The 57,111-nt window shown below is 54.0% G+C and carries 56 protein-coding genes and 1 tRNA gene (2 of these 57 running past the window's edge); 28 read left to right on the top strand and 29 right to left on the bottom strand.

Annotated elements, in window-relative coordinates; genetic code table 11:
• From MIB40_RS01955 to MIB40_RS01940, 4 genes are all read right to left on the bottom strand, one after another.
• A protein-coding gene (locus MIB40_RS01955) for a heme-binding beta-barrel domain-containing protein (protein WP_249690139.1) crosses the window boundary here: on the bottom strand, nucleotides 1–249 show its 5' end (the start). 306 nt of this gene lie to the left of the window's left edge; the window shows 249 of its 555 coding nt (coding positions 1–249); its start codon is at nucleotides 247–249; its stop codon lies off the left edge, out of view.
• On the bottom strand, nucleotides 246–1,271 hold the full coding sequence (locus MIB40_RS01950; RefSeq protein WP_249690137.1) for a sensor domain-containing diguanylate cyclase: 1,026 nt from the start codon (nucleotides 1,269–1,271) through the stop codon (nucleotides 246–248). Before MIB40_RS01950 ends, MIB40_RS01955 begins: the two co-directional genes overlap by 4 nt.
• Before the next feature lie 37 nt (nucleotides 1,272–1,308).
• On the bottom strand, nucleotides 1,309–1,695 hold the full coding sequence (locus MIB40_RS01945; RefSeq protein WP_249690136.1) for a Rap1a/Tai family immunity protein: 387 nt from the start codon (nucleotides 1,693–1,695) through the stop codon (nucleotides 1,309–1,311).
• Nucleotides 1,696–1,789: 94 nt separating this feature from the next.
• On the bottom strand, nucleotides 1,790–2,545 hold the full coding sequence (locus tag MIB40_RS01940; RefSeq protein ID WP_249690134.1) for a substrate-binding periplasmic protein: 756 nt from the start codon (nucleotides 2,543–2,545) through the stop codon (nucleotides 1,790–1,792).
• A gap of 135 nt (nucleotides 2,546–2,680) precedes the next feature.
• On the opposite strand from MIB40_RS01940, the gene MIB40_RS01935 reads away from it, so the two are divergent.
• The gene (locus MIB40_RS01935) at nucleotides 2,681–3,826 is read left to right on the top strand and encodes a MalY/PatB family protein (RefSeq protein ID WP_249690132.1); all 1,146 of its coding nucleotides are present in this window, start codon (nucleotides 2,681–2,683) and stop codon (nucleotides 3,824–3,826) included.
• Here MIB40_RS01935 and MIB40_RS01930 read toward each other — a convergent pair.
• Nucleotides 3,823–4,590 (bottom strand): SDR family NAD(P)-dependent oxidoreductase, encoded by a 768-nt coding sequence (locus MIB40_RS01930; RefSeq protein WP_249690129.1) that lies wholly within the window; start codon nucleotides 4,588–4,590, stop codon nucleotides 3,823–3,825. The genes MIB40_RS01935 and MIB40_RS01930 overlap by 4 nt on opposite strands.
• Nucleotides 4,591–4,939: 349 nt before the next feature.
• Here MIB40_RS01930 and MIB40_RS01925 point away from each other — a divergent pair, with 349 nt between their 5' ends.
• Nucleotides 4,940–6,388 (top strand): OmpA family protein, encoded by a 1,449-nt coding sequence (locus MIB40_RS01925; RefSeq protein WP_249690127.1) that lies wholly within the window; start codon nucleotides 4,940–4,942, stop codon nucleotides 6,386–6,388.
• 109 nt (nucleotides 6,389–6,497) lie between these two features.
• Here MIB40_RS01925 and MIB40_RS01920 read toward each other — a convergent pair whose 3' ends face one another.
• Nucleotides 6,498–6,758 (bottom strand): hypothetical protein, encoded by a 261-nt coding sequence (locus tag MIB40_RS01920; RefSeq protein WP_249690125.1) that lies wholly within the window; start codon nucleotides 6,756–6,758, stop codon nucleotides 6,498–6,500.
• A 58-nt stretch (nucleotides 6,759–6,816) separates the two neighbouring features.
• A complete protein-coding gene (locus MIB40_RS01915) occupies nucleotides 6,817–8,499 on the bottom strand; it encodes an adenylate/guanylate cyclase domain-containing protein (RefSeq protein WP_249690123.1) in 1,683 nt (560 codons plus the stop codon).
• A gap of 112 nt (nucleotides 8,500–8,611) precedes the next feature.
• On the opposite strand from MIB40_RS01915, the gene MIB40_RS01910 reads away from it, so the two are divergent.
• Nucleotides 8,612–8,962, top strand: a complete 351-nt coding sequence (locus tag MIB40_RS01910; protein WP_249690122.1) for a hypothetical protein — start codon at nucleotides 8,612–8,614, stop codon at nucleotides 8,960–8,962.
• Between the two features lie 81 nt (nucleotides 8,963–9,043).
• Nucleotides 9,044–9,128 (top strand) — tRNA-Leu (locus MIB40_RS01905).
• 97 nt (nucleotides 9,129–9,225) lie between these two features.
• Here MIB40_RS01905 and MIB40_RS01900 read toward each other — a convergent pair.
• From MIB40_RS01900 to MIB40_RS01885, 4 genes are all read right to left on the bottom strand, one after another.
• Nucleotides 9,226–9,969, bottom strand: a complete 744-nt coding sequence (locus MIB40_RS01900) for a flagellar brake protein (RefSeq protein WP_249690120.1) — start codon at nucleotides 9,967–9,969, stop codon at nucleotides 9,226–9,228.
• 115 nt (nucleotides 9,970–10,084) lie between these two features.
• Complete coding sequence (gene cysQ / locus MIB40_RS01895) at nucleotides 10,085–10,894, bottom strand: 3'(2'),5'-bisphosphate nucleotidase CysQ (RefSeq protein WP_249690118.1); 810 nt, start codon at nucleotides 10,892–10,894, stop codon at nucleotides 10,085–10,087.
• 48 nt (nucleotides 10,895–10,942) lie between these two features.
• A complete protein-coding gene (gene nudE, locus MIB40_RS01890; protein WP_249690196.1) occupies nucleotides 10,943–11,494 on the bottom strand; it encodes an ADP compounds hydrolase NudE in 552 nt (183 codons plus the stop codon).
• Nucleotides 11,495–11,617: 123 nt separating this feature from the next.
• A complete protein-coding gene (locus tag MIB40_RS01885; protein ID WP_249690116.1) occupies nucleotides 11,618–12,832 on the bottom strand; it encodes a cation:proton antiporter in 1,215 nt (404 codons plus the stop codon).
• A 232-nt stretch (nucleotides 12,833–13,064) separates the two neighbouring features.
• Between MIB40_RS01885 and yrfG the strand changes: the two genes are divergently transcribed.
• A complete protein-coding gene (gene yrfG, locus MIB40_RS01880; RefSeq protein WP_249690114.1) occupies nucleotides 13,065–13,721 on the top strand; it encodes a GMP/IMP nucleotidase in 657 nt (218 codons plus the stop codon).
• 9 nt (nucleotides 13,722–13,730) lie between these two features.
• Nucleotides 13,731–14,129, top strand: a complete 399-nt coding sequence (locus MIB40_RS01875; protein WP_249690112.1) for an RNA-binding S4 domain-containing protein — start codon at nucleotides 13,731–13,733, stop codon at nucleotides 14,127–14,129.
• A 44-nt stretch (nucleotides 14,130–14,173) separates the two neighbouring features.
• Here the strand turns inward: MIB40_RS01875 and MIB40_RS01870 are convergent, their stop codons facing one another.
• Both MIB40_RS01870 and MIB40_RS01865 read right to left on the bottom strand, forming a co-directional pair.
• A complete protein-coding gene (locus MIB40_RS01870) occupies nucleotides 14,174–17,224 on the bottom strand; it encodes an efflux RND transporter permease subunit (RefSeq protein WP_249690110.1) in 3,051 nt (1,016 codons plus the stop codon).
• A 15-nt stretch (nucleotides 17,225–17,239) separates the two neighbouring features.
• Complete coding sequence (locus tag MIB40_RS01865; protein WP_249690194.1) at nucleotides 17,240–18,238, bottom strand: efflux RND transporter periplasmic adaptor subunit; 999 nt, start codon at nucleotides 18,236–18,238, stop codon at nucleotides 17,240–17,242.
• 242 nt (nucleotides 18,239–18,480) lie between these two features.
• Between MIB40_RS01865 and hslO the strand changes: the two genes are divergently transcribed.
• The 6 genes from hslO to MIB40_RS01835 all read left to right on the top strand — a co-directional run bounded on the left by hslO (nucleotide 18,481) and on the right by MIB40_RS01835 (nucleotide 26,263).
• Nucleotides 18,481–19,359, top strand: coding sequence for an Hsp33 family molecular chaperone HslO (gene hslO / locus MIB40_RS01860; protein WP_249690108.1), 879 nt, complete (start codon nucleotides 18,481–18,483; stop codon nucleotides 19,357–19,359).
• A 215-nt stretch (nucleotides 19,360–19,574) separates the two neighbouring features.
• Complete coding sequence (locus MIB40_RS01855) at nucleotides 19,575–21,128, top strand: phosphoenolpyruvate carboxykinase (protein WP_249690107.1); 1,554 nt, start codon at nucleotides 19,575–19,577, stop codon at nucleotides 21,126–21,128.
• A gap of 82 nt (nucleotides 21,129–21,210) precedes the next feature.
• Nucleotides 21,211–23,535 (top strand): Tex family protein, encoded by a 2,325-nt coding sequence (locus tag MIB40_RS01850; protein ID WP_249690105.1) that lies wholly within the window; start codon nucleotides 21,211–21,213, stop codon nucleotides 23,533–23,535.
• Between the two features lie 65 nt (nucleotides 23,536–23,600).
• A complete protein-coding gene (locus MIB40_RS01845) occupies nucleotides 23,601–24,038 on the top strand; it encodes a PaaI family thioesterase (protein ID WP_249690103.1) in 438 nt (145 codons plus the stop codon).
• A gap of 53 nt (nucleotides 24,039–24,091) precedes the next feature.
• A complete protein-coding gene (gshA, locus tag MIB40_RS01840; protein ID WP_249690101.1) occupies nucleotides 24,092–25,663 on the top strand; it encodes a glutamate--cysteine ligase in 1,572 nt (523 codons plus the stop codon).
• A 12-nt stretch (nucleotides 25,664–25,675) separates the two neighbouring features.
• Nucleotides 25,676–26,263, top strand: a complete 588-nt coding sequence (locus tag MIB40_RS01835; protein WP_249690099.1) for an acyl carrier protein phosphodiesterase — start codon at nucleotides 25,676–25,678, stop codon at nucleotides 26,261–26,263.
• A 4-nt stretch (nucleotides 26,264–26,267) separates the two neighbouring features.
• Here MIB40_RS01835 and MIB40_RS01830 read toward each other — a convergent pair whose 3' ends face one another.
• On the bottom strand, nucleotides 26,268–26,675 hold the full coding sequence (locus tag MIB40_RS01830) for a flagellar basal body-associated FliL family protein (RefSeq protein ID WP_249690097.1): 408 nt from the start codon (nucleotides 26,673–26,675) through the stop codon (nucleotides 26,268–26,270).
• Nucleotides 26,676–26,849: 174 nt separating this feature from the next.
• Between MIB40_RS01830 and MIB40_RS01825 the strand changes: the two genes are divergently transcribed.
• The 3 genes from MIB40_RS01825 (at nucleotide 26,850) to MIB40_RS01815 (ending at nucleotide 29,073) form a co-directional block, all read left to right on the top strand.
• Nucleotides 26,850–27,362, top strand: coding sequence for a disulfide bond formation protein B (locus MIB40_RS01825; protein WP_249690095.1), 513 nt, complete (start codon nucleotides 26,850–26,852; stop codon nucleotides 27,360–27,362).
• A 147-nt stretch (nucleotides 27,363–27,509) separates the two neighbouring features.
• Nucleotides 27,510–27,995 carry a sigma D regulator gene (gene rsd / locus MIB40_RS01820; protein ID WP_249690093.1) on the top strand — a complete coding sequence of 162 codons (486 nt, stop codon included), beginning with the start codon at nucleotides 27,510–27,512 and terminating at the stop codon, nucleotides 27,993–27,995.
• Nucleotides 27,996–28,059: 64 nt separating this feature from the next.
• Complete coding sequence (locus MIB40_RS01815; protein WP_249690091.1) at nucleotides 28,060–29,073, top strand: WD40 repeat domain-containing protein; 1,014 nt, start codon at nucleotides 28,060–28,062, stop codon at nucleotides 29,071–29,073.
• Between the two features lie 120 nt (nucleotides 29,074–29,193).
• Here MIB40_RS01815 and MIB40_RS01810 read toward each other — a convergent pair whose 3' ends face one another.
• A complete protein-coding gene (locus tag MIB40_RS01810) occupies nucleotides 29,194–29,880 on the bottom strand; it encodes an FKBP-type peptidyl-prolyl cis-trans isomerase (protein WP_249690089.1) in 687 nt (228 codons plus the stop codon).
• Nucleotides 29,881–30,070: 190 nt separating this feature from the next.
• Between MIB40_RS01810 and MIB40_RS01805 the strand changes: the two genes are divergently transcribed.
• From MIB40_RS01805 to MIB40_RS01795, 3 genes are all read left to right on the top strand, one after another.
• A complete protein-coding gene (locus MIB40_RS01805; RefSeq protein ID WP_249690088.1) occupies nucleotides 30,071–30,769 on the top strand; it encodes a nucleotide-binding protein in 699 nt (232 codons plus the stop codon).
• A gap of 125 nt (nucleotides 30,770–30,894) precedes the next feature.
• Nucleotides 30,895–31,656, top strand: a complete 762-nt coding sequence (locus MIB40_RS01800; protein ID WP_249690086.1) for a hypothetical protein — start codon at nucleotides 30,895–30,897, stop codon at nucleotides 31,654–31,656.
• A 76-nt stretch (nucleotides 31,657–31,732) separates the two neighbouring features.
• Nucleotides 31,733–33,646, top strand: a complete 1,914-nt coding sequence (locus MIB40_RS01795) for an ATP-binding cassette domain-containing protein (RefSeq protein ID WP_249690084.1) — start codon at nucleotides 31,733–31,735, stop codon at nucleotides 33,644–33,646.
• Here MIB40_RS01795 and MIB40_RS01790 read toward each other — a convergent pair.
• Nucleotides 33,636–34,217: a TetR/AcrR family transcriptional regulator gene (locus MIB40_RS01790; protein WP_249690082.1), complete on the bottom strand. Its 582-nt coding sequence runs from the start codon at nucleotides 34,215–34,217 to the stop codon at nucleotides 33,636–33,638. The genes MIB40_RS01795 and MIB40_RS01790 overlap by 11 nt on opposite strands.
• 143 nt (nucleotides 34,218–34,360) lie before the next feature.
• Here MIB40_RS01790 and MIB40_RS01785 point away from each other — a divergent pair, with 143 nt between their 5' ends.
• Nucleotides 34,361–34,999 (top strand): peroxiredoxin-like family protein, encoded by a 639-nt coding sequence (locus MIB40_RS01785; RefSeq protein WP_249690080.1) that lies wholly within the window; start codon nucleotides 34,361–34,363, stop codon nucleotides 34,997–34,999.
• Between the two features lie 9 nt (nucleotides 35,000–35,008).
• On the opposite strand, the gene MIB40_RS19705 is transcribed toward MIB40_RS01785, so the two are convergent.
• On the bottom strand, nucleotides 35,009–35,956 hold the full coding sequence (locus MIB40_RS19705) for a response regulator transcription factor (protein WP_249690078.1): 948 nt from the start codon (nucleotides 35,954–35,956) through the stop codon (nucleotides 35,009–35,011).
• An 85-nt stretch (nucleotides 35,957–36,041) separates the two neighbouring features.
• On the opposite strand from MIB40_RS19705, the gene MIB40_RS01775 reads away from it, so the two are divergent.
• Both MIB40_RS01775 and MIB40_RS01770 read left to right on the top strand, forming a co-directional pair.
• On the top strand, nucleotides 36,042–37,649 hold the full coding sequence (locus MIB40_RS01775) for an FAD-binding dehydrogenase (RefSeq protein ID WP_249690076.1): 1,608 nt from the start codon (nucleotides 36,042–36,044) through the stop codon (nucleotides 37,647–37,649).
• A gap of 25 nt (nucleotides 37,650–37,674) precedes the next feature.
• Entirely contained in the window at nucleotides 37,675–39,408 is a 1,734-nt protein-coding gene (locus MIB40_RS01770) for a thiamine pyrophosphate-binding protein (protein ID WP_249690074.1), read from the top strand.
• 43 nt (nucleotides 39,409–39,451) lie between these two features.
• Here MIB40_RS01770 and MIB40_RS01765 read toward each other — a convergent pair whose 3' ends face one another.
• Entirely contained in the window at nucleotides 39,452–40,843 is a 1,392-nt protein-coding gene (locus MIB40_RS01765; protein ID WP_249690072.1) for a phospholipase effector Tle1 domain-containing protein, read from the bottom strand.
• A gap of 204 nt (nucleotides 40,844–41,047) precedes the next feature.
• Nucleotides 41,048–41,917, bottom strand: coding sequence for a fructosamine kinase family protein (locus MIB40_RS01760; protein ID WP_249690070.1), 870 nt, complete (start codon nucleotides 41,915–41,917; stop codon nucleotides 41,048–41,050).
• A gap of 166 nt (nucleotides 41,918–42,083) precedes the next feature.
• Between MIB40_RS01760 and MIB40_RS01755 the strand changes: the two genes are divergently transcribed.
• Nucleotides 42,084–43,013 carry a radical SAM protein gene (locus tag MIB40_RS01755; RefSeq protein WP_249690068.1) on the top strand — a complete coding sequence of 310 codons (930 nt, stop codon included), beginning with the start codon at nucleotides 42,084–42,086 and terminating at the stop codon, nucleotides 43,011–43,013.
• A gap of 141 nt (nucleotides 43,014–43,154) precedes the next feature.
• Here the strand turns inward: MIB40_RS01755 and MIB40_RS01750 are convergent, their stop codons facing one another.
• From MIB40_RS01750 to MIB40_RS01740, 3 genes are all read right to left on the bottom strand, one after another.
• The gene (locus MIB40_RS01750; RefSeq protein WP_249690066.1) at nucleotides 43,155–43,751 is read right to left on the bottom strand and encodes a DVUA0089 family protein; all 597 of its coding nucleotides are present in this window, start codon (nucleotides 43,749–43,751) and stop codon (nucleotides 43,155–43,157) included.
• A gap of 207 nt (nucleotides 43,752–43,958) precedes the next feature.
• Nucleotides 43,959–45,152, bottom strand: coding sequence for a chromate efflux transporter (chrA, locus tag MIB40_RS01745; RefSeq protein WP_249690064.1), 1,194 nt, complete (start codon nucleotides 45,150–45,152; stop codon nucleotides 43,959–43,961).
• Nucleotides 45,153–45,351: 199 nt separating this feature from the next.
• On the bottom strand, nucleotides 45,352–46,509 hold the full coding sequence (locus tag MIB40_RS01740; RefSeq protein ID WP_249690062.1) for an aromatic ring-hydroxylating oxygenase subunit alpha: 1,158 nt from the start codon (nucleotides 46,507–46,509) through the stop codon (nucleotides 45,352–45,354).
• 136 nt (nucleotides 46,510–46,645) lie between these two features.
• On the opposite strand from MIB40_RS01740, the gene MIB40_RS01735 reads away from it, so the two are divergent.
• Genes MIB40_RS01735 through MIB40_RS01720 form a run of 4 tightly spaced genes read left to right on the top strand, consistent with a single transcriptional unit; the run spans nucleotide 46,646 to nucleotide 48,922 of the window.
• Nucleotides 46,646–47,230, top strand: a complete 585-nt coding sequence (locus MIB40_RS01735) for a TetR/AcrR family transcriptional regulator (protein ID WP_249690060.1) — start codon at nucleotides 46,646–46,648, stop codon at nucleotides 47,228–47,230.
• 19 nt (nucleotides 47,231–47,249) lie between these two features.
• Entirely contained in the window at nucleotides 47,250–47,426 is a 177-nt protein-coding gene (locus MIB40_RS01730) for a hypothetical protein (RefSeq protein WP_249690058.1), read from the top strand.
• 4 nt (nucleotides 47,427–47,430) lie between these two features.
• Entirely contained in the window at nucleotides 47,431–48,045 is a 615-nt protein-coding gene (locus tag MIB40_RS01725; RefSeq protein WP_249690057.1) for a hypothetical protein, read from the top strand.
• A gap of 13 nt (nucleotides 48,046–48,058) precedes the next feature.
• A complete protein-coding gene (locus tag MIB40_RS01720) occupies nucleotides 48,059–48,922 on the top strand; it encodes a sterol desaturase family protein (RefSeq protein ID WP_249690054.1) in 864 nt (287 codons plus the stop codon).
• A 93-nt stretch (nucleotides 48,923–49,015) separates the two neighbouring features.
• On the opposite strand, the gene MIB40_RS01715 is transcribed toward MIB40_RS01720, so the two are convergent.
• On the bottom strand, nucleotides 49,016–49,417 hold the full coding sequence (locus MIB40_RS01715; RefSeq protein WP_249690052.1) for an MAPEG family protein: 402 nt from the start codon (nucleotides 49,415–49,417) through the stop codon (nucleotides 49,016–49,018).
• Between the two features lie 94 nt (nucleotides 49,418–49,511).
• Here MIB40_RS01715 and MIB40_RS01710 point away from each other — a divergent pair, with 94 nt between their 5' ends.
• Entirely contained in the window at nucleotides 49,512–50,087 is a 576-nt protein-coding gene (locus tag MIB40_RS01710) for a TetR/AcrR family transcriptional regulator (protein ID WP_249690050.1), read from the top strand.
• A gap of 49 nt (nucleotides 50,088–50,136) precedes the next feature.
• On the opposite strand, the gene MIB40_RS01705 is transcribed toward MIB40_RS01710, so the two are convergent.
• The 4 genes from MIB40_RS01705 to MIB40_RS01690 all read right to left on the bottom strand — a co-directional run bounded on the left by MIB40_RS01705 (nucleotide 50,137) and on the right by MIB40_RS01690 (nucleotide 54,080).
• Entirely contained in the window at nucleotides 50,137–51,963 is a 1,827-nt protein-coding gene (locus MIB40_RS01705; protein ID WP_249690048.1) for an SLC13 family permease, read from the bottom strand.
• A gap of 109 nt (nucleotides 51,964–52,072) precedes the next feature.
• A complete protein-coding gene (locus MIB40_RS01700) occupies nucleotides 52,073–52,540 on the bottom strand; it encodes a thioesterase family protein (RefSeq protein ID WP_249690046.1) in 468 nt (155 codons plus the stop codon).
• Between the two features lie 28 nt (nucleotides 52,541–52,568).
• Nucleotides 52,569–53,222, bottom strand: a complete 654-nt coding sequence (elbB, locus tag MIB40_RS01695) for an isoprenoid biosynthesis glyoxalase ElbB (RefSeq protein WP_249690044.1) — start codon at nucleotides 53,220–53,222, stop codon at nucleotides 52,569–52,571.
• A gap of 21 nt (nucleotides 53,223–53,243) precedes the next feature.
• On the bottom strand, nucleotides 53,244–54,080 hold the full coding sequence (locus MIB40_RS01690) for a dienelactone hydrolase family protein (protein ID WP_249690042.1): 837 nt from the start codon (nucleotides 54,078–54,080) through the stop codon (nucleotides 53,244–53,246).
• A gap of 167 nt (nucleotides 54,081–54,247) precedes the next feature.
• Here MIB40_RS01690 and MIB40_RS01685 point away from each other — a divergent pair, with 167 nt between their 5' ends.
• Nucleotides 54,248–55,516 carry a sterol desaturase family protein gene (locus MIB40_RS01685; protein ID WP_249690040.1) on the top strand — a complete coding sequence of 423 codons (1,269 nt, stop codon included), beginning with the start codon at nucleotides 54,248–54,250 and terminating at the stop codon, nucleotides 55,514–55,516.
• Between the two features lie 90 nt (nucleotides 55,517–55,606).
• On the opposite strand, the gene MIB40_RS01680 is transcribed toward MIB40_RS01685, so the two are convergent.
• Together MIB40_RS01680 and MIB40_RS01675 are read right to left on the bottom strand one after the other, a co-directional pair.
• Nucleotides 55,607–56,170 carry a hemerythrin domain-containing protein gene (locus MIB40_RS01680; protein WP_249690038.1) on the bottom strand — a complete coding sequence of 188 codons (564 nt, stop codon included), beginning with the start codon at nucleotides 56,168–56,170 and terminating at the stop codon, nucleotides 55,607–55,609.
• A gap of 175 nt (nucleotides 56,171–56,345) precedes the next feature.
• Nucleotides 56,346–57,111, bottom strand: the 3' end of a protein-coding gene (locus MIB40_RS01675; RefSeq protein ID WP_249690036.1) for an AbgT family transporter. Its footprint extends 812 nt past the window's final position; 766 of the gene's 1,578 nt are visible here — the last part of the coding sequence; its start codon lies beyond the right edge, outside the window — the gene reads right to left on this strand; it ends in the stop codon at nucleotides 56,346–56,348.

Below are 57,111 nucleotides of genomic sequence, written 5' to 3'. Positions count from 1 at the left end.
ACCGGTTTCGTTATGAAACACCTTGTCGTTGCTTTTGCGACTCACCAACTGGTGATAACGCACGGCTACCAGCTCCTGCTCTTCGGCATTGGTGGTTAGCCCCGCGGCTTCAACCAGTAGCGTTTCATAGTATTCGTTCTGCTCAATACCATCGGGTTCCGGGGCGCGATCCATACCCCGGTCACCGTGCCAGCGACCCAACAGAGGGGTAAGTGGGCCATAATCCACATCGTCTATCTGCACGCTCATCGTTCATTGTCTCCGCTGACCATATCTACCACCATATCGACTTCCATCGGCACCTTCACCAACGTCTGGGCCCAGTTGGTCGCCCCCTCATAGCCATGGGTGCTGTCAACGGCAACCCGTACGCAGTTGCGACCCATTCGCTTGGCTTCATACAGTGCCATATCCGCGGCATGCATCAAATGCTCAAGATCATAACTGTGGCCAACTTCTGCCATGCCTACCGAGACGGTAACACTGGATGGTGTCAGAGGCGGACCAAAATCGTGGTTTTCGACCCGTTTCAGGATGCGCTCGGCAATCGACAAGCCCAAGGTGCTGTCGGCATCCACAACAAAGATCGAGAACTCTTCACCGCCAATGCGCCCAAACAGATCATAGGGTCGCAGGCACTCGGCGATCAGGGCAGGTAACTGGCGTAAAACGTCATCACCGCAGCCATGGCCATAGTTATCATTGATCAACTTGAAATGGTCGATGTCAAAGCTCAGCAGTACACCCGGCAGTTGCTGGCGCCGACAATATTGTAGTTGTTTGGCAACCCGGGCAAAAAAACTGCGTCGATTACTGATGCCCGTCAGCTCATCGGTTTCCGACAAGCGCTTGAACTTATCCGCCAACTCGCGCTCTCGCATTTCGGCCCGCTTCTGCTCGCTGATGTCCGTGCAAAACACCAGCATATAGTCATCGTCGGTAACCTGCTGGGTGATCAGGTGCCAGGTGCCTTCGCGGGTAATATTCTCAAAGGTGCGATAGGCCACCGAACGGCGCTTTTTTTTCGCCACCTGCTGCAGCAGCTGTTCGATATCGGGCGTATCAAACAAGAGTCCTGTGCTGGCCTGATGGACATGGCGGATCAGATCCGGGAATGTCTGACCGGTAGCCTGCTCTTTACTGAGCGCAAACAGCTGGCCAAAACTCTGGTTACAAAACACCAATCGGTCGCCAGAATCGAAGACTCCGACACCATCCCGGGTCTGGTGTAAGACTTCCAGCAACAGCTTAAACAGCGGTAAATCGCTCATAGGGTTTCCGGGCAACAATCAATCGACCATCGAGCCATCAAGGGCAAGGGTAGGTACTGCTCAAGGCGTCTACAACAACGGCCGCCGCAGGCTTGACCAGGTCAGCCTGGTGGCTGTTAGCAAAGCTGATGAAGGCACGGCTGAGCTGCTTGGCTCGCACCCCCTCGGGGGCACAGATCAGCTGCTTGGCATGCAGGGGGGCTGCCAGGCGCAAACTCTCCTCTATGCCACTGATAAAGCCATCGCAATAGCGTTGGCGTTCACGACCCGAGGCCGTCATCGAGCTGGATGAACATTGCAACAACAGTTGCCTGGCATTCATCTGCTGGGGGAAAAATGCTTCGGAGTCCGCTTCCTGGGCAAACGCCGGAAGCGCTAATACCAACAATACACCAGTGACTGCCGCCCGCAAGATCATAGTCATTCTCCCCATCGCTTTGTTGTATTTTATCCGTTAACGCGCCAAGACAATAGGGATCCCGCTCCAATTTTAGTCCGCTTTCAGGCCAAGCAGGCTGCTAGGGGTTCAGGTATTGGTCAAAAATCTCCTGATAACGCCCGGAGTCTCTCAGCGCCCGAAGCCCCTCGTTAAAGTCATCGCGCACCCTGGCATTATGGAAGGCGACGTTGTAATAATTGGGATTGAAAATGCTATGGACCTTGACCGGCAATAGGGCATCGCCAATCTGCTGGGCTTTATTACGGTAATAGGTAAAAATTTGTCGTTCTATGACGATCAATTCAATGCGCCGGCGGTACAGCATGCGAACCTGGGCGAACTGATTGGCGATCTCCTGATAGGAGTCGGCCCCATCTACTGCCATCATAAATTTTTTGCCGAGCAATATTCGCGCGTTCGGAAACGCAGCGATGGCTAGGTTTCGACCGGATAAGTCTTCTACCCCGTTTAGTACAAAACCATGTTCAGACAGGGTAATAGCAACGTTTTGAAACGTGATGTGTGAATCCGAGTAATAAACACCATCAGTGCCCAGAGAATCATGGGCCAGCATCACGCCATCAATCGATTTGTCATAGAACTGTCGCTTCATTCGAGCGGGGGGCAGGTACACCGGTTTCAACTGATAGCCTTTGAAGGCCAGGGACTCACGCACGATATCCAGCTCTATGCCGGTATTGTTACTCTGAATCGCCCAAGGGGCTATCGAGGTACGCACGCCCAGCTTTATCTCGGTGGCAGCAACCTCCTGACAACCTATCAATATTCCCAGCAGGCCCGTCCATAGACCCTGCAGCAAGTAGCTTTGGCGCATGCACTCTCCACTACGGCCGATCATCCTTTGTTCAATTCAAACATAAAAAACACTCAGAACCCAGACGCTGGCGACAACTCGTTCAACTGATTACCATAAACATTAATGCCCTGAGCGAACTATTTCGGAACCCCGATGCACAATTTTGACCACCCAATCGACCGCCGCCAGACCCAGAGTATGAAGTGGGAGAAATATTCCGAGCAGGATATTCTACCGCTGTGGGTCGCCGACACCGACTTTATGTCCCCACCAGCCATCATCGAGGCATTGCACCAACGCATCGACCACGGGGTTTTCGGCTATACCCTGGTCGCGGATGAACTGATCGAGGTACTGCAACAGCGCCTGCAACAGCGCTACCAATGGTCCATCGATCCCGATTGGCTGGTCTGGATGCCCGGTATGGTCTGCGGGCTCAATATCGCTTGCCGGGCGACGGGCCAACCGGGCACCCAGGTGATTACGCCAACGCCGGTCTATCCGCCGTTTATGTCGGCACCCAAGCTATCCGATCGCCAGCTGGTCACCCTGCCAATGCTGCTCGATAACGGCCGCTGGATTATCGATTTCGACCAGCTGGAGCAAAGCATTACGAGCGAGAGCGAACTGCTCTTGTTCTGTAATCCGCACAACCCGGGAGGCACCTGTTATCGGCTCGATGAACTGCAACACCTGATTGAAATCTGCGATCGCCACGACCTGATACTGTGCAGTGACGAGATCCACTGCGACCTGATTCTGGAGCCCGGGGTATCACATATTCCAGTGGCCTCACTCGATACTCAGCTGGCGCAGCGCACCATCACTCTGATGGCACCGAGCAAAACCTATAACATTGCCGGCCTCGCCTGCTCCTTTGCCATCATTCCTGATGCCAAACTACGCCAACGCTTCAAGCGAGTGATGAAAGGCATCGTGCCCGAAGTCAACCTGCTGGGATTGACCGCCGCACTCGCGGCGTATCGCGATGGTGAAGAATGGAATCAGCAACAGCTCGAGTATTTAAAAGGCAACCGGGATTACCTGATCGATACCATCAATCGCATTCCCGGTCTGACCTTGCATCCGTTCGACGCCACCTACCTGGCCTGGATTGATATCGGGACATTGGCACTCGATAACCCAATGGCATTCTTCGAACAGGCGGGAGTGGGCCTGTCGCCCGGGAAGGATTTCGGCAATGACCACTTTATGCGCCTGAACTTTGGTTGCCCCCGCGCGACGCTGGAAGAGGCCGTATCCAGAATTCGTCGCGCGGTACAACAACGGCAGGCTTAAACTGCGGTAAAGCCGCCGTCCACTTTGACTTCGGCGCCGGTCATAAAGCTGTTGTCGGGATGGCACGCCATCATCAATGCGCTCACCACTTCATCCGCACTGGCCGCCCGCCGCAAGGGTGCCGGTGCCGTCAGTTTAGCCAGAGCCTCATCCCGATCGGGCATCAAGGCCAGAGTACGTTCCAGCATGTCGGTTTTGGTAATAAAAGGGCACAGGGCATTAACCCGGACATTGTTCTTACCGTATTCCGCCGCTGCCGATTTGGTCAGGCCGATCACCGCGTGTTTGCTCGCCGCGTAATGGGACATGGTCGGCGCACCGCCCAGGCCCGCTACCGATGACAGGTTAAGAATTACCCCGCCACCCTGTTTGACCATCTGGGGAATCTGTTGCTGCATACAAAGGAATACCCCGCGCACATTGACCGCCATGGTGGTATCGAACGCCTCCAGGGTAACCTCGGCCAGTTTGGCATGGCTGAGCTCGACACCGGCATTATTGACCGCAACATCGAGGCGACCAAACTGATCGATGGTCCCCTTAACAAATTGCTGCACCTGTACAGGATCGGTGACATCACAGGGGGCATCGAAGACGTTGGCACCCTGGCTTCGCAAGTCATTAGCAACCGAGGCCACCAAATCCCCGTCGATGTCGCTCAGGGCAAGACGGGCACCCCGCGCCGCAAATTGCTGCGCGGCTACCTTACCAATGCCGTTGGCAGCGCCCGTGATCAATACCACCTGGTCGTTAAAATCTGACATATTGCTCTCCTGTTATTATTGGGGCTCTTTATTGGCCAGTCATCATTGCGATACCAGCGATGCTAACCCAACCCCGAACCCGGACCTATGAACCGCCCCGCCGGAAATAACACTCCATTCGTGGAATCAATAATCTGTAGCGTCCACACGGTGCCTTCCGGTTAACGAGAGACTCACAGGGTAACGGTCGCTCTCGTCAAAGCACCGGTACAGAACTCACAGATTCAGAGTTGCGTTTTGACACAGCCCCGCGTCATACACTAGCTTCCCTCAAACACCTGACCTTCTGTTTGTAGCGTTCTTCGCCATCCAACAGCAACAGGCGGCCACAATAATAAATGGAGTTATTATGCCAATACGCCAGTATGTAACGATGCTGCTGGGTGCCCTTTGTCTTAGCGCCACCCAGATGAGCAGTGCTGACACGCTCTTTTCATCCTATCCGGACTCAAAAATCAGAGAGTCCCTGATACGCCATTATGATCGCTACGACATAATTACTGCCAAACAAGCGACATCATTTGACACCCTGATGCTGGGGGGACACCTGTCTCGTCAGTACTATGAAATTTCCAACGCCCACAGCCTGGAAACCATCTATAAAAACTATTTAAAGGCGATCGAGTCAAAGCAGGGAAAAATTTTATTCAGCTGCAAGGGCGAGAAGCAATGTGGCAACTACAAAACCATTTTCTCTTATATCAAACCGCTAAAAACCATTCAGAAAAGTAACCCCTATATCATCACCGCGCAGTTCACCCAGGCCGGACAACAACACTACGTTTCACTAATGTTGGTAAACTGGGCAAAAGGCAATGGACTGCAGCTGGACGTTATTACCGAACAACCAGAACCCCTGGATCTGGTCAGCGTTAACAGTGATTATCTCGAACAACCTCCCACGTTTGACTACACCGAAATTGGTTTTAAAGACACCAAGGGTTCTTCCGACCATCCGCTGGTCAGTCGCATTCCGGGCAGTAAATTACTCGACTACCAGTCATTGGGGTTCGACAAAAACACACTGGTCGCCCAGATTGATCCCAAAGGTAAAAAACACGGCACCATTACCGCCAACGGAAAAACCACACTTCTCGGGTATGCGATCCCACGGGAATACTCAGAATTCGAAGTGTTCGAAAACTATCGCAATGCCTTGCGACAAGCAGGCTTCGTTGAAACCGCACATTGCGAAGGCAAAGCCTGCGGAAAAACGAAAAAATTTAAGCAACAGATTCATGCTCAGCGCGGCGTCGGTTCAGATAAAAACCAACACTACTCCTTGATGATTCTCGACCAACCCACAGGAAAGCTTTGGGCCACCATTTATGTCATCGGATCAGCTGGATCCTTGGCCGCCAACCTTCATATCGTCGAGGCCAGCGAGTTAAACAATGAGCGACTCGCGGTCGATGTTGACGCCATTACCAACGCCATCGAAACCACCGGTCATATCGCTCTGGAGGGTTTGCTGTTTAAATTTGACAGCGACCAACTGCTGCCCGAATCCGACCCGGTAGTCGAGCAGATTGCCTTGTACATCAAGAGCCAACCCAACAAACTGTTTTATGTGATTGGGCACACCGATGACAAGGGTGATGCTGACTACAACCAGAAGCTTTCCCAAAAGCGCGCGGAAAAAATCTATTCGGTATTGACCAAGCAGCACGCTATAAAGCGATCGCAATTGTCGGCTCGGGGCGCCGGAGAATACTCACCTGTCGCCAGCAACCTGAACGAAGCAGGACAAAAAGAAAACCGGCGCGTGGAGTTAGTACTACGTTCAGATAAACACTAAATCCATACAGCCGGACAGTCGTTTTTATCCTTTACGACTGTCCGGCGACCTCGTCGATGATGGCTCTGTATCCAGGTGGAAATTTCTGTCCAAAAGGGTTTTCAAGCACTCAAAGCATGACTGACGAAAAACTGGTCATGGCGGTCATCGCCACCTGAGCCGCCACTATCGTTATCCCCACACTACCGCTGAGCGCCATAAAAGCCTGGGCCCGCTGTTCGTCATCAACGACGTTAAATCGACGCGACTCGGCGATCAATTTTGGCATCTCGCTGACTGGTTGCGACAACTGACTCAACTGCTCCTGACAGTCTGGACTAATGCTACTGAGAGATTTCCAGTTAATAATTCTGCTGGTAATTTCGGCCACTTCCCCGGCGCTCTGGTCATACTGTTGTTTAAGGCACCTCTGAGGTCGTTATTCTTTGCTATGGTTTCTCGGCAAGTTGCTGTTGCAAATCGAGCCACATCGTCTCTTCAGCGGAGATACCAACCACGGCCAGTTCTTCCTGACGCCCCCGCACAGGGATGTGCTCCACCATTGATTCCTCAAATGGAATACTGGCCTGCTGCAACAACCTGACCGATATCACCAGCGCCTTTGCCATCGATTTGCTGGCCTGCTCCAGCCGTGCGGCACTGTTCACGGTGTCTCCCACTGCGGACAATATAGGAGACGCGGGAGGTCCCATGGTGCCGACAATGGCATCACCACAATGCAAACCAATACCCATACGCAGTGGTTGAGACAATTCGGCGGCGAGTTTTTTATTCAGATTATCAAGTCCCGCCTGCATAGCCAGGGCTCCACGCAAGCCGTCACGGCAAGCGTCACCATAGTCACCCTCAACCCCATAGAGAGCCATCAAACCATCGCCATTGAACTGAGCATAATGACCTCCGGTTTGCTCCAGGGCCTGCGCCAACTCCGCAAAAAACTGATTGAGAATAAACACCACATCATAGGGTAGGCGTTGTTCGCCCAGAGCCGTGGAGTCCCGTAAATCAGCAAACAAGACCACCACCGGCTTCTCAAACCCGGCCACCCCGCCCGGGCGATCCATTCGATGTAAGCCACTTCCGGGTTGCAACAAGGGTTCGATAGCCATCGAGTCTGTTACCCGCAACTGACAGGCCAGACGCACCGACTCATCGGCACCGATGCTTTCCAGCACCCGGTGTTCCTGTGCCGAACGCGGTGCCAGATTTTCCCCTCCATTGGTGACCCGAACCCGGCAAGTGGTGCACCGTCCCCGTCCGCCGCAAACCGCCGAATGGGGCACCCTCTGCTGTCTTAGCAGTTCCAGCAATGTCATGCCCGGCGCGGCCCGAAGCGTTCCTCGCAACGGGTGCTCAATCTGAATAGAGGTACCCTTGGTCTGGAGGTATAAACGAACAACATGGATCGATACCACAATCGCCAGACTCAACCAAAAGAGCCCCTCTAACCACTGCCGAGTCGAGGCAATCATCGCCACTTGCGGGTCGAATCCTGACGACACCTGCTGCCAACGAATAGCCAGATCTACGACACCAATATCGGCTGTGGCCCGGTAAAACCCGAGCAGTGCCAGAATAGGCAACAGTAACGCCAACGTCTGCCACAACAACAACCAGCGGCGATATCCAGCGCGAATTCGCAACCAGTAATGCAGGCCCATGGTCAGGTGCCCCCACACCAGTAACAGCAGGCAGGTTTGGCGAAACATCAAACCCTCGACATTGCCGAGAGTTGCCAATACCCACTCATACCCCCCTTCCACCGAGGGCAGCAGGGCTGGTGTCAGGCGCGCACCGATAATATGGGGCAGTAATAACAGAGGCACACAAAGCCCCAACAGGTATTGGGTTTTCTGCCACCAGGGCATATTCCAGCTTTTTCGTCGCGCAAAGGCGACAAAGGCCAGCAACAGATGCGTGGCCAACGCCGCATAAAACAGGATCAGCCAGGGCCAGCTGTGGGTCAATCTGGCCAGTCCGGTTCGCATGCTTTCCATGGCATCGAGGCTCACCAGGCCCAGACTGTGATTGACCAGATGCAGGCAAACAAAACAGGCTACTATCAGCGCCGAGCCTAACCTGAGGTTTCGCTCCCACATCATCAACGTCATGCTTCGGTTCCCTGGTGCGTGCAATCCTGTCAGCATAGCGGTATCTACGGCTACCCGCTTTAGCCTGCCGGCATTAGAATACCCGTTCCGGACAACGTACAAGGAGTGATCCATGGATCAACAAGAACCGCAGCAAACCCCGAAACGCGAAGCACTGAGTTTCAAAGGTCTGCTGCAGCCGGTGCACTACGAGGAATACAAATCAGTTCCCCTGCACCGTAACAAGTACGTGGCCCTGCTCGCCTCGTTTGCCATCAGTCCTTTGGTCGGCTTGTATTTGATGTATACCGGTATTTTTTCCAATGACGAGGGTAAGGCCAAACCCGCCGGCTGGGGGGTTAAAGGTGGCATTTTGCTACTCACCGCCTGGCTGCTATTCAGCGTGGTGACCCAAAGCGGTTTTTATCGCTATGGTTTCCTGTCGGTTCCCCAGGCGCCCGCCATTGAGCAACAACAACCCTGAGTGTACGCCAGCCGCTGCTTACCGGCTCCCGACAATTTGGGCTTGACAGTGCAAGCGCCCCCTATATAATGGCGCCCACTTGCCGAAGTGGTGGAACTGGTAGACACGCAGTGTTCAGGTCGCTGTGCCTTCGGGTGTGGGAGTTCGACTCTCCCCTTCGGCACCATATCAAGAAAAAGGGAATCGCATCGCGATTCCCTTTTTTCGTTTTCAGCATACCCGCTTTTAGCCTCGGTATACCGCCGCACAATAAAACCGGCTGCTTACTCGTGGTCTATGTCCTGCTGATAAAGCACTCGGCGCTGTTCCCGCTGCAAACCCGCGATATAACGGTCGAGGCGCGCTTGCGTCGCGGTATCCACATTGCGTAGCTCACAACCTAATTGAGTATGGGCGTAAGGCCGGCGGATAAAGTTGCTGTTACAGATCTGCAGCTGGCATTTAATACGCTCATCCTGCAATGTAAAACGGGCATCGGACACCAGGGTCCCCGCATCCAATTCTTCGGGATGCAAACCGCCTACGTTTACACGAACACCATTGGATGAAATATCCACGATCACGCCGCTAACCGCAGCCCCACCGAAGCCACTGAGCATCACGGTCATACGCGAGGCGGCCGGTACCTTTACCCTGAACGCCGCTCGACGCTGGTGATGCTCGACATAATCGGGCACCGTTAAGCGATACACCGGCATATCATCATTCTGTTCTTCAGATAATAAGACGGCCGAGAAACTGATGTTATAACCGCCTTCACGGCAGTCTATATCGAAACGCCGACCCGGACTCAGCTTCAAATTGTCGGCGCCAGGAAACAACTCGTCCAGCAGGATGCTGTCCTCCTCGACTGCCAGTATCAGGCTGCGATAGCCGGTATCACTGGCTTCAGGGGTGACCTCAATAAAGGTGTGGTTCTGGCTCAATCGCTTGAGCAAGGCCCGCCCTTCTTCGCGCTGCTGATGCGCCTCATTAAGCTGATCTCGCTTGAATAACCAATTGAGCATATCGGGTGGCTCCCGTTTTCTCGTGCGCCCTGAGGGCAATCATGTTCCTAAGGGTAGCCGATACCCCGTGCACAGAATAGTTATCGGCATTCAGGGCCCGGTCTTGAACGGAGCCTTATTGGCTCAGTAACTGTTTCCAATCGATAGCGGGGTCTCCCACCACATAAAACCAGGGATTTAATAACTCGGATGTGGTGTTGTAACGCAGCGGTTTAAAATCAGCATCCAGCACCTGACCACCCGCGGCTTCAACCACGGCCTGGGCGGCGGCGGTATCCCATTCGCAAGTAGGCGCCAAGCGGGGATAGATATCGGCTTTACCTTCGGCTACCAGGCATAATTTTAATGAGCTACCCATGCTGGTATCGGTCAGCGGCCCCAGAGCCGACAAGCGATCCAGGCAATGTTGGAGTTGCTCCCCGCGGTGTCGACGACTGGCAACGGCGATGATCCCCTGGACGGGCTCAAACGCACGTGATGCCATTTTTACACTGACACCATCACGCTCCACGGTCGCCCCCTGGCCGAGAATGCCGCTGTAACACACCTTCGTCGGAGGCACATAGACGACACCCAGCACTGCTCGCTGGTTTTCGATCAGGGCAATATTGACCGTGAACTCCCCATTACGATTGATAAACTCCTTGGTGCCATCGAGAGGATCCACCAGCCAGTAACGATCCCAGCTCGAACGGGTTTCCCAGGCGATATTGGCATCTTCTTCCGACAGGATCGGGGTACCTGGATACAGCTTCGCCAGCCCCTGGACGATGACGTCATGGGCCGCCAAATCCGCTTGGGTCAGGGGCGAATCATCCTGCTTGGTTTGTACACCCAGATCTTCACGCTGATACACCTTCATGATCTCGGCTCCGGCGCGTATTGCAATGTCCCGCACACCGGGTAATAAATCTGTTAGTTGCATAGTGCAGTTTCCATCGAATAAAAGTTCTGGCGAATAGCAATCCGCCGGTTATTGCCCCAGCAGATCGCGAGCCATAAAGAGCGCCACCATGGCTCGCGCTTCGGTAAAGTCCGGTCGCTGCACCAGTTCGGACAGCTGGTCAAAACGAAAAATGTGCACCCCGAGCATTTCGGGTTCATCGCCTTGCAGGCGCTTTTCATACAGGTCCCGAGCGATGACAACCTGCATACGATGTGTCATGTAGTTAGGCGACAGGGTTAGCTCGGTTAATCGTTCCAGATGGCGGGCCCCATAGCCGGCTTCTTCCATCAGCTCTCGATTGGCACCGTCGAGCAGATCCTCTCCCGGCTCTACCAATCCCTTGGGCAGGCTAAGCTGGTAATCTTCGGTGCCGGCTGCGTACTCCTCGATCATGACGAAGCGCTCATCGTCCAGCAGGGGCACTACCATGACCGCGCTATGCCCCGAATTAAAACCCGCCAGCCTTTCGTATGTTCGCTCCACCCCATTACTGAAGCGAAGGTTCATCTCTTCAATACGAAACAACCGGGTCCTTGCCACTTCCTTTTTGTTCAATACCTTGGGTGTAGACAAGCCCATCTCCTGCGATTGAAATTCCGTTGGCGCTCGAGTATAGACGGTGCTGACACCAAATAGCACCGTCCAGGATTGAAAAGCCCTGATCAGGCCAGACGCTTCGACAGGCAATACACCCCACTCTGCTCAGCTGGCTTTAGTATTAATATGGTCCCGCTTTCGGCCAAGCAACTGAATCAGAGGCGAAGCGCTCATACCATGAAGAATGATACTCAGCAGGACAGTGCAGGTGACGGTCATCGCAATGGGACCACTATTGGGCAAACCACTGCTAACCACGATCACGCCAAACACCACACTGGCTAGACCTCGGGGACCAAACCAGCCGACGAAGAGCTTACTCGATGTATCCATCCCTGTGCCCGCCAGCGATAAAAACACTGGCAGCATGCGAATCAGGGTGAGGCTGAGTATCGAATACAACAGGATCATCCAGCTGAAATTGCCCAGCGCTTTACCAACCACCACAATACCAAACAATACCCAGGTCAGAAGGGCAAGGGTATCTCCTGTGCCTTCTGCCGCTAACAACAGCGTATCCCGATGATCCCGGGTTAATACACCAAACAGCATGCCCCCACAAAACGCCGCAATAAAACCACTGCCACCCAAAGACTGGGCCACAGCAAAGCAGCTCAAAGCCAACGCCACCACCGGAATCTGAATCCAGGTATGGCTGACCCAACCACGTTGCTGCCCAAACAGCAGTAACTTCGCCGTTACAAAAGCGAGCGCCAGACCCACCAAAAGGCCGATGCCGATCTCTTCGACTACCAGATGAATGGCTAGAACCCAGGGCCCCTGATCTCCTGCCTTACCCAGCGCCAAGGCCAGGAAGACAAACAAGATAGGTACGCAGATACCATCGTTGAGCCCGCTTTCCACGTTCAAACCCTGGCGAATATTATCGGGAACCGACTCATTGGTAACGACGGCTTTGCCGAGTGCAGCATCCGTTGGAGCCAACATGGTAGCTAGCAGGGCAAGCGTGAACAGCGATAAGCTATCGACCAGCAAGACACCGGCGACAAAGCCCAGCACAATGGTCAACGGGAGCCCGATCAGCAGTAACCGCATGGGCAAAGACGAGGTCTTTTTCAATACTTTCATATCGGCCCCGGCGGCATCCGTAAAAAGCACCAACGCCAGGGTCAATTCGGCGAGCAAACGCAGCGTTTCACCATCCGACTGCCAGCTAAACACATCCAGACCAAAAGGCCCGATCAGCAAACCAAAGAAGGTAAAAATCATCGGACCACTGATCCAGGTTCGCTCAACCCCTCCAGCGATTGAACTGTAGAGCAGGACAAACCCCGCCAATAACGCCAATTTTTCATACATACTGGATTTCCCTCTTATGCTTATCGATCTGCGCTTTATTATGGCTGAACTTTTATGGTTAAACTTTTTCAAGCTACACTTTTTATAGCTTCAGGCTGCAGGCTGCAGGCGGGCGACACTTGTCTGATCAACCCGGGAAATACACGATCTTTTCTCTTTTACAGCTTCAACAATAGGCATCCCTGACTCGCGTAGTATACTGCACGGTCAGAGCTTAAAAGAACAAGACGCCATGATTGACTGGAATACCATCGATACCGTCCTGCTCGATATGGACGGCACTCTGCTGGATCTGCATTTTGACAACCGGTTTTGGTTGGAACATGTGCCCAGCCACTACGCTCGCCAATATCAGCTACCCATCGAAAAAGCCAAGGAGGAACTCTATCGACGCTTCGAGGATCGCATGGGGCAGCTGGAATGGTATTGCCTGGACTATTGGCAACAGGAACTGAAGCTGGATATGTTGACCATGAAACGCGAGCTCGCTCACCTGATCAGTTTGCGCCCGGGGGCTGAAGATTTTCTGGCTGCCCTGCATCGCTCCAGCAAGCGCGTGGTCATGATCACCAACGCTCACCAGCAAAGCCTGTCGTTAAAATTGGAAAAAGCGTCCCTGGCTCAGTATTTCGACCATATGATCAGCTCTCATCAATACGGCTTTGCCAAGGAACATCCGGAATTCTGGCTGGCATTAAAAGCCGATATAGGTCTGGATCCGGCGCGTGCCCTGTTTATCGATGACAGCTTGCCCGTGCTGCGCAGCGGCAAACGCTGGGGCATTGCCGAACTGATCGCGATCAGTCATCCGGATAGCCAGGGAGGACCCAAGGACACCGAGGAATTCGCCTCCGTCAACGACTTCACCGAACTCTTACCCATCGAGTAACCCCTGATTATGCCGCAAGATACCGACAGCAAAGCTCGACTCGACAAATGGTTATGGGCCGCCCGTTTTTTCAAGACCCGAGCTCTGGCCAAACAGGCCATCGAAGGGGGCAAGGTGCATTACAACGGAACCCGAACCAAACCCAGCAAAGAACCCAAAGTGGGAGATCAACTGCAGATTCGCCACGGCTGGGATGATCGCGAGGTCGAAATAATAAGTATTTCTCAACAAAGACGGGGAGCCCCCGAAGCCCAGTTGCTGTACCGGGAAAGTGAAGGGAGTATTCAAAAACGCGAAGAGGCCGCCGCGCAGCGCAAAGCCCTCAAAGGTAACTCACCCGCTACCGCAGGCCGGCCGACCAAGAAACAGCGCCGGGATATCAAGCACTTCCACCAACAAGAACAGTAACAAGTCTCTGAACATTCAAAGACGCCCCGCCAAGAAGCCTGGCATTATGCGTCACTGCGCTCTGGCGTGAGTAGTTTGTAGAGCACCGGAACCACATAAATGGTCAGCATGGTGGAGGAGATCAGGCCACCGATGATAGTCCATCCCAGAGGCGCCCACAGCGTACTGGATGACAGGGTCAGCGGTAATAGCCCTCCCACCGTCGTCAGGGTGGTTAACAAAATAGGGATCAAACGGGTTTTACCCGACTCCAGCGCTGCCTCATGTACCGAATAACCACGGCCCAACAACTGGTTAGCATAGTCGACCAGAATAATTGAGTTGTTAACCACGATTCCCACCAATGAGCTGAAACCGATAAAAGCCATAAAAGAGAAAGTATTTCCGGTTATCAGCAGGAAAAAAATAACACCGATAATGGCAAACGGAATGGCCGCAAACACGATCAAGGGTTGCAAGAAGGAACGGAACTGCAATACCAGAACCGCAAAGATTCCCAACAGGGCGATAAGCAAGGCCTTGGTAATACCGGCAAAAGACTCCTCCCGCTGCTGTTCCTCACCACCAATCCGATAGCCATACCCCGCTGGCCACTCCAGGGCATCGAGACGCCGGGCTATATTCTCGGTCACGGCCGCCACCTGATAACCCCGCGCCACATCGGCGGACACTAGCGTTGTTCGCTCCAGGTTTAAATGCCGAAAGCTGGTTTGGCCGGGAACCGGCATCATATTGGCCACATGACGCAATGGCACAGTTGCGCCTCCAACACCGGTCACAGTCACTCGATCAAAATCATCAAGTGAGGGTTTATCACTATCAATTAACTTAACGATAATATCGTACTCGTCTCCCAGGTCATCGCGCATGTTTCCCACGGTACTGCCCACCAGCGAAGTCCGAACCGTACGGTCGATGGTAACCAACGGAATGCCCAGTAGCCCGGCTTTATCCTTATTAATGGAAACCTGCAGATCAGTTTTGTAATTACCTGTTGGATTATCAATATTGACCGTGCCAGGTTCGGCAACCACTGCGGCTTCCACTTTGGAACTTAACGCTTTCAGGGTTTCAATATTGTCTCCAACTATCCAGATCGCTACCGCGGCATCAAGAGGAGGCCCCTGCATAAACTCTTTAATTTCAAATTCTACCCCAGGAACCTCTCTAAACTCGTCGCGCAGTTGTTCTACCACGGCCGCAACATTGGATTGCTCATGTTGATGAAACTGCACAAACAGCTGGGCGTAGTTGGGCGTTTCCCGCTTCGGCCTCAGATTGTAATAAACCCGCGGATTTCCACGTCCTATATTGGTTGTGACACTGCTGACCTCCGGTAAACTGGCCAATCGCTGTTCGGCCAGCAATGCGAAGTCTCTGGTGTGGTCATAACTGGTGCCATCGGGAGGGCGAACATCCACCATAAATTGCGGCTTTTCCGCTTTCGGAAAAAGGCTCACACCTACGGCTTCAAAAAACGTCAGGCTGAAGGCAAAGATAGCCAGTGCTATTGCCAGCAGTATAAAAGGGAAGCCTAAGGACAATCGCAGTAAAGGCTCATAAATATAGCGAGCGTTTACCGCCAGTAATTTTGGAATGGGATTCAGGTTAAAGCCGCCCTTTGCAGGCGGGCGCAAAAACCGGCTCGATAACAATGGCGTAAAGGTCAGGGCAACCAGCAGGGAGGCGGTAAGGGTCAACACCACCGCGACCGGCAACGAACGGATAAACTGCCCGGTTGGCCCTTCCAGCATCAGCATGGGTACAAAGGCCAGCAGCGTCGTTGCCGTACCACTGGCAACCGCCCACCCCATCTGACTGGTGCCATTAATAGCCGCTTGTAAGGGTTTTTGCCCTTCGCGCAGTAATCGGCCAATATTCTCTGTAATCACAATGGCGTTATCGACCAGCAGGCCCAGGGCGATAACCAATCCGGCGATCGTCATCTGTTGCAAGCCAAAATCCGCCACATCAATCCAGCCGATGGCAATCATCATCGAAATCGGGATCGCCAGCACGACAATCAGGCTTTGCTTAAAGCTGAGCACCAGCAATACCACCAACCCAACCAGCCCCAAGCCCTGAAGCAGGTTACCGGTTAACACGCCGACCATTTTCTGTACGCTATCGGTCTGGTCGAAGACTACCTCGGCGGTCACTCCCGGTGGTAATTCCTGTTCGAAGGTTGCCAGCGTTTTGCGTAACCCCTCGACCACATTAAAAATATTGGTGCCATCGCGCTGCGCCACCGAAACCAACACTGCGCGCTTGCCATCTACCCGGGCTTCATAGGTAGGATCAGCGTCAGCAAACTCGACCTCGGCAATGTCACCAACAAAAACAATATGATCACCAATCGCTTTTACGGTGGTGCTGCGAATGTCCTCGACGCTTTTGTAATCGCCGCTGGTACGCACCGTAAAGCGACGCTTGCCGGCATCTACATGTCCACCGGGAACATTTACAGCCGCAGCTTGCACCGCATCCAGCAGGTCATCCAGCGAAATCCCCAGATGCCCCATTTTTTGCAGGTCAGCCCGTATCTGCACCTGCTGATCCGGAATCGCCCAGACATCCGCTTGCTTTACTCCGGGGCTGGCTTCAAGACGAGTTTCCAGCCGTTCGGCCATACGCTTCAGATCCCGGTATGGCACCTCCTCTGACAGCAAGGCTGCCATCATGATATTGACATCCGATGGAGAGATACGCAGTGCTTCCAGACGCAACAGATCTTCGGGTAATTGATCCCGCACCTGCGCCATTGCCTGAACAACATCGTCGTAATAGTCTTCGGGATCTTCGAGGTCATGGAACTCAATATGAGTAACACTCAGGCCATCCTCGATCAGGGTTTTGATCTCCTTGACATCATCGAGGGCATTGAGGGTTTCCTCAATCGGGTCCACCACCAGCTTTTCCATATCCTGCGGGGTCGTTCCCGGGTAGGCCGCGATCACATCCGCCATCGCCAACGTCACCTGGGGATCCTCGGATCTAGGCATAGTCAAAAGCGACACCACACCGAGCACGACACCGAGAAGCACCACGACCAGGGTAAATTGATAATTACTGACTGCCAGCTGGGGCAACTTCATGCAAAGCTCCCCCGTTTATTGCGCCGTTTTCACACGCAGTCCATCTTTCATATAGGGCGCCCCTTCGGTTACCACGCGCTCAACACCTTCCAGTCCAGCCCGCACCGCCAACTCATCGTCCACCAGAGCAACAATGTCGACGGTACGGCCGCTGACTTTATTGGTCTTGCGATCGTGGGCGAACACCAGTCCGAGATGACCATTGGCGGCCACCAACGCCTCGATAGGGATAAAGGAGTATTTCGGCGTGCTGCTGGGCAGAATATCCACCCGCACGACAAAGCCGGACCGCAGCTCCCGGTCATCCGTCGGCAAACTGATCTCCACTTCGAAGGTTCCTGTGGCGGCATCGGCAGCGGCCGCGATACGACTCACCCGCCCGACGAGCAGCTCATCGGGGTAGGGATCCATACGCAATTCTGCCCGGTCACCCAGCTGCACCCGGACGATATCCCGATCGGCCAAACCCACTTTCACAATCCAGCCCTGTTGCTCTCCCGCCACGACAAAAACTGGCGTGCCGGAATTGACCAACTCGTTGACTTCGATTTCGCGTTGCAGAACACGCCCGGAGAAGGGTGCCTTGATCACCGACAGGCGACGATTAAAGCGGGTAATACTGAGTGTGGACTGGGCGACATCGAAAGCATTTTGAGCATTTTCCAGCTGCTGCAGAGGAATAACATTTTTCTTGTACAGGCCTTTCAGCCGTTTCAGGTCACGAGTCGCCTGATCAACATTCGAGGCCGCCGATGACAACTGGGCGTCAAGTTCGGCCAAATCCAGCGCGGCCAGCATCTGACCCTCTTCGATGCGGTCACCGACATCCACTGCCACCTCGGTCACCAAACCACTGGTCTTGAATGCAAGCCGGGTTTCCGTGTGATAGGCGAGTCGACCACTGGTTCGAATAGGAATACTGCGCTGTTCGCGCACAACCGGTGCCGATTCGATAGTGATGGTTTTTACCGCCTCGCTGGGCTGGGCGGATACTGTGGCAGCACCAGAGAGCATTATTACCACCACCCACCCCCTCAGGTTCAAAGGAAGTGTCGAGGTCCATCGTGTTATTCGCTGCCTGCTCAGTCTATGCATCCTGCTCACAAGGGTTCCTGGCCCGTCCGGCTCCTGTGGTTCAAGCGTCCCCTGACCTTCAGGGGTGAAGGCATAACATGTCGCGATGCGATCAAGCATTGCAAAACGCTATACTGCTCCCATATAGAGGAGCTTGGAATCCTCAACAGTATAGGTAATACATGAGCAATCACGATCTTAGCCAGCGATTTATCTTCGACGACACCGACATCCGCGGCGAACTGGTGCGTCTGGACGATAGCTACCGCTCGGCGCTGGCCGCCCATGATTACCCTCCGGCTATTCATCAGTTGCTCGGAGAACTCAGCGCTTGCGCGGTTCTCCTCAGCGCCACGCTTAAGTTCAAGGGTACCCTCAGCTTGCAGGCGCGCAGCAACGGCCCCCTGACCCTGCTGATGGTCGAAATCAACCATAAGCGCCAATTCCGTGCTCTGGCCCGCTTTGATGATGACAAGGTAGCGCAGCAGCAAAGCCTGCACGAGCTGATGCCCGATGGGCAGTTAGTCATCACCATCGACCCGGAACAGGGCAAGCGTTACCAGGGGATTGTTCCCTTTGACGGACAAACCCTGGAAGCCTGTTTTGCCCATTACTTCGCCCAGTCCGAGCAACTGCCCACGCGATTGTGGTTGCAGGCCGACACCAATACCGCCTTCGGTTTGCTGTTGCAGGCCCTGCCCGGTGACCAGGCCAAAAATGACGAGCAGGCCAGCGAAGACTGGAATCGCATGGTGCAACTGGCCGACACGTTGTCCCGCGATGAGATGCTGGAGCTGCCGGTCGATGAGCTACTGCACCGTCTCTACCACGAAGAAACCTTGCGACTGTTCGACCCTCTGGCAGTCCAGTTCCATTGCAACTGCTCTTTTGAACGCACCGGACGCGCCCTTTATGGCCTGGGTAAAACCGAGGTGGAGAAGCTCTTGACCGAGCAGCCGGTGATCGAGATCGACTGCCAGTTCTGTAGCGCACAGTACCACTTCAGTAAAACCCAGGTGAAAGAACTCTTTGATTCCCCGCCTGACGGCCAACTGCACTAACCGTTAAACCCGCACCTGGAGCACTCAAGCCAGTTAAACCGGGGCCTGCAGCACCACAAGCGGCTATCGCAAAAGCCGCTTCGCACTGATTCACTTTTTTTGGCATAATTGCCTGCCCTAAAATTTAGGTCCGGTCAGCCCAAGCCTCCCGAGAGAGGCGGCAACGACCCAAATCCTGCAGAGACATCGGCTCAGACCGACGAGGAATACGTAACATGACACAGGGCATTGGTGGCAACACCACGCATACTAATTTGACGGCCGCCCAGCTGGTAGAGCTGGCACTTGCACGGGGTGAAGGCAAGCTGGCCGCCAACGGATCATTGGTGGTAGAGACCGGTATCCGCACCGGCCGGTCTCCCAAAGACCGCTTCATCGTTGACGAGCCGAGCACCAGCGACCAGATTCACTGGGGACCGATCAACCGTCCTTTCGACGCCGCCAAGTTCGACGCCCTGTGGGACCGCGTAGAAAGCTTCCTCGCCGAACGCGAGTCCTTCGTGCAGGAGTTGCACGTTGGCTCCGACCCCACTCATTACCTGCCGGTCAAGATGACCACAGCGACCGCCTGGCAAAACCTGTTTGGCCGTAACCTGTTTGTCCGCCCTGAAAGCTTTAACCCCGCCAACAAAGAGGGCTGGGAAATTCTTAACGTGGCCGATTTCGTCTGTGACCCCGAGCGCGATGGCACCAACAGCGACGGCACCGTGATTATCAACTTCGCCGCCCGCAAAGTCTTGCTGGCAGGCATGCGTTACGCCGGCGAAATGAAAAAAGCGATGTTCTCGGTGCAGAACTTCCTGCTGCCGGCCAAAGATGTACTGCCGATGCACTGCTCCGCCAACGTCGGTGAAGACGGCGAAACCTGCCTGTTCTTCGGTCTGTCCGGCACTGGCAAGACCACCCTGTCGGCCGATGAAAGTCGCTTCCTGATCGGTGATGACGAGCACGGCTGGGGCAAGGGCACCGTTTTCAATATCGAAGGCGGTTGCTACGCCAAGTGCATCGACCTGAGCCAGAAGAACGAGCCCGTGATCTGGAACGCGATCCGTTTCGGCGCCATCGTCGAAAACGTGATGATCGACCCGAACAGCCGCGAGCCCGATTATAAAGACGTTTCCCTGACCGAAAACAGCCGCTGCGCCTACCCGCTGGAGCACGTCGAAAAGCGTGTTATCGAGAACCGCGCCGGTGAGCCGAAAGCCATTGTCTTCCTGACCTGCGATATGACCGGCGTGTTGCCTCCGGTTTCTATTCTGTCCAAAGAGGCTGCGGCCTATCACTTCCTGAGTGGTTACACCGCCCTGGTCGGCTCGACCGAGATGGGCGCTGGCCCAGGCCTTAAATCGACTTTCTCAACCTGCTTTGGCGCGCCCTTTTTTCCACGTCCTGCAGGCGTCTACGCCGAGCTGCTGATGAAGCGCGTGGTTGAATTCAGCAGCCAGGTATACCTGGTTAACACCGGCTGGACCGGCGGTGCCTACGGTAAGGGTGGCGAGCGTTTCAGCATCCCAACCACTCGCGCCGTGATTGCGGCCATCCAGAGCGGCGCCCTGGTCGACGCCGAAACCGAAACCTTGCCAATCTTCAACCTGCAGATTCCCAAGCAGGTTGAAGGCGTCGATAGCCAGCTGCTGAATCCAAGCAAAACCTGGTCTGATCCGTCCGCCTATGAAGCGGCTGCGACCGATCTGGCCACGCAGTTTGTCGATAACTTTACCAAGTTTGAGGTCTCCGAGGAGATCGTCAACGCCGGTCCGCAACTCTAAAACGGCGGCCGTGAAGGGAAGGGGGCTTCGGCCCCCTTTTTTGATTGTTTACCCATTATTTTCAGGATAACCCCAGCCTCCTATGCAAAGTATCCACCAGCGCATCGCCGAAGAACTTTCCATTCGCCCACAACAGGTCAACGCGGCGGTCCAACTGCTCGATGAAGGCGCCACCGTGCCCTTTATCGCCCGTTATCGTAAGGAGGTCACCGGCGAACTGGACGACAGCCAACTGCGTACCCTGGAAGATCGCCTGCGCTACCTGCGTGAACTGGAAGAGCGCCGAGCGGCTATTCTCAAGAGCATCGGTGAACAGGAAAAGCTGAGCCCGCAACTGGAAGCCGAGATCAACGCGGCGGATACCAAGAATCGTCTGGAAGATCTCTATCTGCCCTATAAGCCCAAGCGCCGCACCAAGGCGCAGATTGCCCGTGAAGCTGGGCTGGAGCCCCTGGCCGATGCCTTGATGGCCGATCCCAGCCTCGATCCGGAAAGCACCGCCAGCGACTATCTCAATACCGAGGCTAAAATCGACGACAGCAAAGCCGCTCTCGATGGTGCCAAACAGATTCTTATGGAGCGCTTTTCGGAAGACGCCGAATTGCTGGGCAAACTCCGCCAGTTCCTCAAGCAGGAAGCCACCGTCAGTGCCCGCTTGGTACCCGGCAAGGAAACCGAAGGCGCCAAGTTCCAGGACTACTTCGAACACGATGAGTTCCTCAAGGGCATTCCCTCGCACCGTGCACTGGCCATCTTTCGCGGCCGCAACGAAGGCATCCTCAGCGTTGACCTGACCATGGGCACCGAAGGGGATCGCAACGCAAGCCACCCTTGCGAACAGATGGTGGCCGAGCATTGGCAGATTGACGATCAGGGCCGCGCCGCCGATCGCTGGCTGCGGGAAGTGGTACGCTGGACCTGGCGAGTGAAACTCCTGACGCATCTGGAAACAGACCTGCTAGGAGAAGTGCGTGACGCCGCCGAAGAGGAAGCGATCAAGGTCTTTGCCAGCAACCTTAAAGACCTGCTGCTCGCCGCACCGGCTGGACAACGGGCCACCATCGGTCTCGACCCGGGTCTGCGTACCGGAGTCAAAGTCGCCGTGGTGGATGCTACCGGCAAGGTGCTGGACCACGGAGCCATCTTCCCCACACCACCGCAGAAGCGCATCGCCGAAGCCGAGGCCGTTTTGGTCGCCATGTGCAAAAAGTACGACGTAGCCCTGATTGCGATTGGCAACGGCACCGCCAGCCGTGAGACCGACAAGTTCGTCGGCGATATGCTTAAGTCCCATCCCGAGCTGAACGTACAGAAAGTGATGGTCAACGAAGCTGGCGCCTCCATTTATTCCGCGTCGGAATTTGCCGCACGGGAGTTCCCCGATCTCGATGTCACCATTCGCGGCGCAATCTCGATCGCCCGCCGCCTGCAGGACCCACTGGCAGAACTGGTGAAACTCGATCCCAAATCGATCGGCGTGGGGCAATACCAGCACGACGTGTCCCAGAGCCAGCTGGCCCGTTCCCTCGATGCCGTGGTGGAAGACTGCGTAAACGCCGTCGGCGTGGAAGTAAACACCGCCTCAGCGCCCTTGCTGGCAAGAGTATCGGGACTGAACCAGACCCTGGCCAACAACATTGTCGATTTCCGCGACCAGAATGGTCCTTTCAAGAGCCGTGCCGCCTTGAAAGAGGTTTCTCGCTTTGGTGCCAAGACCTTCGAGCAAGCCGCAGGCTTCCTGCGTATCGCCAATGGTGACAACCCCCTCGATACATCCGCAGTGCACCCGGAAACCTACCCATTGGTGGAAACCATCGCCAAACAACACAGCCGTGAAGTACGCGGCCTGATTGGCGACAGCACCTTCCTGCGCGGCCTGAAAGCCCAGGCATTTGTCGACGATCGCTTTGGCTTGCCCACCGTCACCGATATTATTCAGGAACTGGATAAGCCGGGACGCGATCCTCGCCCCGAGTTCAAGACCGCCCAGTTCCAGGACGGGGTCGAGAAAATCTCGGACCTGCGCGAGGCCATGGTGCTGGAAGGTACCGTGACCAACGTCACCAACTTCGGTGCCTTTGTCGATATCGGCGTTCATCAGGACGGTCTGGTACACATCTCCGCCCTGTCTCACCAGTTTGTCAAAGACCCCCGTGAAGTGGTCAAGGCGGGGGATATCGTCAAGGTCAAGGTGATGGAAGTGGACGTACCGCGCAAGCGCATCGGCCTGTCCATGCGACTCGACGACGAAGCCGGTGCACGCAGCGAGCACAAATCGAGTGGCGATCGCCCTCGGGGTAACCAGCAACGCCCATCGCGTCAAAGTCATTCATCGAAGCCCGCCGCCGGTGACAAGGGCACTTTCGCCCAGCTGTTCGCGAACGCCAAACCGTTGAAAAAGCGTTAAAGGGGGCTGTGCACTGATGCGTCCTGATCGTATGATGGGCGCATCAACCAACAGGAGTGGTTCGAGTGAGCGCAAAAATGCGACAGCAACTGGAGAGCGGCAAGATCGCCGGTAGCCCTTACAGTCAGCATCTGGGCATTCGCTATTGCAGTGTCGGCGAGGGTACCGCTCACCTGCAATTGAGCACTGCCGACCATACCCGCAATTTTAATGGCGTCACCCATGGCGGAGCCTTGTTCTCCCTGGCAGATGCCGCCATGGGGGTTGCCCTGTTTTCCCAGACGCCGGAAGGACTGTCCACCGCCACTCTGGAAAGCAAGATCAACTTCACCCGCCCACTCCACGAGGGTACGGTGGATTGCTTCAGTGAAGTGTTGCACCTGGGTTCGCGCACGGCGGTGCTCGAGGCGCGACTTGAACAAGAGGGTTTGCTGATCGCCAAAGCCAGCGCGACCTTTGCCCTGATCACGCCAAAAGACCTGCGGCCTGCCGACAAGACATAGCCCAGTACTCATTCGCTCCCCTACTATCCAGACCAGCCACGAGGATTATTCCCTTGCCCCAGCTATCGCAGCAGATTTTGCAGCTCTTCAGCCAACCGGCTGCCCGCGAGCAACTTACGCACATTCTTCATGGCATCGAAAAAGAGAGCCTGCGGACAACCCCCAACGCGAATCTGGCACAGACACCGCATCCCATCGAGCTGGGCGCCACCCTGACCCACCCCAGTATCACCACCGACTACTCCGAAGCCCTGCTGGAATTTATTACGCCGGTTTACGAACAGGTCGAAGATGCCCTGGAGCATTTACGCCAACTGCATTGCTACACCTACAAGCATATGGGGAACGAGATGCTATGGGTGAACAGCATGCCCTGCATTCTCGAAGGCGATGCCATGATTCCGGTTGCCCAATACGGTGATTCCAATGTCGGCACCATGAAATCGGTCTATCGGGAGGGTTTGGCCAGTCGCTACAACAAGGCCATGCAGACCATTGCCGGCATTCATTACAACTTTTCGCTGCCCGAAGGGTTCTGGCAACTCCTGCAACAGGAACGCGGCGATCAGGGGTCTCTGCAGGCGTTTCAATCCCGAGGCTACTTCCGTCTGATCCGAAATTTTCGGCGTTACAGCTGGCTGCTGGTCTACCTGTTTGGTGCTTCTCCGGCGCTGAGCAAAAGCTTTCTGGAAGGTCGTCCACACGATCTCGAACAACTCGATGGCGACACCCTTTATTTACCCTGGGCGACCTCTTTGCGCATGAGTGATCTGGGTTATCAGAGCGATGCCCAGGCCAGCCTGAACATCTGCTTCAATGGCCTCGACACTTACTTGCAAACCTTGCGTCAGGCCATCAGCACCCCCTATGAACCCTATCAACAGATTGGCGTACGCGACGACGAGGGGAACTACTTGCAGCTCAACACCAATTTGCTGCAAATTGAAAATGAGTACTACAGCAATATTCGACCCAAGCGCGTCACCCAATCTGGCGAGAAACCCATTTGTGCCCTGGCCGCTCGCGGTGTGGAATATATCGAAGTACGTTGTCTGGACCTGGACCCGTTCGAGCCTTTGGGAATCAGCGCCGAGCAGTCCCATTTCCTCGACAGCTTCCTGCTTTTCTGTGCCCTCGCCGATAGCCCTCATATTGATGAGGAGGAGTGCCTCGAACTGGATCGAAACTACAATCGGGTGGTTAATGAAGGACGACGTCCGGGACTTGAACTGCAGCGTCAAGGCGAGTCGATAGCTCTAAGCGACTGGGCAAATCGTCTGATGACTCAGATAGGAGGAGCAGCCAAACTGCTTGACACCGCCAACGATACCCAACGCTACAGCAACAGCCTGCCGGCGCAAAACGCCAAAATTGCAGACCCATCCCTGACCCCGTCTGCAAAGGTTTTGGATGCGTTGAAAAACAATCAACAGAGTTTTATCGACTTCGGTACCCAAATCGCCCAAAAGCACCACAGCAGCTTCAGTGCTTGTAAACTCTGTGAAACCAAGGCCAATGAGTTGAAACAGCTAGCCAGGCAATCTCTGGAGGAAAAAGCGCAAATAGAACAGGCTGATAGTGTCGATTTCGAAACCTACCTCGAGCAGTACTTTGCCCAAACCTGATCCTTATACTCCATGAACTATCTGGCGCACCTGGCTCTGGCAGGGAGCCGCCAGCAACACCGTATTGGCGGTTTTCTGGGGGACTTTGTTAAAGGGCCTTTGCAAGGGCGCTTCGCCCCCGACATAGAGGTGGGCATTCGACAACACCGTGCGATCGATGCCCACACCGACCGCGACCCCGCCATCACCCATTGCCGCTTAATGTTGGGAACACAGCACCGGCGTTACAGCGGCATTGCCATCGATATCCTGTTTGATCATTTTCTGGCACGCCATTGGTGTCGGTTTTATCAGCAGGCGTTCGATCACTTTTGCGAGGCTTGCTACCAGGACTTGCAGACCCATCAACATCTGATGCCGGCCAACGCCCAGCAGTTTGTCGAGCGCATGCAACAACACCGAATTTTGCACAGTTATTATCATCGGAAAACCGTTAGCCTTGCCATAGAGCGCACGGCCCAGCGCCTTCGTCATGGTGCGCCGCTACTGAACACCATCCCTGCACTCGAAAACGCTTACCCAGAACTCGAACAAGCCTTTATTGCGCTGTATCCCGAATTACAGATCAGGGCCAGCAATCTGCTCAACCTCAGCCCCTGAGCCATTAACGCTGTAAGACAAAGCTGGTGAATAACAGGTCATCCACCAGGGGCTTGCCGGTCTCTTCGGTCAGTGTCTGCTGTAACATCTGCAGGGCGGTCTTACGCAAGGCTTCACGGCCTTCGGCCCCCTCTACATCGGTGTAGGCTTGCGAACTGAACAGCAACACCAGGCTGTCCCGGATCAATGGCATATGGTGCTCAATCTTCTTTACTGTTTCATCACCACGAACGCGAAGGGAAGCGTCGGCTTTAAGGTAGGACCGGGTTCCAAGGCTAACGACAAACGAGGGTTTGAGGCTTATATACTGCGACGCCACCTTCTTCGTCTCATCCCCTTCCTCTTCTGCCCAGGATGGCAAGGTCATCAACAACGGCATCAGTAGCAGCAGGGTACGGAAAAGATATCGCATCAGAAGCTCCGGCTTGGCAACGGTAAAAACCTGGTGGGCAGGTTATCAATTCCATTATTCTATACGCTAAGACCCTTTGAATAATACCTATATAGCCTTTAGTATGGTCCGATTAGGATTCATATTCATTTCAATTAATTGCCAGGGTCGGCCCGCACCAGGAGTTAATCCCATATGAGCATCCCTCGTTCCCGCATCTTGTTTTTGCTGGCAATGCTTGGTTGCGTGGGCCTCATAGGATCGGCGCTGGTCATGGAACATATGATGGGGCTGGAGCCCTGCCCGCTGTGCATTATGCAGCGCATCGTAGTGATTGCCCTGGGCGTCCTCTTCCTCGTCGCCGCGCTCCATAACCCTGGCGGCACCGGTTACCGACGCTATGCCTTTATTGGCTTGCTGACGGCCGGGTCGGGTGTGGCGTTATCGCTGAGACAACTCTGGCTACAGAGCCTGCCCCCGGAAGAGGTTCCGGCCTGTGCTCCGCCGCTGGATTATATGCTGGAAAGCTTTCCTCTGACCGAAGTGCTGGAGTTTATGCTCAGCGGCACCGGAGACTGCGCCGAGGTTCAGTGGGTTTTTCTGGGCCTTAGTATCCCTGCCTGGACGCTGATCTGTTTCAGCCTGTTTACTCTCTTCTCCCTGTACGAGTTATTCCGCGCTCGTCAGCGGGAACGTCTCTTTTCCTGATCTCCAGCTGATTGCACCAAGTCAAGTCCCTGGGTCAAACCATTAGACGTTTTAGCACTTGCCCCCCTCTGTCTGCTCGCATACTCTAAGAGTTCGTCGGGGCACAACCTCCGCCGTTTTATCTCATAGAATCCAAGGGAAAAAACCATGCTGGAACGTTGCAAATCAGCTAAAGAACGCTGGGGCGGTGTCTCCGAAATTATCGACCGTTGGCTCAATGAACGACAGCAACTGATTGTCCTCTATTGCGACATCAATGGCCTGAACGGCTTTCGCGAAGGTGATACAACCCCGACCCCTGTTCGCATCCAACGCTTTTGCCAGATACTTCTCGACTACACATCGGCCGGGCATTTTGAAGTCTATGAGCAGTTAGCCGCCGAGGCCAGAGAGTTTAACGACGACGCTGGTATTCGCCTGCTGGAACGCATCTATCCTCGCATCGAGCAGATTACCCAGCTGTGTGTGACGTTTAACGATCGATACGAATCGGCAGAACATTGCGAAAAGCAGGCGTCCGAACTGGCCGAGGAACTGTCCCAAATTGGAGAAGTCCTGGAAGAACGCTTTGGTCTGGAAGATCAACTCATCGAATCGTTGCACGATGCTCATCGCGAGCTGGTTGCTTCCTAGTCGATTCCTCTCCGGATTTGTCGCTCGCCGAGGCGGGCGACACCATCAACCACAGGGATTGTTGATGCCCGCCAACTCGCTCCAGACACTACGTACCCCTCTCAATGCCAAACATCTTCTGATTGTCAGCGCGCTCAGCCTTGCGGGTTGCGGCTTCACATCAGAGGAACACAATCAGGAAGTGGCGGTACAGGGGCTATACAGCGCTGCGCTGTCCGCCCAGGGCGAACAGGCCCTGATTGGTAGTGTCCTGCACGGCGGCAGCCTGTGGAATCTGAATCAGGGCGAACGCCTCTACAACTGGAATCATAAGGCCGGAGAGGCCAGCGAAATTGTTGCCAGCGACATCGCCAAAGACGGCACCGTTGCCGCCACTGCGGACGGGCAGCAGACCATCGTTCTGTGGTCCATCGAGGCCGGCGAATCCCTGGGGTTCTGGCGTGCCCCCGGCGAGATCCGTGATCTGGCGCTGACCGAACGAGGCCAGCTGGCCCTGCTCGGCCTGCGAGATAATCGCGTGGTGTTATTCAACATTCGCGAGGGCGGTATCCTGACCACCTTGCTGCACAAGGATATCGTCAATAGCGTCGATATCACCCCGGACGGCAATCTGGCCATCAGTGGTTCCGATGACTACAGCGCCAAACTCTGGGATACCAACACCGGTCGTTTGCTTCAGGATTGGGATCTGGGAAACAAGCTGGTCACCGTGGCCCTATCGCCCAACGGTCGCTACGCCCTGACGGCGGCCCAAAGCGGCCGAGCCGTCATCTGGGATATCAACACCGGAGACCCGGTCCACGAACTCAACCAGTACTATGACCTGATGAGCCGCGGCAGCACCTATACCAGCGCTCGCTTTAGCGATCAGGATGACCAGCTACTGCTTGGCACTGCCAGTGGCGAAGTGTTTCTGTTTGATATCCCCAGCGGCAATATCAGCCACCGCTGGCAACTGTCCAAACGTGGCTGGTGGCAACCCACCGGGGTATCGGTCATGGCGCTGGCCAGGGATTCCGCTAGCAATAAGGTTAGAGCACTGGGTTCAAACGGCCTCAGTTATCAGCTGGGACTCTAGGTAAGCCGCTTCTTTCTATCGTCACTGTCGCCTGGGGTTTTACCTCGACACGGCACTTGAGTCCCGGCATAAAAAAAGAGGCTCTAAAGCCTCTTTTTTAGTGGTCACACGACCGAGTGATTATTCAAAGTCAACCAACTCGACTTTGAAAACCAGCACTTCGTTAGGACCAATTTTGCCAGGAATGCCCCCTGGACCGTAAGCCAACTGGGACGGAATATAGACTTCCCAGGTCGATCCCTTAGGCATCAATTGCAGAGCTTCGGTCCAACCTGGTATCACCTGATTAACACCAAACTGTGTGGTTTCACCACGCTCGTAGGAACTATCGAACACCGTGCCATCGAGCAGTCGACCTTCATAATGAACGGTGACCTGACTGCCGGCCTCAGGCATAGCACCTTCACCTTTGGTCATAACCTTATACTGCAGGCCAGATTCGGTAGTCGTGATACCGTCTTTTTTGCCGTTTTCAGCCAGGAACTCATTGCCCGCGTCCAGATTCTTTTGAGCCATCTCTTGCTGCAATTGCTGTGCACGTTCCTGAGCCTGTTGCTGAGCTTGCTGGATCGCTGCAATCATCTGCTCGCGGGTCAGCGCCATATCGCCCCCGGCCATAGCGTCTTTGATGCCCTGAGATAAGGCTTCAACATCGAGGCTGTCGAAGTCAGCGGTCAAACGCTCACCCATTACAGCGCCCAGGCTGTAACTAAGCTTCTGTTCATCAGTGGAAAGTTCAGCGGCCATCGCCAGACCGGAAACACCGGAGGTTAACGCAATAGCTGCAACAAGGCTTCTGAGTTTCATGAAGAAATATCCATTAGTTATTAGAGGTAGGGTACTCTTAAAAGAGGCAAGCATGATTGACTAAATACATAGTGAACGCAAATCTTTGTCTCTAAAATGGCGCGTTGGTTCCCCTCTACCCAGTTTCATCAGAATGACCCATACTAGTAGGTAGGGGCGCACGCATATTCCCAACGGATCTGGACTATCAATGCAAAGCTACAAGAATCAATCTCCGCTGAGAATACTCATAGCCAATGCCAAGGGTGGCAGCGGTAAAACCACCATTGCCACCAATCTGGCCGCTTACTTTGCCAGCCAGGGAGAATCGGTTGTACTTTACGATCAGGATCCTCAGGGTTCCAGCCAACTCTGGCTAAAACAACGCTCCGATACCTTACCCGCTATTCGAGGCATCGATGCTTGCCGCCCCCACAGCGTCAACCAGACACGCAGCTGGCAGCTCAGGCTTCCTGACGAATGCCATAAGGTCGTCATCGATTCACCGGCCGCCATTAAAGAAGCGGACCTTCGCCCCCTGATTCGCCAGGCCGACTTGATTCTGGTACCCGTACTCCCCTCTTCCATCGATATTCGAGCCGCCGCCTCATTTATTAAAACATTAATGTTAACTCCGGAGCATTTACAGCGACCCGGACGCATTTGTGTGGTGGCCAATCGGGTTCGGCACAACACGATCAGCCAGGAAAAATTAAAGGCCTTCCTGAACTGCCTGTCGATTCCCTATTTGACCACCTTACGTGACACGCAAAACTACGTCGCCGCTTCCGAAAACGGTGAAGGTGTGCATGAATTACGCGGGCGAAAAATTCAACGCGACTGTGAAAACTGGCAACCGTTAATCGCCTGGATTGAGCAACTCGCCCATTCCCGACAACAAGCGGGCTAGGTTCAGTTTTTAAAAACCCTAATTGCTGCCTTTCAGAACAACATTTACATCATGGCCCAGACTGGATATTGCCGATCCAAAACGTATAATGCGCAGGTCAGATTTCAACCGTTCCAGGAGCAGTAATGGCCGTTCGCAAAACTACCCGAGCTAAAACCAAAGTCAGCACAAAAACCAAAGCCGTCAAAAAAGCAGTTTCCCCCAAAGCTGTCGATCCGATTGCCAACCTGCAAAAACAGATCGACAAGTTGAATCTGCAACTCGACAAGGCCCGGGCTAAAAAACTCAGCGACGCTGAAAAAGACCTGGCTAAAACCAACGTTGCTCGGGATCGCCTGAAGCAAAAACTGGTTAAGAGCCAAGAAAAACAAAAGCAGGTTGCCGCCAAGAATCGCACCAAAAAAACCGCCGCCACGGTTAAACAACTGGCCAATGCCAAACAAGCAACCGAACAGCTACGTGCGGAATTAGTGACGGCTGCCGAATTGCTTGTCGAAGCCAAAAACAACCTGGCTGCAGCAAAAACCGAGCAAGCCTATTTCACTGCACAAAAAGCCGCTGCGGAGAAGTTCGAAAAGTCTTTCGCCAAGCAGAAGGCCGACGAGCAAAAAGCACTAGAGAAAAAAGCCAAGGCAAAAGCCAAGGCGGAAGCGGCTCGTAAACGCGAGCAGGCCAAGAAAAAACGGGAAGCCGAAAAGGCTCGCAAGCAAGCTGAACGGGAAGCAAAAGCTGCCGCGAAACAGGCCAAGCAAGCCGCCAGCAAAAAGAAGGCAACAAAGCCTGTGACAGTATCGCCGGCACCTGCAGCGGTTTCCTCTGAAAAGCCAGCGGAAGCCGATGTCGCAGTCGAAAGCCGACAGGTATTTGACCCCAAGACCGACGCCTGAGTTATCCGGAGTCATAACAAAAAGGGGCGATAGCCCCTTTTTTATTGATGCCTTATTTCGCCAGAGAGCGCATATCATGATTCGATTGCAAAATGCAGAACTGCTTCGGGGTGGTAAACCCTTGCTGGAGGAAGCATCGCTCACCATCCACCACGGTCAACACGTTGGTCTGGTTGGCGCCAATGGCTGCGGCAAGTCTTCATTGTTTGCGTTATTGCAAGGTGAGCTGCACCTCGACAGCGGTGACTTGTCCGTGCCGTCTCCGGACGATATCGCTCATATGGCACAGGAGATCGTTGCTCTGGAGAGAAGTGCCATCGATTATGTCATTGATGGAGATAAACCACTCAGGGCGATCGAACAACAACTGGCGGAAGCAGAACAACAACATCGGGATGATCGTATTGCCCCGCTGCACGAACAACTGTCTGCTATCGATGGCTACAACGCAAAAACCCGCGCTAGCAAGCTACTCAGCGGACTCGGTTTCACCAACGACGATCTGGCACGCAATGTACGGGAATTTTCCGGGGGCTGGCGGATGCGCCTGAACCTGGCGCGTACCCTGATGTGTCGTTCACAGTTACTGTTGCTCGATGAACCAACCAACCACCTCGATCTCGATGCTATCTTGTGGCTCGAGCAATGGCTCAAACAATACCCCGGCACCTTGCTGGTGATTTCTCACGACCGGGATTTTCTCGATGCCGTAACCGACCAGATCGCTCATATCGAACGCCAGCGGATTAATTTTTACCGTGGCAACTACAGTGCGTTTGAGAAACTGCGAGCGGAACAGTTGTCTCAACAGCAAGCCAGCTTCGAGAAACAGCAACAGCAACGTGCCCATATAGAAAGTTATATTCGTCGCTTCCGCGCCAAGGCAACCAAAGCCCGGCAGGCTCAGAGCCGGATCAAAGCCCTGGCCCGAATGGAGGAGATTGCGCCAGCTCATGTTGACTCACCCTTCAGTTTTATCTTCCCTCCAGCCGATAAAATCTCTTCCACGTTAATCACCCTGGATCGGGCTGCATTGGGTTATGGCGATGGAGCCATTGTGAAAAATGTAAACCTGAGCATTCATCCCGGCAGTGCCATTGGCTTGCTGGGCCCCAACGGCGCAGGAAAATCGACCCTGATCAAATCGCTGGCGGGACAGCTAGCCGTTATGGCAGGCGAGCGCAGTTGCGGTGAACATCTGCGTATCGGTTACTTTGCCCAACACCAGATTGATAGCCTCGATGATAATGCCAGCCCATTGCTCCATCTGCAGCGTATATCTCCCGACGCCCGCGAGCAGCAATTACGAGATTTTCTGGGCGGGTTTAACTTTCGCGGAGATCAGGCCAGCGATGTTATTCGCCACTTTTCGGGCGGAGAAAAAGCCCGTCTGGCATTGGCCATTATTGCCTGGCAAAAACCCAATCTGTTGCTGCTCGATGAGCCCACCAACCACCTCGATCTGGAAATGCGACACGCTCTCACACTGGCCTTACAGGAACATCAGGGGGCTATGGTGCTAGTTTCCCACGACCGTCATCTGATCCGTAACACTACGGATGAACTCTGGCTGGTCAGCGATGGTTGCGCCCAGCCCTACGACGAAGACCTGGACCAGTATTCGGATTGGCTGGCACGCCAACGTCGCCTTGAGGATAAAGCTGAGGCCACCGCAGATAGCACAAACGCAGCGCCTGTCGACCGGAAAGAGTTGAAACGCCGCCAGGCCGAACAGCGAAAGCTATTGAGCCCTTTGCGCAATCAATTACAAAAGCTGGAGAAGCAGCTCGACAGCCTGCATCAACAAAGCGAACAAATCGAGCAGCAACTTTCCGATAGCACTTTATACGAAGAAGGGCAGCGGGAAAATCTCAAGGAAACCCTGGCCCTGCAAGCCAGCAATCGCGAACAATGCGAACGCTGTGAAGAACAATGGATGGAATTGCAGGAGCAGATAGAAACCCTGCAAGCGGGTTTTGCTAGCGAATAGCGGCCAGCAACTGCTCGGTAATGCATTGATAGCTTTCCGGCTCAGGCTGTCGGGCACTCATTACCCGCATACCCCAGATACCGGTCAGCAGGAAGGCCGCGCGTTGCGCCGCACTGCGGCCGGAAGCCAATTGCCCGGTATCGATGGCACGCTGCACTTGTTGACGTAACAACACTTCCACACGGTCCAGATACACTCGAATCTGCTGGTGCACCTTAGGGTCAGCGGAAGCAAACTCGAGCAAACTATTGACCAGCAGGCAGCCCCGTCCTTCCCGATCATTACTGCAATCCTGGCCCATATGCCCTAAAAACGACTCGATACCACTGAGCGCATCAGAGGCCTGGGTAAAACGCTCTTCGATACGAGTAAGGCTTTGCCCTGCATAGCGTTCCAGGGTCAGGAGAAACAGGTTTTGCTTGTTGGTGAAAGCCGCGTAAAGGCTGCCGGGCTTGAGCTGAGTCGCTTCCACAAGATCAGAAATGGAAGTGGCTTCGTAGCCACTTTGCCAGAAACAGGCCATTGCCTTATCCAGTACCTGATCACGGTCGAACTCTATTGGACGGGCCATTTTCCGCTCACCTCACTCATCAAATAAGAACCCAAGTGTATACCAGAGTATTTGAGTATTCGATCAATAATGGTTAGAGTATGATTGAACGATCACTCAAAAACAATTATTTCCCCTTTACTCTGAAAATCTGGAGCCCATCGATGACCACCTTAACCGAACAGATTGCTGCCTACGAAGTCCAGAAAAAACAGAAAGTCCCCGCCGAACTTCTGGAGATCATGAACGGCGCCACCCGGGATCTGGTTGCCACCGGCATCGAAGCCCAGGCTCTGGCCGTCGGTGATTCAGTGCCCGACATCAACCTGCCTAATGCCAATGGCCAGTCGGTACGTCTCTATGACCTGCTCAAGCAAGGTCCTGTAGTGCTCAATTTCTACCGCGGCGGCTGGTGCCCTTACTGCAACTTTGAACTGGGTGCCCTGCAAGCCGCCCTGCCGGAGATCAAGGCCAAAGGAGCGCAACTGGTAGCCATCTCACCACAAACCCCGGACAGTTCGCTCTCTACGGCGGAAAAAAATGCCCTGGAATTCGAGATTCTGAGCGATCAGGGCAATCAGGTCGCGGAACAGTTTGGCCTGGTGTTCGAACTGCCGGAGTCTATCCGTGGTATTTACGACAAGTTCGGCATTGATGTGGTCGCACATAACGGCGAAGACAGTTTCAAACTGCCCGTTCCCGCCAGCTACGTGATCAACAGCGACGGCAATGTGACTTACGCCTTCGTTAACGCGGATTATACCCAACGCGTGGAGCCTCAGCAGTTGGTTGACGCCATCTGATCATCATCCTTATCGATCAACCACCAGGGTAGCCAGCTCATTGCGGCTGGTTACCCCCAGCTTCTGGTAAATACGATAGAGATGATTCGATACTGTCGAGGGTGAAAGTCCCAGTTGGCGCGCCGTGGCTTTGAAGGTCTGGCCACGGCAGATCGCCTCAACCACCTGCCGCTCGCGCAGGGTTAACTGATCCATTGGTCCCCGGGGCCAGACATCGATACAGTACAGATCTCCGATGGCCTCCTGTTGCAGGCTATAGCCCAACTCCTCCAACACGCCTTGTCCCTGCTCGATATCAAAGGGTAATCGGCTGGAAGTCTTGCCGGGAAAGCAATGCTCCATACAATCGATAAAATCCTGCTGAACCTCATGGTAGATACCGTGACGATCACAAAGAGCGGTGACACTGTCCGGGTTGGCGGGCTGATGCCGATCGAGGTGCAACAGGCAGTTGTGCGAAGCGGCACTTAACAGGTGATAGAGCATGCGTCGCTGCACCTGCTTATCGGTCTCGCTAAAGGGCTTGTCCCGGGAAAAACGATAGAGCGTCAGCAGGGTGATCAGGCCACTGCGCTGGTCCAGATGCAGCGAGCTGAGAATGCGCTGGATGCCATGGGGCTCAAAACACTCATGGTAGATGGGGGACTGATAAAACGCCTTATCATCGATCACCTCGGCCATATCCACTGGCTCACCGGGGTGGCTGATGAGGGCATTGGTCAACGGATTGATATCCCGCAAGCGGAGCAGTTCATCCACCAGCTCAGCGGGAACACCCATCAGCGTGTGGTTATAAAAGCTCATGGTGCTGGCATGACCACTGCTCCAGATAGCGCCATCGAAGGCAACCAGCTCCCGTAGCTGTTCCAGAGCCCAACGCCGGTAGCGATCCAGCTCCACCCGGGAGGTCGCACGGTAGAGGCGTCCGATAAGTAGATCAATGCTGGTTTCTGTCACTGCATCCCCCCGTTAGGCTATTTTTACTATCGCAGCGACGCTCAGTCTGTCACAGAATGAAGTCAAACAATAACGGGCGATTACTATGTCCTCTTATCAATGTCACACCCTGATCATCGGCGGTGGTGTTGCGGGTATTGTTACCGCACTGGAACTACTGGACCGCAACCAACCGATCATTTTGATCGACCGGGACACTCCGGAACGCTTGGGCGGACTGGCACGTTGGGCCTTCGGAGGCATGGCTCTGGTTAACACACCAGAACAGCGGCGCATGAAAATAGCCGACTCGCCGGAACTGGCGCTAAGTGACTGGCACAGCTTTGCCCGCTTCGATAAAGACGATCACTGGCCCAAAGCCTGGGCCCGCCATTACACCGAAAACTCCCTGGAACAGATCTACCACTGGCTTCGCACACAAGGCCTGAAGTTTTTCCCGGCAGTCAACTGGGTCGAACGGGGTCTCTATGTTCCCGGTAATTCAGTGCCTCGCTACCACGTGCTTTGGGGTACCGGCTGGCATCTGGTGGAAGTATTGATCGCCAAACTAAAAAACCACCCTAACGCACGCCAATTGCGCCTATTGCACCGCCATCGAGCCTCCGACCTGATTTGCGACGCTCAACAACGGGGTTGTGAGGGCATCGATGAACAGGATGGCAGTGGGTTCCAGGTCGATGCCGAACAGCTTGTGGTCGCCACAGGCGGGATCAACGGCAATATCGAACGGGTAAAACAGAACTGGCATCGACCCTGGGGCCAGCCCCCGTCAGAGATTCTCAATGGGGCGCACCCCTTTGCCGACGGCCATGTGCACGACCAGATCGATCAGCTTGGCGGTCGCCTGACCCACCTGGATAATATGTGGAACTACGCCGCCGGCATTCCTCATCCGAAGCCCCACTTCCCGGGCCATGGCCTGAGCCTGATTCCCTGCAAATCCGCCCTCTGGCTGAACCACCGTGGCGAACGCATTGGCCCCGAGCCTCTGGTGACCGGGTTCGATACCAACTATCTGTGCCAACAGGTGAGTCAACAACAGAAGCCCTGGACCTGGCAGCTGTGTAACTGGCGCATTGCGGCGCGAGAGCTTGCTATTTCCGGCAGCGAACACAACATCCATATTCGGGACCGTAAGCTGGTTTCCTTTCTTAAGGAAACCCTGTTGGGTAACCATCGACTGGTTCGTCAAATGCAACGCGAGAGCGACCATTTCCTGGTCGCCGAGAACATCGACGAGCTGGCAGCGCAGATGAACAACCTGACCGACCAACCCTACATTGACGCCACCCGGCTCGATCGGATGCTGGAGCAGTATGACCAACGCATCCGTCGCGGCAAGGCCCTGTTTAACGACGACCAGCTGCGGCGTATCGAGCATGCTCGCAAGTGGCGTCCAGACCGGATTCGGACCTGTCAGCCGAAGCCTATACGCGGATCTGGAGGCGGCCCACTGATCGCTATGAAACTTCGCCTGGTCAGCCGTAAAAGCCTGGGCGGGATTCAAACCGATCTGCAAAGTCGTGTACTGGACGCCAGCGGACAGCCCATTCCCGGCCTGTTCGCCGTTGGCGAAGCGGCCGGTTTCGGTGGCGGCGGCGCCAGCGGCTTTCGCTCCCTGGAAGGAACCTTTCTCTCGGGCTGCATTCTGACCGCGCGCAACGCCGCTCAGCACATTACCCTTAACCCCTAACTGCAAACACAGACGGACAACAACAATGAAAAAATCTGGTGCCTGGCTCGCTCGTTACGCCCTCGAACAAATTGGTGTAAGCCATACTTTCGGTATTCCCGGTGTACACAACACCGAGCTCTACGATGAACTCAACAAGTCGGAACAGGTGACTCCAGTATTGGTCACTCACGAGGGCGGCGGCGCCTTTATGGCCGACGCCATCAGCCGAACCTCCGAGAGTATCGGCACCATGCTGATCGTTCCTGCAGCAGGGGTCACCCATGCTGCCAGTGGTATCGGTGAAGCCTTTCTCGATGGCATTCCCATGCTGGTGATCGCCGGCGGCATTCGCAGCGATTCCGACTACCGGTACCAGCTGCACGATATGGATCAACACAGCCTGTTGGCCCCCATTACCAAGGGTACCTGGAAAGTGGCTTCTCACGCCGAGGTCATTCCCACCCTGTATGAAGCCTATCGTGTGGCCACCCGCGGCGAACCCGGACCCGTGTTTGTCGAAATACCCGTGAATATCCAGCTCGATCTCGGCGAGGTGAATGAGCTTCCCGACTTCGAGCCCGCGCCGCTAGATACGCCAAAGGTTGACGATGCCGCACTGGAGCGCGCCGCCCAGTTACTGCATCAGGCCAAAAAGCCAGGACTGTTTCTCGGCTGGGGCGCCATGGCCGCCAGCGAACACAGCATCGCCATTGCCGAACGGCTGAACGCTCCGGTCTGCACCACCTTGCAAGGGCTGAGTGTGTTTCCTGCCAACCACCCATTACATACCGGCATGAGTTTTGGCCCCCACGCCGTTCCCGCGTCACAACAAGCCTTCGCCGACTGCGACTGCTTGCTGGCCGTCGGCACCCGCTTTGGCGAGATTGCCACCGGCAGTTTCGGGATGCCTGTGCCGGAACAACTGGTGCATATCGATATCAATCCGGCGGTACTGAACAACAACTTCCCGGCCACGGTTGCTCTTGAGGGTGATGCTACCGAGATTCTGGCGCGCCTGCGTGAAAAGCTGGAAGCCCTGGAAGCGAAAACCCACAGCCCAGAGTTAAGTCAAACCATCGCCAGCAGTAAACAGGCATTCCTGGAAGAGTGGTATGCCCACGACAGTGGTGATCGCGTCAATCCTGCCCGCTTTTTCAAAGGTCTGCGCCAACAGTTATCGGACGATGCCTGGGTGGTCGCCGACGATGGTAACCACACCTTCCTGACCGCCGAACTGATGCCAATTAACCAGGTGGGGCACTTTATCTCACCGACCGACTTCAACTGCATGGGCTATGCCGTACCGGCCACCACCGCCACCAAACTGGCCAATCCCGAACAACAGGTCGTTGGCATTATCGGCGATGGCGCTTTTATGATGACCTGCATGGAGTTAGTGACCGCAAACTCACTGGGAGCGGCTGCGCTCTATGTGGTGTTCAATGATGGCGAGTTGTCCCAGATAGCCCAGGCCCAGCAGATTCCCTATAACCGCAAGACCTGTACCTTGCTGACCGGGCTCAATATCGCCGGCGTGGCCCAGGCCACTGGCGTGGAATATGTAGCCCTCGACAACAACGATAGTATCGACTCTGCCCTGCAAGAAGCCCTGAACCTTTGCAGCCAGGGGCACCCCGTTATTCTCGATGTGCGGGTGGATTACAGCAAATCGACCTGCTTCACCAGCGGAGCGGTCAGCACCAACCTGAAACGGATGCCGCTCAATACCAAGGTGCGAATGATCAGCCGCGCACTATGGCGTAAAATTACGGGGTAGTCGCACAAGAAGATCAGTCAGGAGCACAGCAACGCATCGGGGATCAGGCTGCAAAGGCGATCCCCGCTCGCTCTTCATGCACCCACATGATACGTGCTTTACGCGGGTCCCGAGATTCGGTGAGATCGATGACTTCACCCTGTTGCAAGGCCATTTTGCAGCTGATCCCCAACCCTGATTCCGAACGATCCAGCACCAGGCATTCGATGCTATTCCCGCCGATACTGAGCTCGGCCAGCTCGAGGCAGGACTCGCGCTCCCCTGAGCGTCGTTCACTTTCCGGGTAATACTGGGTGCAGTACTGTGGCTCGTAACCAGCGGCAAAACGCACCTGCCCGGTGGCCAGAGCATTGAGCAGATTTCTGGGCCGATAAAAGCCGCCCTTGATACCGATCACTCTATCCACGCTGGGATGCACCAGCTCACCCAATATGGGCTCCATACCCTGTTCGGCTCGCTGTCGATAGCCAATGGTTCGTGGTTCCGCGTCCCAGCCAAAGCGCTCGAACAGACGGTGAAAGAGACCAAACTCCCGGGTCACCTGGGGTGAATGCCCCTGCTTCAACGCCTGGGCATCACTGTGCTGTTCTTCTCGGGTGATACGAAAACGCAGCCCCTGAAGCGCCTCTTCGCGTAGGGGTGTGCCAGCCTGACTGGCCTCTTCGGCCATCCATAACAGGCTACGGTCTCCCAGATAAGGATCACCATAACCACACACATCGGCATGACTGCCGGTAAACCAGAGCTGTTCCACCTCAGGATGCTGGCCCATTTCCGAGCCTTGGGTGAGCCAGGGGGACGGTGGATAAAACGAACGCTGCTCGTCAATCGCCAACACTTGCCGGGCGGCATGTACAACCGGCACCGCCGACTGACGCCCCAAACACCAGCCCAACCGGGACGATAGCTGCGTCAAACCCGGGACAGGAATACCATTGGCGCCCAGGGTATCCCAGAGTCCAAGCATGCGAATTTCCGGCATGGCATTACAGCGATAACAGGATTCATAAGTCTTCCGCTCATCCACTGATAAAGGGCGCCGCTGCTCGGCCCGGTACAATTGATAGGCCTGACGGCGTTGCTCCCGACGACTCATCGGCAACAAGCCCACCCGATCGATAAAGCCACAGAGGTTGCGTGCCGCCCAGGCGCCTCGACTGGCGCCGAAACAGTACAGCTGATCGCCGCGCTCGAAGTGCGTTACCAGGTAATCATAAGCACGCTCCACCTGCTGCAGGGCCCCAAGCCCTGTCCAGCTTTTCCAATGCCAGGCTGCTGCGTTGCCATCGTCATAATAAATGGCAGGGTTGTGTGTCGGCACCACCCCGTCTGCCAGCATGACCATCTGCTTCAGTCGAACCAGATTACCCTTGGCAGGCACTCTCCTGAATTGTCCCCAGCTCCCATCCAGAAACAACAGAATTGGTTTTCCCATGGCGCTCCCTCCGCACGCAGCGATCTCTCCTGAAGCAACATCGGTCGACGGCCCTATCGGCAATAATTACCAACAAGCCCGCCGCCATAATCTGCTCGAACACTCTAGGTATAGTGCAGCAGCGCGATCTCTTTACGATCAAATTTGCATTACAACGCGAGCCTTGAACCAAAGCGTTATATATCATTCTCGGGACGGAACCGGTCAGCCTGGCAGCAATTCGAGCATCGACAGGGCCCGGTCACGATAAAAGCCCCCGAACAGATTGAAATGGTTCAGTACATGGTACAGCTGATACAGGGTTTGCCGCTGTGCACAGTCAGTTGGCAAGGGCCATTCCGCCTGATAGGCACGGTAGAAGTCATGGTCAAAACCACCGAACAGCTGTGTCATCGCCAGATCGGTTTCACGATCGCCATAGTAACTGGCCGGATCAAATAGCACTGCCTCGCCCTTATCACTCAGGGCCGCGTTGCCCGCCCAAAGATCACCATGAAGCAGGGAGGGTTCAGGCTGATGATTCGCCAATAAGGCTTCAACCCGTACTACCCAGAACTCGGGCTCACCCAGATTCGCCCCGCGCTGGTTAGCCAGGATAAGCTGTGGCTCAATCCGGCAGCGAGCAAAAAAGCTAGCCCAGCTCGGCATCGACTTGTTGCGCTGGACCGTCCGGCCAATAAAATTGTCTTCGGGCCAGCCATAGGCTTCCCCGGTATGCTGTCGATGCAAGCAGGCCAGGGCTTTGCCCAGCGCGGAACCATTGCCCGGGCGCAGTGACAGATATTCCAGCAGCAAGTAGTTATCCCCCTGCCCGCGCTCGCAAGCAATGACTCGGGGGACCAACATACTTTCACAGCGCGCCAACGCCCTTAAACTGTTCGCTTCGGTAGCAAAATTTTGATTCTCTGCTTGGGTGTTGTGCTTGACAAAAAAACAGCCTGCCGTGGTGCTCAATCGCCAGGCACCATTGATATCACCTCCACTGACTGGCGATATCGATTGAATGCTTACCTCGGTCTTCAATGCCCGGCCCAGGCACTGTTCAAGAAAACCACGCTGGTTGTTGGCTAACACGGCGGACACCTGCCAGCTGGGCAAATGATGACGCTTTCCTGAAAATCAGGCAGGATAGCCTGAAAGCCAATTGCCCAATCGAGGGTCATACTCTCAAACCTCGTACACCACGTGCGAAATAGCATAGTTTAAGAATTACCATAGTTTATAAGGACGCTGGCCCGGCATGCAGATGATCAACACCGTTAGTACGGACAACTATGACAGTTGGAACTATACCCCATCCGGCGAGAAGCGAGGCTACATCCAGCCTCACCAGCTCAAGGAGCTCTGGTTCCATACAGGTACAGCCTGTAACCTGTCCTGCGACTTTTGCCTGGAAGGCTCCGGTCCGGCCGATAAGCGCATCGAACTGATCCAGTTTGATGAAGTGAAACCCTATATGGACGAAGCCATAGAACTTGGGGTCGAGCAATTCTCCTTCACTGGCGGCGAACCCTTTGTCGCCAGACAGATTATCAAAGTACTCGAGTACGCCGCCAACCTGCGTCCCTGTCTGGTACTGACCAATGCGACCGAGCCCCTGCACCAGCGCCGTAAGCAGCTCCATCAGCTGCTGGAGTGCGAACATCCGGTTGCTTTCCGAGTCAGCCTCGACCACCCGCAAGCAGCGGAACACGACGCTGGCCGTGGCCAAGGCAGCTTTCACATGGCGATGGAAGGCATGCAGTTGTTGCAGGAGCTGGGCTTTCACCTGTCGGTCGCCCGGCAAATGGCAGCCGACGAAGATACGCCCGCGGTAGAAGCTCAGTATCGGGAACTGTTTCGCCGTTATGGCCTGGACGAAAATTTACGCCTGGTGGCCTTCCCCGATTTTCTGCCCCCCGGTGCCAGCGCCGAGGTGCCGGCCGTCACCGAAAACTGTATGACCCAGTATCAGAACGAGCAGAGTCGACAACAGTTTATGTGCGCGTTCAGTAAGATGATCGTCAAGAAGCAGGGTCAGCTGGGTATCTATTCGTGCACATTGGTCGACGATGACGTCGACTATAACCAGGGCACCAGCCTGCGCGCCGTAATGCAAGAACGAGTCAGTATGAAGCACCACCGTTGCTTCAGTTGCTTCTCGTTTGGCTCCTCCTGCAGCGAGATCTAACTCCAATTCAACCCACGCTTATACCGTGAACACTCCAACCCAGTCATTCATCAGAGGTGCCCTAAGTTTGTCAATAAAAAAGCCCCGACCAAGGCCGGGGCTTTTCCAGTAACATAAATGTATTTTTAAACAAGCGACCTGTTACGAGGCCTTTCTCCGTTTTGCAGCACCTATTCCAAGAAGGCCCAGGGCGAACAGAACCAGTGTTTCCGGTTCGGGCACCGTTGTCGCTCTTACATCACTGACAAACTCACCTGAAATATCAAACGCATAGGCCGAGGTGCGTTGATTGTTATCATCATCAACAAAATTTGAGGTACCAGCTCCCGACCAAACCCCGGTAAAGAGGTCACCCGATTCGAAATCGTTATTATATTGCGTTAGTACGGCGACATAGGAACCGGCATCCAAAATCAACGAGAGCAGTGCATCCCAAGAATTTCCTGATGATGCCGAGTTCACATTAGAAGCATCATCATCATCCTCTACCAGATCACCAGCGCTATCGAACAGAAACAGCTGGGTGTCAAAGCCACCATCCGCGATCACATTCCCGGCGCCATTGGTGCCTCCCGCATAACCCCAGGAGGTCAGGTTGACCGTCGATTCTTGAGTGACAGTGAAGCTGGTATAAAAACGCGCATCATCATTGCTAAAATTACCCGTGTAGGACATGGCCAACGCATGCACGTTAACACTGCACAGCAGCATCGCTATCAAAAAAAATCCTTTTTTCATGTTGTATCCTCTAAATCAACTTTGTTTGAACTGGCCTAAGCGCAAAGTTCACACCAATTCTTTTAAGCTGTTAATTTATAAGATGAATTTATTCGCCAACCTACTGCCCGCCCTAAGGCTTGTAAAATATTCTGACGATTCTTCACTTTAGTTAGTATGGATTTTGATTAGCATCCGTCACTTTTTGACCATCACAATCCCGAGCCACTAAATCGTCACAAGCAACAGCTTGGCCGCCACGCACCAGATGACTACCCATAGGGGCGAGCGTTGCCACAGGGTCAATAACCCGAAGCCGATGATGCCAATGGTCAGATCGACATTCGATGCCACACCGGAAGTAAACACAGGGTCATACAGAGCCGCGCCCAGAATCCCAACTACTGCGGCGTTCAAACCGGCAATGGCGTTCAGAGCCGCCGAATTCCTGTAAAATGACTGCCACCATGGCAACACGGCCACCAACAGCAGAAAGCCGGGTAAAAAAATACACACCAGCGCGACCAAGGCACCAAGCCAGGGCGCTTGCGCTAGCGGAATCAGCGCACCCAGGTACGCAGCAAAGGCAAACATGGGTCCCGGTATTGCCTGCGCAGCACCGTAACCGGCAAGAAAACTCTCATTGCTTATCCAACCATTTGCGACCACCGAATTTTCGAGCAACGGCAGCACGACATGACCACCGCCGAAGACCAGTGCGCCGGCCTGGAAAAACGCATTGGCGACAGAAAACATTTCTGCCGGCGCCAACGCCAGACCGCAGAGCAACACCAGAAAAACGAACAAGATTAACAATCCGGTTCGCTTGCCGTAGGCAACCCGAATATGGCCACTCGTCTCTTCCTGTGAGATCCGGCACAGCAGTGCACCGGCCAAGCTGCCCCCAACCACCACAAGCAGTTGCGCCCAAACCGAATCCATCAACAACAACGTACAGATCGCCAACAAAGCGATACCTCGTCTCTGCCGGTCGGGACAGAGTTTTTTCGACATACCCCAAACAGCATCGGCCACCACCGCACAGGCCACCGGTTTCAAACCATCGATTGCCGCCTCGGCCAAGGGACCAGATAGCCAGGACAGTATCGAGGCAAAGCCAATCATCAACAGCGCCGAAGGCAGCGTAAAGCCAACAAAGGCCGCTAAGGCCCCCAACCATCCCGCACGCAACAAACCCAGAGCAAAGCCCAGCTGGCTGCTGGCTGGCCCCGGCAAAAACTGACAAATGGCGAGCAATTGACCGAACTGGCTTTCACCCAACCACTGCCGGCGCTCTATCAACTCTCGATGGAAATATCCCAAATGGGCGACCGGGCCGCCAAAAGAGGTTAAGCCTAATTTGAGAAAGGTGATAAACACTTCGATAACGCTGCCTTGATTCGAAGTTTGTTGTGCGGACATTCAGGTGTTTCCTTATTAACAATCAGGGCCAAATGCCGAGGTAGCGATAAACACTAAATCAATCAAGTCAGCCAACACCGACCTGGCTGCAGTTCAAAAAGGTTTTATAACAAATTAACTTTATAGAAATATTTCAAGGGTATAATTTTTTCTGTTTTACAATGGCATTGCGGCGTAATGCCATACTAAAGAAAAGCCATTACAGCTTTAAAAAAACCGCAGCACGCTCTGTTTCAACAAACCCGTCCGGGACGGTCTGAAATAATCGACTGGAAAGGTATTGGCGAAAATCGACCAGTATCTTCTCCATACTGACCAGTTTCCCCCCTTGGCTTTTCCGGGAACGCATCCCACCTTGAACCCTCTCACAAATATTCCTGTCCTCAGCCAGAAAGGCTTCGACAAACTGAAATTCCGGTGACCTATAATCACTGACTTTCTGCTCCAACAACCCTCCGGGGACCAGCCGGCATTGCTCGGGGCCTTGCGGTAAAATCTGGATCCAGTTCAATCCATCGCAGGTAATCACGGCAATAAATGAAGGTGGCAGGAAGAGCAGCAAATAATGGTGACAAATTTCCGGGTAATATCCGCTTAACCACTTGGTCACTGAGTTACGTTTATCCTTGATCGTTCCACCGGTCAACGCCCATTCAGCGTTTCCGGCGACGTAATATGCCTGCTTGCTTGGCGTCGTTGTCTCCAGAGTTTGCTTATGTACCTTGAACAGATGGTAGCTTTCGATACCATTTTCCACGGCCAGCTTCCAATTGCATTGCCAGTGTTCCACAGGCATTTGGTAGGAGTATTGAAAGCGTTGAAGTTCAAACAACGACAGGTAGTCATCCACCCCTGCAATTTTTTCAGCGAAGGGCAGGGGAGAGTCTGACAGATTTACAAAAATCAGCCCATTCCAGGATGCCACCGCGAACCGCGCCAAGCAGTGTTCGTCTTTCTCAATGACAACGTCTCCTGTCAGAGGCGCACCCCTGAACGAGCCCTTATCGTCAAACGTCCAGGCATGATAGGGACAGACGATATTTTTCGATAGCCGACCAAAGCCTTGCTCCAGCAACGGCGTCCCCCGATGACGACAGCTATTTGAAAGCGCCCGTAACTCGCCGTCTTGTCCTTTGATAAGGATCAGGGGCTCACCAGCGATATCCATAGCAAAGTAATCCCCCGCGATGGCCAACCTGTCGGCAGCACAGGCAAAAATCCAGTCATTCAAAAAAACCTGCTCAACCTCAGCCTCGTACACAGCCGGGTCGTGGTAGACAGCAAATGGCAAACCGCAGGCCTGCTTAAGAGACACCTGAGCCGATTGCCGATAGGCCTCCATTATTGTCCGGGTCATTTTCTTTCCTCGTAGATTCATTCAGATATACCGCAAACAGCCGAACCGCTCAGCCGCCGGTTATTTGTTGTCATAGTTGACAATAAATAACGATAGAGTAAACTGCCGATAATGACAATCTATCTGGAGTAATAAAATGGGCCGTCCAAGCAAGAAAGAGGAGCGCACCGAAGAGATCCTCGATGCCTTTTACCGATGCGTTGCTCGCTATGGCCTCGATGGCAGCACTCTGGAACGAGTCGCGGAAGAATCCGGCCTAAAACGCAGCCTGGTTCGTCACTTTGTCGGTAACCGTGAAGCGTTGGAATCTTTGCTGGTAGACCGTGTACTCGAACAATCATTGCAGCAATGGCGCGGCTTTATCGATGCCTTACCGGCGCGCAATCGTTGCGACCATCTCTTGCAAGGCCTGTTCAGCGATCAGTACAGTGATGCGGAGTATATTCTGGTGATTGAGTCCCTTATTTTCTCATCCGCTCGCGACAAAGTCCTGCGTCTGCGGATGCAGGAATGGATGCAGCGTTTTACCGACGACATAACCCTTATCCTGAAAAGTGATCACCCAAAATCAGCCGATCAGGATCTTGAGGCGGTTTCTTTTGGCCTTATTTCCCTCTATTTCAACCTCGATTCTCTTGCGCCCTTAGGGCTAAACCAACGCTACCGTCAACCGGCCTGTATTGCGGCGCAACATCTCCTCAATTCTTTAACAACCAACTAACATCCGATAGGAGTTTACTATGACTCTGGCTTACAGTTTGGGAGTAATACTACTGCTCTGGGTCACTTATGACCTGTTCAGCGGCAGCGCCTGGTTACACCGAAAGTTTTACCGCGCACAGGAACCCTTAGCCTACTGGAGCACCATGTTACTCTGGCTGCTAGTCGCGGCATCCTGTTTTTTCTGGGAGTTTTAACAGCATGGCACTACCTCAACGTCACCTGTTGGTCCGCTGTGTTTATGGTCTGGTAATGATCAGTATGCTGGTATTCCTGGTGTGGCAGTCATGGTTGCCTCTCTCGAACCACAACAACCCTGCGGCCCAGGAACTCAATCAGCACGTCATCAAGAATCTCCTGACAAAAGTACCTCCCGACTCGGTTGAAGGGGATATACCACCGCATGCTACGCAGGAGCTGATCACGGAGTCACAAATAACGGGATTGAGCCAACGAATCGATCTTAACGGAGATTCCGCACAACAAATCAGAACTCATTGGCAAAACCTGGCCAATTCTCCGTTAGCACCGATGATGACCCAACGTAAAGTGATCTATGCCGTTTACCGGGACTACGAGCCTGGCAATCACTCCATCGTCCTGACGTTGGGTTTCAACGAACCCATTAAAGGAATGGATCCTGTCATCATTAAGGCGGGTAAATACAAAAAACTTCCGGATCAAACAGTACTCGACGCCTGGCAAAACACCGAATCACCATCATCCACCTTAGTCTATGAATCCGATTTTGAACGGTGGGTGTTGAATGAAAATTTCCAGCCTGTAGCCGTGACGGCCTACCTTGGAATCCAGTAAAGGAGATTAACCTGTGAGTGAAGAGCGTTGGCTGAACTACATGGAATTTATGTCGTTCAATATCTACGACTGGATACTGGTTTTTGCTTGCCTGTTTCTGGGCTTGGAAATTTTGAACGATGCAGTAACTCGTCGCTTCAGTGGCGAGCGTTTGCTAGAAACTGCTACCAGCGTATTTACCCAGGTACCCTATTATTTTTCGGAAATAATCATATTTGGTAGCGCCGTATACCTCTATTTTATGATTTATGAATGGATTCCCTGGAAGATTCCAGTAAATGGCTACAGTGCCGTACTGGTCTTACTACTGGCTGACCTGACCTACTACATTGAACACTACGCCATACATCGGATTCGCTTATTCTGGCTGGCTCACTCGGTCCATCACAGCTCCAGCGTTTACAATACCGCTACTGCATTTCGCTTCAGCCTGTTCGACCCGGTGGTTTCGGTACTCTTTCACCTGCCGCTGGTATTGATGGGTTTTAATCCCATAATGATCTTTGCTGCTGAAGTATTAGTACAGGCTTATCAATTCTGGATTCATAACGAAATGATCGGAAAACTTGGGCCCCTGGAATGGTTTTTTAATACGCCATCTCACCACCGGGTTCATCACGGATCTGACTCAAAATATATCGATAAAAATTTTGGCGGAATCTTAATTATCTGGGACCGGATCTTCGGCACATTTCAAAAAGAGGAAGAGTTACCCACCTACGGGCTTACGACTCCCATGACCAGCAAAAACCCTATTACTGTACAGTTCTTTGAATTTTCACGTCTCTATAAGGATCTGACGGGAGCTAAGAGTCGGTCGGTGTTTATTCGTTATCTGATAAAGCCGCCTGGATGGCAACCCAAAAACAAGTGTTAAGGCAACATAAAAATACTCAAAAAAATCTCGCTTTCAGGCCATTCAAAATCATGGATCGCCTGAAAGGTCTAAGGCTAATCTGAACGAAACCGACTAGCCCATATACATTATCAGATAGATCCAGAGCATAAGAACGCAAACTACCGAGGCTGCAAACGACAACATTCTGTGCATCACATGGTTATGAGTGATATGGATATAGGCTTGGGCTCCTCGTGCCGCCACAAATATCCAGGCGACCAATAGCGCTACCTGACTGTCTATTCCTAGCGCAATATAGAGAGTACAAACCACATAAAAAAGCACCGGAACTTCAAACAGGTTGTTAAAACAGCGCGTCGTTTTGGTTACCGTCTCGGGTACATCTTGCCCCTGCATCAGCCTGAAATAGCCGGGAGAAAGTGCGCCATCTTTAACGGCGGCCACTCTTGCCTTTACCGTCAGGAAACCGACCACAAAAGTCAGAATAGTCAGTGTAAACATGGCGTAGATCATAAGCTCATCCTTGAAAGTTACCAAAAATTTGATCCTACCAGCATTTTATATATGATAAAGAACATATATAAAGTTCGAGGCAGCACAGCTCTCCATGCCCTATTCAAAAGCCCATAAAGCACAAACCCGCCAGAGTATTCTGCAAAGTGCCCGCTTACTGTTTTCCAGCAAAGGATATAGTGCTGTAACGGTGGATGAAGTGATGCACAATTGCTCGCTGACACGAGGCGCTTTTTACGCGCACTTCAACAGCAAGTCTGAGCTCTATAAGGCGGCGCTGGAGTATTCTGCCAGTAACAGTGAATTGGCACGTATAAAGCCCGAGGGGCTATCATCTAAAGAGTGGTTAGGGGAGCTGCTCGACACCTACCTGAGCCTCGAACATGTGAATGGCAGCACACCTTGTCCCCTGGCTTTTCTGGCCACGGATATCGTGTCGCGCGACGAAACGGCCAAGCAAGCCTACACCCAGACCTATAAAAATATGAACGCACTGCTTCTGACGTACGCAGGGGGCAAAAAAAACGCTGACAAAGAAGCTATCCTGTCTCTGACTTCGATGATTATTGGCGCCGTGGCGGTGGCAAGAACGCTGCAAGATCAGGGTCTGGTTAAAAACATCCTATACTCTTGCCGCCAACAAGCTCGCCAGATTCTGGAAGGGATTTAGCGCTAGACGAATAAGCCGGCGGCTCACTTTGGCATCACTAACAACCTACCTAGCCGACAAACGGGAACAACCAGGGCACGGCAACTATCGCCACGACCAATGCCAACAACTGCAGAGGCACACCGACTTTAACAAAGTCGATAAAGCGGTAATTTCCCGGTCCGAGCACCAGAGTATTGACCGGCGACGCAATAGGGGTACAAAACGCGGTAGAGGCTGCGATGGCCACCATCATCATAAAGGGAGCGGGGCTCATATTCAGCCCCTCGGCAGTCGCCAGGGCAATAGGCGCTACCAGCACCGTGGTCGCCGTATTGGAAATAAATTGGCTGAAGATCGAAGTCAGCAGAAAAAATACCAGACACGCAATCAACGGTGAACTATCGCCCAGGTGGAGAATTAATTGATCCGCAAGCAATGCCAGCGCACCGGTTTTATCCATTGCGAGTGCCAGCGGTAACATGCCGGCAATCAATACCAGACTCATGGCATTAAACGAGCGATAGGCTTCAGGCAAGGTCACACAGCCGGTAACGACCATGGCAACGGCAGCTACCAAAATTGCACTGAGGCTGGGTAACCAGCCCGCAACCATCGCCACCAGCATGCCAAGCATAATCGCCAACGCCAGCGGCGCTTTGTTAGCGCGAGTCGGGACCTCGTGCAGTTCTGCCGGTGTATCAACAATCAGGAAATCATGATTGCTTTGCAGGGCTTCAATATATCTCCAGCCTCCCAGCAACAATAAACTGTCACCGGCCTGTAAAGGCTCACCATTAAACTGGGCGACCAAAGGTTCATTGTTACGCTTCATGCCAATAACACTGAGTTGATATTGCTCACGAAATCGGCCTGATTTTATGGTTTTACCGATCAGGCGAGATTGGGGATACACCAAGACCTCGGCGACCCCGAACTCATTGCGCGCTCGTTCCCGTTCCACTTCCGGAAAGCCCATTTCTGCACAACGTTGCTCTTCGCAAAACTTCAGCACTTCTGATAACTCGCCATAGATCATTATCAGATCGCCACTTTCCATTTGGGTTTCAGCCAATACCGGCAGCATGCTGGACAACAACTTGCCCTGCCGACGAATACCAAACAGGGTGATTTCGTAGTCCGTACGCACTCCCGCATTGACTACTGTCTTGCCAATCAATGGCGACCCAGGCAGCACTTGCAAGCGAAACAGATGCTGATCAATACCATAGCGTTCGGCAAAATCACTCAGGCGCCTCTGGCCATTTTTATCACGCTCGACCGCTGCCTGAGGCAACAGATGACTGGCAACCAGAATCAGATAGGCCATACCAACCACCAGCACCAAAAAACCGATGGGGGTAAAGTCGAAGAAACCAAAACTCTCCAGGCCGGCATCGGTTAGCAGGCTACTGACCACAATATTAGGCGGTGTGCCGATCAGTGTGAGCATGCCGCCGATCAGGGCAGCAAATGCCAGAGGCATCAATAAGCGAGAAGGGCTCATACCGGTACTGCGAGCAATACTCATTACCACCGGAATAAACAACGCAACCGCACCCGTGGAGCTCATAAAGGCTGACAACAGGGCCACCACCGGAATCAGCAACAACAATAATTTTTGCTCGGTATGACCGCCGACTCGCAAAATCCAGTTGCCGGTAGCCGCCGCCACGCCGGTGCGGAACAAGGCTTCGCCGACCACAAAAAGCGCCGCGATCATCACCACGATGCTGTTGCCAAAACCGGACACAGCTTCAGCCGGAGTAATCACACCAGACAATGCCAATACCAGCACGACCCCCATGGCGACCAGATCCATACGTACCCGGTCCCAAATAAACAGAGCCACCGTGACCAGCAGCAGGCCCAGTACAAATAGAATCTCAGAGTTCACACAGCTTTCCTCGTACAGTGCCCTCCTAAGATCAGGGTATCACTGCTCAACTGTTTTCATGACGGTTGAAAATCATACCGAAGCGACTGATTACTCTGGGCCAGGGTAGTTAACCGCAGAGATAGGTTCCGGTACCTACGGCACAGAGTTCTCCCTTGTCATTAAAAAATTCGGCCCGTGTTACCGCTACCTTGTTCCCGGCTCTCAGCAGGGTCGCTTCCACCTCAAATCGCTCACCTCGTCCGGGTTTCAAATAATCGACACGCAGATCGATGGTGCCGATTTTAGACAAACGCTGTACACGCTCTTCCAGCGGTAAATGTTCCAGTTTACGAAAGGCCCCAACCAGGGACATGGCACCACCCGCCACATCAATCATCGACGAAATCACCCCACCGTGGAGGATACCGGTAATAAAATTACCCACCAGCTCCGGGCGCATGGGCAACGTCATGGTGACCTTTTCCGGGGTGATATCGGTCAGCGTAAAACCGACTACCTTGTTAAAAGGAACCCGGTTCATAAAATCGATCACCGCCTGGCGGATTTCGGGTAGGAACTCTTCTACTTCATTCATAGTTTTTCCTTTAACGGGACAACGCGCATCACGCCATCTCCAGAACTTTATCGACCAACTGATTAATTCCGCTGGCCGCTTCCGTGAGTCGACCCGCCAACATATAGGCCGGTGTCGTCACTAAGCGAAATGTTTCGTCAACGATAATGCCATCGACGCCACAGTCTTGATGCACGGCACCGGTTGCTTCGATCGCGGAGGCGGTATCGGCATCGTCACCAATGGTACAGGTAACCCCCTTGGCAAAGAGTTTTCCTGCCATCGCCGGAGCTATGCAGACCAACCCCACCGGCTTGCTCGACTCGTGGAAGTCTGTCACCACCCGCTGCAATTCGGGCAAGACGTTCAATTCACTGCCTTTAACGGCAAAATCGGACAGGTTTTTGGCCGCACCGAACCCCCCGGGAACAATCAGGGCATCGAACAGGTCGGCGTCCAGATCCCTGAGTGCTTTAATGTCTCCCCGGGCCAGGCGTGCGGCCTCTATCAGCACATTGCGCTGTTCCGGCATCTCTTCACCGGTCAGGTGATTGATCACATGGTACTGGGGAATATCCGGGGCAAAACACTGGTAACTGCTACCGCTGCTATCGAGTCGCAACAAGGTAATAACCGACTCATAGATTTCGGAACCATCGAACACTCCACACCCTGATAGAATAACCGCTACGCGTTTGCCCATGGCAATTCTCCTTCACTGTTATCAATTACTTGCCAGCTGACGCTCGAGAAAATCAGCCATCACCTGCAATGCCTTGTTGGCCGCGACAGGATCGTAATAGTCGGGTCGACTCTCGGCATCAAAAACATGCTCGGCCTGGGCATAGAGTTCATAGTCCAATGCTTTGTTTTCTGCCTGCATCCGCTCAAACAACCGCAAACAAGCCTCCACATCGACCACGGAATCCTGTCCGGCCAACAACCCAAGTACCGGTATATTGGCTTTCCAGCCGGTCGCCGAATGCGCAGGGAATTCGCAATAGGGGTAATAAGCCACCACGGCCTTGACCCCTCGCAAACCACCCGGGGTTGCCTGCAAGGCCCCGATTGGACGCTCATCGTCGTAAGCCAGAGCATCGAGCAAGGTCCAGCCACCATGGGAATAACCCAGCAAGGCCAGATTATCCCCATCCACCTCGGGTTGATCCCGCAGGTAGGACAGCGCTGCATAGACGTCCGCTACTCGCTGATTACCCCAGAAGCGGGTACCGCTGCAAACATCACTGCGCTGATAACCTCGCCCTGTGAAGCTGTCCACCAGCAAGGCTACGTACCCCTGACGGGTTAGCCAGGCAGCCCGCGGCAAAGACAGGTCGGCCTCGGGACCAGCACAGCCATGAAAGACGGCAACCGCAGGAAAGGGCCCTTTCCCCTCTGGCTTGAACAGTTGGAAGTAGGGGGTCAGCTCAGCGGCGATCTGTTCGCCACTTTTGGGCGTAACGAAGATCGCGTTACGGTAGGGCCAGCCATACACGGCAATGGCCACGGCCATCAGTAGCAACATCAATAACAACAGTTTCCACAGAGAAAGTGTTTTCATAATCGCGAATCCATGCACGTACTGTCATTATCAGAGAGTAATTAGGGTAGCTTCAGACTACCGATGACGTATTGAGTGACGCTAACATATCCTGCAAGTTGAGTGAAACGAGCCTGCTTTGGCGGGTCGTCAACACTATAATAATAAACAGCCCTGTCGAGAGCATTATGAATACTGACGCGCCAATGAACTATATCGTGTACGCCATTCCCGTTTTCTTTGGCCTAATTCTGATCGAACTGATCGCCGGCTGGCTGCGCCAACGTGATTACTACCGCATTAATGATGGCATCAACAGTCTCAGCGCCGGCATGTTCAGTATTACCTCGGGGGTTCTGAGCAAGACGCTGACGTTGGCTATCTATCTGCTGGCCTATGAGCAATTCAGCCTGGCACAGTGGAACAGTGACAGCCTATGGCTTTGGCTTGCAGCCTTCGTGGCTTACGATTTTTGCTATTACTGGGCGCATCGACTGGGGCACGAGATCAATATTCTCTGGGCGGCCCATTCGGTGCACCATCAGAGCGAAGAGTACAATCTGACCACCGCGCTGCGACAAACCAGTTCCGGGTTTGTTTTCGGCTGGATTTTCTTCCTGCCGATGGCACTGGCGGGAGTTCCGCCGCTGGTTTTTGCGGTGGTCGCGGCGGCTAATCTGCTGTATCAATTCTGGGTTCATACCCGCCACATTCCCAAGCTGGGCTGGCTGGAATGGATCTTCGTCACCCCCTCCAACCATCGCGTGCACCACGCCCAGAACAGCCGTTACCTGGACCGTAACTACGGCGGCGTCTTTATTATCTGGGATCGGCTGCTCGGCACCTTTGCCGAAGAGAGTGACGAGGAAAAAATTATCTATGGCGTACGCAAACCCCTGGCCAGCTGGAACCCACTGTGGGCCAATCTGCAACATTATGTACAGATGCTGCAGGACGCCCGTCACGCGACTCGCTGGCAGGACCGACTATCCATCTGGGTGCGTCCCACGGGCTGGCGCCCTGCCGATGTCGCTGAGCGTTACCCTCTGAAGCGCACCGATCTGGATAACTTCACACCCTTCGATACACGAATTCCCTCTGCGTTAACGGTCTACCTGATGTTTCAGTTCCTGGTGATGATCGTTTTCACGACCTGGATCATGGCGGTCAGTCACCTGCACCCTCTGTGGTTTACCGGGCTGCTGACGGCGTTGCAGGGCTACAGCCTGTTTTGCATCGGTTATATGCTGGAGGGCCGGGAAGGATTCGTTAAACATGAAAAGTGGCGTATGGCACTGAGTGCCGCCAGCGCAGTGCTGCTAGTCGCCCTGGATCAGCTCAGCTTTTCCACCACCGAGTGGATCTGGCTACTGGGTTACTTTGTGTTGTCATCGGCCTGGCTGACCCGGCTGGAGCGTGGCCTGAGCTTGCAAGCCCTGGCTTCTGCCGCGGAGTAAGCTCTCGATTGGCAGGCGCTTGATGGCCATTTTGACCTAGCAAGCCAAGTAAACACCGGCTCGGGACAACGCAGCCAGAAAGCCAACCCCCTAGGCGGCCTGTTCGCTTTCGATCAGATACTTATACAGTCCCTCATACTGGGCCAGCAATTGGCCACCAAACATGGGGTCGGGTCGGGCATCCAGCTCTTCGCGGATCGCTTCCAGCTCTTCCGGCTGCAGATACTGTTCGATCGCCGGTATCAGGTAGCGGTTTTCACACTTCATGTGTTCGGCTATCAACTCGTGGTAGGCCTGGAAGTCATTCAACAGGCGTTCAACCGGCATCGCCTGATCGTTAGCAATGGCATGGAAGTCATTCTGCAAGCGGGTGCTCAGGGCATGCAGTTGATGATGCTGTAACTCGATCCGCTGCAGCATTTGCAACAACTCAGTATCGCTTATGCGCGATTCCATCTGCGCATAGATGCGGTCTTCCAGTGGATGATGAAAGGCATCGGGGTAATTACGAATGTAGTCCATGGCATCCAGGATCACCGACATATCCGGCGCATCCGGGCCACCCGAAAAGCCGTACATCTCTTTCTGCAGACAGTTAATCACACGGCTCAGGTGTTTATGGTCTTCGTATAAACGTTCGATTAGCTGTTGCATAGGTTCACTCCCGGCAGCCTTCCTGCCACAGGTTTGTTAAAGGATAGTTCTTATTCTGGTCCGACAAATGGGCAGCTGCCAGCCCAGACAGGGCATCTATTGACGACTGTCAACAAACCCGCGCCTAATCAGTCAGTGCGGGTTTGTTGTTATTCCGGTCGTTTTCCAGTCAAGATCAGGGTGCCGGATAACCATAGGGCGCCTGAATACCCAGTGGCAGCCCCAGTCCCCAGTAAGCCAGCAGAAACAGTGGCCAGAAAATCAGGAAGGTGACCGAATAAGGCAACATCATGGACACCAGCGTCCCGATCCCCGTGTTCTTCACGTAGCGCTGGCAATACACCACCACCAGCGGGAAGTAGACCATCAACGGGGTAATGATATTGGAAGCCGAGTCACCGACACGGTACGCCGCCTGAGTCAGCTCCGGAGAAATCCCCACTGCCATCAACATGGGCACCAGAACCGGTCCGATAAGAGCCCATTTAGCCGATGCTGACCCCACTATCAGGTTGACGAAAGCCACCAGAAAGATCAGCCCGACAATGGTCACGCCCCCGGACAACTCAAGAGATTGCAGTAATTCGGCACCGCTCAGGGCTATCACCGCCCCCAGGTTTGAGTCGGCGAAGGCCTTGATAAACAGGGCGCAGAAGAAAGCCATGACCATGTAGGAACCCATGGTGTTCATGGTGTTGCTCATCGCGTCGATGACATCGCTGGCGCGTTTGAAGGTACCTGAGCGCAGGCCATATACAACACCAGGAATCACAAACAGCAGGAAGATCAACGGCACAATCGACTGCATCAGTGGTGCCGAGAAAGCGGTCAATTCGCCCGCTTGTGAGCGTAAAGGCGAGGTTTCCGGCCAAGCCGCGAACACCAGCAAGCCAATGCCTGCAGCCATGGCCAGTACAGCCCAACGGAATGCACTGCTCTCC

It is taken from the genome of Aestuariirhabdus haliotis (assembly GCF_023509475.1).
GTDB classification, from domain to species: domain Bacteria; phylum Pseudomonadota; class Gammaproteobacteria; order Pseudomonadales; family Aestuariirhabdaceae; genus Aestuariirhabdus; species Aestuariirhabdus haliotis.
The sequence above is the reverse complement of the archived record's forward strand: the minus strand, read 5'-3'. Positions and strand labels throughout refer to the sequence as shown.

Coding starts and splice junctions, on each gene's coding strand:
- MIB40_RS01830 (WP_249690097.1), bottom strand. CDS start 26,675: ATGCGATATCTTTTCCGTACCCTGCTGCTACTGATGCCGTTGTTGATG.
- MIB40_RS01875 (WP_249690112.1), top strand. CDS start 13,731: ATGCCGCAAGATACCGACAGCAAAGCTCGACTCGACAAATGGTTATGG.
- MIB40_RS01810 (WP_249690089.1), bottom strand. CDS start 29,880: ATGAAACTCAGAAGCCTTGTTGCAGCTATTGCGTTAACCTCCGGTGTT.
- MIB40_RS01930 (WP_249690129.1), bottom strand. CDS start 4,590: ATGTCAGATTTTAACGACCAGGTGGTATTGATCACGGGCGCTGCCAAC.
- MIB40_RS01865 (WP_249690194.1), bottom strand. CDS start 18,238: ATGCTCTCTGGTGCTGCCACAGTATCCGCCCAGCCCAGCGAGGCGGTA.
- MIB40_RS01680 (WP_249690038.1), bottom strand. CDS start 56,170: ATGCAACAGCTAATCGAACGTTTATACGAAGACCATAAACACCTGAGC.
- MIB40_RS01925 (WP_249690127.1), top strand. CDS start 4,940: ATGCCAATACGCCAGTATGTAACGATGCTGCTGGGTGCCCTTTGTCTT.
- MIB40_RS01850 (WP_249690105.1), top strand. CDS start 21,211: ATGCAAAGTATCCACCAGCGCATCGCCGAAGAACTTTCCATTCGCCCA.
- MIB40_RS01735 (WP_249690060.1), top strand. CDS start 46,646: ATGGGCCGTCCAAGCAAGAAAGAGGAGCGCACCGAAGAGATCCTCGAT.
- MIB40_RS01690 (WP_249690042.1), bottom strand. CDS start 54,080: ATGAAAACACTTTCTCTGTGGAAACTGTTGTTATTGATGTTGCTACTG.
- MIB40_RS01940 (WP_249690134.1), bottom strand. CDS start 2,545: ATGCGCCAAAGCTACTTGCTGCAGGGTCTATGGACGGGCCTGCTGGGA.
- MIB40_RS01870 (WP_249690110.1), bottom strand. CDS start 17,224: ATGAAGTTGCCCCAGCTGGCAGTCAGTAATTATCAATTTACCCTGGTC.
- MIB40_RS01805 (WP_249690088.1), top strand. CDS start 30,071: ATGCAAAGCTACAAGAATCAATCTCCGCTGAGAATACTCATAGCCAAT.
- MIB40_RS01685 (WP_249690040.1), top strand. CDS start 54,248: ATGAATACTGACGCGCCAATGAACTATATCGTGTACGCCATTCCCGTT.
- MIB40_RS01885 (WP_249690116.1), bottom strand. CDS start 12,832: ATGTATGAAAAATTGGCGTTATTGGCGGGGTTTGTCCTGCTCTACAGT.
- MIB40_RS01915 (WP_249690123.1), bottom strand. CDS start 8,499: ATGACGTTGATGATGTGGGAGCGAAACCTCAGGTTAGGCTCGGCGCTG.
- chrA (WP_249690064.1), bottom strand. CDS start 45,152: ATGTCCGCACAACAAACTTCGAATCAAGGCAGCGTTATCGAAGTGTTT.
- MIB40_RS01950 (WP_249690137.1), bottom strand. CDS start 1,271: ATGAGCGATTTACCGCTGTTTAAGCTGTTGCTGGAAGTCTTACACCAG.
- MIB40_RS01730 (WP_249690058.1), top strand. CDS start 47,250: ATGACTCTGGCTTACAGTTTGGGAGTAATACTACTGCTCTGGGTCACT.
- MIB40_RS01750 (WP_249690066.1), bottom strand. CDS start 43,751: ATGAAAAAAGGATTTTTTTTGATAGCGATGCTGCTGTGCAGTGTTAAC.
- MIB40_RS01815 (WP_249690091.1), top strand. CDS start 28,060: ATGCCCGCCAACTCGCTCCAGACACTACGTACCCCTCTCAATGCCAAA.
- cysQ (WP_249690118.1), bottom strand. CDS start 10,894: ATGCAACTAACAGATTTATTACCCGGTGTGCGGGACATTGCAATACGC.
- MIB40_RS01715 (WP_249690052.1), bottom strand. CDS start 49,417: ATGATCTACGCCATGTTTACACTGACTATTCTGACTTTTGTGGTCGGT.
- rsd (WP_249690093.1), top strand. CDS start 27,510: ATGCTGGAACGTTGCAAATCAGCTAAAGAACGCTGGGGCGGTGTCTCC.
- MIB40_RS01855 (WP_249690107.1), top strand. CDS start 19,575: ATGACACAGGGCATTGGTGGCAACACCACGCATACTAATTTGACGGCC.
- MIB40_RS01910 (WP_249690122.1), top strand. CDS start 8,612: ATGGATCAACAAGAACCGCAGCAAACCCCGAAACGCGAAGCACTGAGT.
- MIB40_RS01945 (WP_249690136.1), bottom strand. CDS start 1,695: ATGACTATGATCTTGCGGGCGGCAGTCACTGGTGTATTGTTGGTATTA.
- MIB40_RS01825 (WP_249690095.1), top strand. CDS start 26,850: ATGAGCATCCCTCGTTCCCGCATCTTGTTTTTGCTGGCAATGCTTGGT.
- MIB40_RS01795 (WP_249690084.1), top strand. CDS start 31,733: ATGATTCGATTGCAAAATGCAGAACTGCTTCGGGGTGGTAAACCCTTG.
- nudE (WP_249690196.1), bottom strand. CDS start 11,494: ATGGGCTTGTCTACACCCAAGGTATTGAACAAAAAGGAAGTGGCAAGG.
- MIB40_RS01790 (WP_249690082.1), bottom strand. CDS start 34,217: ATGGCCCGTCCAATAGAGTTCGACCGTGATCAGGTACTGGATAAGGCA.
- MIB40_RS01725 (WP_249690057.1), top strand. CDS start 47,431: ATGGCACTACCTCAACGTCACCTGTTGGTCCGCTGTGTTTATGGTCTG.
- MIB40_RS01775 (WP_249690076.1), top strand. CDS start 36,042: ATGTCCTCTTATCAATGTCACACCCTGATCATCGGCGGTGGTGTTGCG.
- MIB40_RS01755 (WP_249690068.1), top strand. CDS start 42,084: ATGCAGATGATCAACACCGTTAGTACGGACAACTATGACAGTTGGAAC.
- MIB40_RS01765 (WP_249690072.1), bottom strand. CDS start 40,843: ATGGGAAAACCAATTCTGTTGTTTCTGGATGGGAGCTGGGGACAATTC.
- MIB40_RS01740 (WP_249690062.1), bottom strand. CDS start 46,509: ATGACCCGGACAATAATGGAGGCCTATCGGCAATCGGCTCAGGTGTCT.
- MIB40_RS01710 (WP_249690050.1), top strand. CDS start 49,512: ATGCCCTATTCAAAAGCCCATAAAGCACAAACCCGCCAGAGTATTCTG.
- MIB40_RS01700 (WP_249690046.1), bottom strand. CDS start 52,540: ATGAATGAAGTAGAAGAGTTCCTACCCGAAATCCGCCAGGCGGTGATC.
- MIB40_RS01800 (WP_249690086.1), top strand. CDS start 30,895: ATGGCCGTTCGCAAAACTACCCGAGCTAAAACCAAAGTCAGCACAAAA.
- MIB40_RS01935 (WP_249690132.1), top strand. CDS start 2,681: ATGCACAATTTTGACCACCCAATCGACCGCCGCCAGACCCAGAGTATG.
- yrfG (WP_249690114.1), top strand. CDS start 13,065: ATGATTGACTGGAATACCATCGATACCGTCCTGCTCGATATGGACGGC.
- MIB40_RS01900 (WP_249690120.1), bottom strand. CDS start 9,969: ATGCTCAATTGGTTATTCAAGCGAGATCAGCTTAATGAGGCGCATCAG.
- hslO (WP_249690108.1), top strand. CDS start 18,481: ATGAGCAATCACGATCTTAGCCAGCGATTTATCTTCGACGACACCGAC.
- MIB40_RS01770 (WP_249690074.1), top strand. CDS start 37,675: ATGAAAAAATCTGGTGCCTGGCTCGCTCGTTACGCCCTCGAACAAATT.
- MIB40_RS01835 (WP_249690099.1), top strand. CDS start 25,676: ATGAACTATCTGGCGCACCTGGCTCTGGCAGGGAGCCGCCAGCAACAC.
- elbB (WP_249690044.1), bottom strand. CDS start 53,222: ATGGGCAAACGCGTAGCGGTTATTCTATCAGGGTGTGGAGTGTTCGAT.
- MIB40_RS01785 (WP_249690080.1), top strand. CDS start 34,361: ATGACCACCTTAACCGAACAGATTGCTGCCTACGAAGTCCAGAAAAAA.